A 47037-nucleotide genomic window follows, 5' to 3' on the forward strand; every position below is an offset into this window, starting at 1 on the left:
CCTTGCACTCCTAGCGACGCTTGGTCTATGCCATACGAAAATTATGGCCTTCGAAATAAAGTGCTACTCGCAATTCCGGAATTCTACCTACATTCCCGGCCGGGATCAGGAAATCTGAAGTTGTTCACCGGATACGGCGTCGGCATGTCCCATTTGGTCTCCGCGGCGGCGGCGAATGCCAGACCAGCGGCAGCGAGGACGGTCAGGGACTTGCGCAACAGCGGCAAGAGCAGGGAATGCAGCTTCATTTTGTCTCCTCGCATCGCTGGTCTCGGGGGCGTTACCGCTGACACCAGACCCGGCAGGGGCGCACCACGCGCAACGCGTGCCGGCGGCTGGCAACGCCAGCGCGCCAGCATGGAAGGACGGGGCTTGCTTGTCAAGCAGCGTTCGCGTTCGCAGCCCTGACCTCAGCTGTTGGCAGAAGCGCACGTTCAGACCAACCATGATCCGTCCCCATTCTGGATCAGGCTCCCGACCCGCTGCCGGCATCGGCCAGCAAGCCCTGCGACTCGATGAAGGCAATGATCTCGGGCAGCCCCTCGCCGGTCTTCATGTTGCTGAAGACAAACGGCCGCTCGCCGCGCATGCGGCGGCTGTCCCTGTCCATCACCTCCAGCGAGGCACCGACCATCGGTGCGAGGTCGGTCTTGTTGATCACCAGCAGGTCCGACCGGGTGATCCCCGGACCGCCCTTGCGCGGGATCTTTTCGCCGGCGGCGACGTCGATCACGTACAGCGTCAGGTCCGAGAGTTCGGGGCTGAAAGTCGCCGCCAGGTTGTCGCCGCCGGATTCGACCAGAACGATCTCGATGTCCGGGAAGGCGGTGGTCAGGCGGGCGACGGCTTCGAGGTTGATCGAGGCGTCCTCGCGGATCGCGGTGTGCGGGCAACCGCCGGTCTCGACGCCGAGAATGCGCTCCTGCGGCAGCGCCGCGTGCCGGACCAGAAACTTGGCGTCTTCAGCAGTGTAAATGTCATTGGTCACCACGCCCAGGCTGTAGCGCTCGCGCAGCGCCAGGCACAGGGCCAGGGTCAGCGCCGTCTTGCCGGAGCCGACCGGGCCACCGATGCCGATGCGCAGGGCGGGACGGCGGGTCATTCGGGGATCGCTTGGTGTCATGATCGGAAGAGTCTCGAATATTGCGTTTCGTGGCGGCTGCAGGCCAGCGCCAGCCCGGGGCAGAAGTTGCTCCAGCGTTCCTCGGGCAGATCGAGCGCCTGCTCGACGACGGTCGGGACGCGACTGCCGAGCGCCAGCAGCATCCGCTGCCCGGCGGCCTGCCCGAGCGGCACCGCCTTGAGCGCTGCCATCACCTGGTTTTCGCACCACGACCACAGGTACGCGGTCAGCGAATCGCGCACCGGGATTTCCCAGGCTGCGGCGGCGAGCGCCCAGCCGGCCGGAAAAGAGACTTCAGGCAGCGCGTCGAATTCGGGCGGCACCGGGAAGTCGGCAAGCTCGTGCCACAGGCGGCGCAGCGAATAGCCCATCTGCACCGTCTCGGCGCGCAGCTCCGACGACTCGCGACTGGCCAGGAAATCGGCGTTCAGACGCTCCACCTCGCGATGCGCAAAGGCAGCCCACGCGCGCTGCAGCGAGGCGAGAAGCGGTGCTTCGAAGCGGCCCAGACCCTCCTCCAGCAGACCGGTGACCCACTCCTGCGCGCTGCCCTGATCGCGCACCAGGCCGCTCTCGACCGCCCACTCCAGCCCTTGCGAATAGGAGTAGGCGCCGACCGGCAGTGCCGGGCTGGCCAGTTGCAGGAGACGCGGCAGGACAAGGTTCACGTGCTCGCCAGATCACCTGCTCACTTGAACTCGTGGATCTTCGGCGACGTACGATGCGGTCCGTGCCCGGGATGATGCGCTTCAACAGCCTCGGCGCTGTGTGGCTGCCGGTAGCCATGACCGGCGGCATGCGCATCGCCGTGCGCCGCAGTGCCGTAGGCGCCGCCCTCGGGGTCAAACGGTGCCTCGACCTCGCTGACCTCGCAACCCAGGCCGACCAGCATCTCGGCCAGGACGTGGTCCGGCTGCAAGCGCAGAAAGCCTTCACCGAGTTGCACCGGAACGTGCCGGTTGCCGAGATGGTAGGCGGCGCGTGCCAGCTGCAGTAGATCGCCAGATCGAATTTCAAGCAACATTTCGGCGGCCGCCTCGACCGCGACCACCAGCCCGTTGCCGGTCAACAGGCGGTCACCCTGACGCAGCACGGTGCCCGACGGCAGGACATAGCCCAGTTCCTCGCCGCTGACCAGGATCACCCGCTGGCGGCTCTTGCGCCGGGCGTCGTAAGGCAGCACCAGGCGGAGCACCGGGCCATCGCTGGCGGGGGTCTGGTCATCGGCGAAGGATTCGGCGAAAAGCATGCTCGGCTCAGAACAGGAAGTAACGCTGCGCCATCGGCAGGACACTGGCCGGTTCGCAGGCCAGCAGCTCGCCATCGGCGCGAACGGCATAGGTTTCAGGGTCGACGTCGATCTTCGGCGTCGCGTCATTGTGCACCATGTCCGACTTGCGGAGCTGGCGCGTCTGGCGCACGGCAACCAGGGGTTTGCTCAATTGCAGTGCAGCGACCTCGGGATTATCCAGCGCCGCCTGCGAAACAAATGTGACGGAAGTCCGCAGCGCCTTGCCGAAAGCACCGAACATCGGCCGATAGTGCACCGGTTGCGGCGTCGGGATCGAGGCATTGGCGTCGCCCATTGCGGCCGCGGCGATCATCCCGCCCTTGACGATCAGCGTCGGCTTGACGCCGAAGAACGCCGGCTTCCACAGCACCAGATCGGCGAGCTTGCCGACCGCTATCGAGCCGACCAGATCGCTGATCCCGTGCGTGATCGCCGGGTTGATGGTGTACTTGGCGAGATAGCGCTTGACGCGGAAATTATCGTTGTCGCCCGCTTGCGGTCCGGCGGTCGCCGCCGGCGCCGGCAGATGGCCGCGCTGCACCTTCATCTTGTGCGCGGTCTGCCAGGTGCGGATGATCACTTCGCCGACCCGGCCCATCGCCTGCGAATCCGACGACATCATCGACAGCGCGCCGAGGTCGTGCAGGATGTCCTCGGCGGCGATCGTCTCGCGGCGGATGCGGCTTTCGGCAAAGGCGACGTCTTCGGCGATCGCCGGGTCGAGGTGGTGACAAACCATCAGCATGTCGAGATGCTCGTCGATGGTGTTGACGGTGTAGGGCCGCGTCGGGTTGGTCGACGACGGCAGGACGTTGGCCTCGCCGACCGCGCGCAGGATATCGGGTGCGTGCCCGCCACCGGCGCCTTCGGTATGGAAAGTGTGGATCGCGCGGCCCTTGAAAGCGGCCAGCGTCGTTTCGACGAAGCCGGATTCGTTGAGCGTATCGGTGTGGATCGCCACCTGCACGTCCATCTCGTCGGCGACCGACAGGCAGTTGTCGATCGCCGCCGGGGTGGTCCCCCAGTCCTCGTGCAGCTTGAGGCCGATGGCGCCGGCGCGAACCTGTTCGCGCAGCGCCTCCGGCAGCGAAACGTTTCCCTTGGCGAAAAAGCCGAGGTTCATCGGAAACGCTTCGGCCGCTTCGAGCATGCGCTGGATGTGCCACGGCCCCGGCGTGCAGGTGGTGGCATAGGTGCCGGTCGCCGGCCCGGTGCCGCCGCCGAGCATGGTAGTGATCCCCGACATCAGCGCTTCGTCGATCTGCTGCGGGCAGATGAAATGGATGTGGCTGTCGATGCCGCCAGCGGTGACGATCATCCCTTCGCCGGCGATGATCTCGGTGCTACCGCCGATCACGATGCTGACGCCCGGCTGGATGTCCGGGTTGCCGGCCTTGCCGATACCGGCAATCCGCCCGCCCTTGATGCCGATGTCGGCCTTGACGATTCCCCAGTGGTCGACGATCAGCGCGTTGGTGATCACCGTATCGGCGACTGCGGCGGCGGGCTCCTGGCTCTGTCCCATGCCGTCGCGGATGACCTTGCCACCGCCGAACTTGACCTCGTCGCCGTAAACGGTGAAATCGGCCTCGACCGCGATCCACAGCTCGGTGTCGGCCAGCCGCAGCCGGTCACCGACGGTCGGGCCGAACATCTCGGCGTAGGCTTGCCGGGAGATCTTGACGCTCATGCTCTGACGCTCATTCGAGTGGTCCCATCACCAGGCCGTTGAAACCGTAGACCTTGCGCCCGCCGGCCAGCGCCACCAGTTGCACGCTGCGCGTCTGCCCGGGTTCGAAGCGTACCGCGGTTCCGGCGGCGATATCGAGGCGGAAGCCAAGCGCCGCCGCCCGATCGAAGACCAGCGCGGCATTGGTTTCGGCAAAGTGATAGTGCGAACCGACCTGGATCGGCCGGTCGCCGGTATTGGCCACGCTCAAGGTGACCGTCTCGCGGCCGGCGTTGAGTTCGATCTCGCCGGGGTCGACGTGCATTTCTCCGGGAATCATCGCGCCCTCCTCAGATAATCGGGTGATGGACGGTAACCAGCTTGGTACCGTCGGGAAAGGTCGCTTCCACCTGGATATCGTGGATCATCTCCGGCACCCCTTCCATGACCTCGTCACGGGTCAGGACGGTCGTCCCGTAGCTCATCAACTCGGCTACCGTCCGCCCGTCGCGGGCGCCTTCGATGATCGCCGCGCTGATCAGCGCCACCGCTTCCGGGTAGTTGAGCTTGACGCCACGCGCCTTGCGCCGCTCGGCGAGCAGCGCGGCGGTGAAGACCAGCAGCTTGTCCTTTTCTCTCGGTGTCAGTTCCATGCGCCTTCCCCATGCCAACTATTCAGGTACTCCAGATCCGTGGCCAAACGGCCGGCTTGCCGAGCGCCAGCGGGCGCAGCTGCTGCCAGACTTCGTTCAGCCACGCCCGCGCCAGCTCGGCTCCTGGCGCCAGACAGCGCGCGACCAGCAGATCGGGCAGCGCGGTCACCCCGGTCAGCAGGCCCTCGGCCGCCGGCAGCGCACGGCAGGCAGCCAGCCAGTCGCGCTCGACCGGCCGGCCGGCGAGCAGCAGCGTCGCGCTGACCGGCCGGCCGGCCAGCCCCGCCGGCGCGGCAAGCCAGGACGACCCGCCGAGCAGCTGCGCGCGTTCGATCCACAGCGGCCGCCCTTCCTTTTCGATCCGCGTCGCCAGCTCCAGCCGGCCGCGGCTGAAATGTTCGCCGGCAGCCGTTCGCCCCAGGCAGAGAATATCCCAGCCGCAGAACAGGGCGCCGGCAGCGAGCTCGACGCGGGTTTGCATCCGGGCCTCGGCGCCGTCGAAGACGATCGTCTCCTGCGGCAGCCACTCGACCAGCGCACCCTCGCCGACCCGCACGCTCAAGCACTGCCGAGCTTGCCGGCCGCCCGAACGATACCACTTGCCGGCACCCGGCGTGGTCAACAATGCACGGGAGCGCGCCGCGGCGGCCACCGAAATCTCCAGCGTGTCGCCGCCAGCGACCCCACCCGGCGGGTGCAGGAGGATCGCGTGGCAAACGTCATGGCCTTCCGGGTAGAGCGCTTTCTGCACCCGCAGCGGGCCGTAGTGTGCGCACCGGACCAGCGTGCTTTTCTCGCCACGGCGCTCGAAACCGAGCGCCAGCCGCGCCTGCCAGCCCGGCCGGGCGGCTTCCTCAAGCGCCTGCCGACCCGAAGGCGCTCCACCGCGCCCCGTCGCATGCGGCGCTGCAATCAAACGGCAAGGGCTGCCAGGACCCCGTCACTTTCCATGTTTTCGCCTCGTCCGCGCATGATGATCTCGCCGCGCTCCATCACCAGATACTGATCGGCGAGCGAGCGGGCGAAATCATAGTACTGCTCGACCAGCAGAATGGCCATTTCGCCACTCTGCGCCAGCGCCCGGATGGCGCGCTCGATGTCCTTGATGATCGACGGCTGGATGCCTTCGGTCGGTTCGTCGAGGATCAGCAGTTTGGGACCCATCGCCAGCGCCCGCCCGATTGCCAGCTGCTGTTGCTGGCCGCCCGAAAGATCGCCGCCGCGGCGGCGCAGCATCTGCCGCAGGACCGGGAACATCTCGAAGATCCGCTCCGGGATCGGCGTGCTGCGGGGACAGCTCGCCAGCCCCATCAGCAGATTCTCGTGCACCGTCAGGCGCGGAAAGATCTCGCGTCCCTGCGGCACGTAGCCGATGCCGGCACGAACGCGCTGGTGCGACGCGCTGCGCGTCAGGTCGCGGCCGGCGAACTCGATGCTGCCGCCCCTGGTCGGCAGCATCCCCATCAACGACTTGAGCAAGGTCGACTTGCCAACGCCGTTGCGTCCGAGAATCGCCGTCACCTTGCCGGCTTCGGCGCTGAAGCTGAGGTTGCGCAGGATGTGGCTGCCGCCGTAGTACTGGTTCAACTCGTTTACGTTCAACATCGTCGTGTCAACGTCCCAGGTAGACTTCAATGACGCGCGGGTCGGCCTGCACTTCCTCCAGCGCGCCCTCGGCGAGTACGCTGCCTTCGTGCAGGACAGTGACCAGACCACCAAGCTGCTTGACGAAGGCCATGTCGTGCTCGACGACGACCAGCGAATGCTTGCCGGCCAGCGACAGGAACAGCTCGCCGGTCCGTTCGGTTTCTTCGTCGGTCATCCCGGCGACCGGTTCGTCGAGCAACAGCAGCCTCGACTCCTGCATCAGCAGCATGCCGATCTCCAGCCATTGCTTCTGGCCATGCGAGAGCAGGCCGGCCGGGCGGTCAGCGTGCGCGGTGAGGCGAATGGTCTGCAGCGTCTCGGCGATGCGGTCGGTCGCCGCCGAATCGAGCAGCGCCCGGAGGCTGCGCCAGACCCGCTTGTCGGTCTTCATCGCCAGTTCGAGGTTCTCGAAAACGGTGTGGTTCTCGAAGATGGTCGGTTTCTGGAACTTGCGGCCGATGCCGGCGTGCGCGATCTCTGGTTCGGAGAGGCGCGTCAGGTCGAGCGTCTGGCCGAAAAATGCACGTCCCTCGTCGGGCCGGGTCTTGCCGGTGATGACGTCCATCATCGTCGTCTTGCCGGCGCCGTTCGGCCCGATGATGCAGCGCAGTTCGCCGGCGTCGATCGCCAGCGACAGCTTGTTCAGCGCGCGGAAGCCGTCGAAGCTGACGGTGATGTCCTCGAGATAGAGGACGACCTTGTGCGACAGATCGAGCTGGCCCGGCTTGAGCAGGTGCCCAAGCTCGGCGGTGCCACTGTCCCAGTCCGGATTGTCGTTCGGGCTCTCGCCCGGCGGCAGGTCGGCAGCGTTCATGCGCGGGCTCCTTTCGCCGCTGGCGCCGGCTCGGCGCTTGCCACCGACTGCTGCTGTGGTCCGCGCTGGCGTTGGCCGATCGTGGAGCGCAACCGCCGGTACAACCCGACGACCCCCTGCGGCAGCCACAGCGTCGACACGATGAACAGGGTACCGAGGAAGAACAGCCAGTATTCCGGGAAGCTGACGGTGAACCAGCTCTTGGCAAGGTTGACGATGAAGGCGCCGATGACCGCGCCGATCAGCGTGCCGCGGCCGCCGACGGCGACCCAGATGGCGATCTCGATCGAATTGGCGACGGCCATTTCGGACGGATTGATGATCCCCACCTGCGGCACGTAGAGCGCGCCGGCGATGGCGCACAGCATCGCCGACAGGGTCCACACGAAGAGCTTGTACCACAGCGGGTTGTAGCCGATGAACATCACCCGCGACTCGGCGTCGCGGATCGCCGTCAGGATGCGGCCGAACTTCGAGGTCACCAGGAAGCGCGCCAGCAGCAGCGTGCCGATCAGCGCCAGCGCCGACAGGCCGAAGAGCACCACCCGCGTTTCCGGTGCGGTGATCGAATAGCCGAGAATGCGCTTGAAGTCGGTGAATCCGTTGTTGCCGCCAAAACCCGTCTCGTTGCGGAAGAAGAGCAGCATCGCCGCGTAGGTCAGGGCCTGGGTGATGATCGAGAAATAGACGCCCTTGATCCGCGAGCGGAAAGCGAAGTAGCCGAAAACGAAGGCAATCAGCGCCGGCACCACCAGCACCAGCAGTACCACCCACAGGAAGTGGTCGCTGCCGGTCCAGAACCATGGCAGCTCCTTCCAGTCGAGGAAGACCATGAAATCGGGCAGGTCGCTCTGGTAGCTGCCGTCGCGGCCGATCTCGCGCATCAGGTACATCCCGAAGGTGTAGCCGCCGAGCGCGAAGAACAGGCCGTGGCCGAGCGAGAGGATGCCGCCGTAGCCCCAGATCAGGTCCATCGCCACGGCGACGATCGCGTAGCAGAGGATCTTGCCGGTCAGGGTGATGAAGTAGGTCGACAGGTGCAGCGGGTTGTCTGGCGGCAGCAACAGGTGCAGCACCGGCACGGCAACCAGCGCAAAGGCGGCAAACAGCCCGACCAGCAGCCAACTGCGCGCGTCGAAGCTGCGCCCGAGACGGACGATGAAGGGCGTACGTGCAGGTGAAGAACTCATCGATGCTCCGGTCACGAGGTCACGACTCGACGAAGCGGCCCTTGAGGGCAAACAAGCCCTGCGGACGCTTCTGGATGAAGATGATGATGATCACCAGGACGACGATCTTGGCGACCACGGCGCCGGTCCAGCCCTCCAGGAACTTGGTCAGCACGCCGAGGCCGAGCGCCGCCCAGACCGCGCCGGCGAGCTGCCCGACGCCGCCGAGAACGACGACCATGAACGAATCGACGATGTAGCCCTGCCCCATGTCCGGGCCGACGTTGGCGATCTGCGACAGCGCCACGCCACCGAGGCCGGCGATGCCGGCGCCAAGGCCGAAAGCGAGAGTGTCGATGCGCCCGGTCGGGACGCCGACGCAACCGGCCATCGGCCGGTTCTGGGTCACCGCGCGGACGAACATGCCCATTCGCGAAAGGTTCAGGATCGCCCACATGGCGGCCAGCACGGCGAGCGAAAAGCCGACGATGATGATCCGGTTCCACGGCAGCAGCAGGTTCGGTAGCACCTCGATGCCGCCGGCCATCCACACCGGGTTGGCGACCTCGACGTTCTGGGCACCGAAAACGGTGCGCGCGACCTGGATCAGGAACAGCGAGATCCCCCAGGTGGCGAGCAGCGTTTCCAGCGGCCGGCCGTAGAGGTGACGGATGACGACGCGCTCCATCAGCACGCCGACCAGCGCCGCCGCCAGAAAACCGACCGGGATCGCGGCCAGCAGATACCAGTCGAGAACATTCGGAAAGTGCGCCTGGAAAACGCCCTGCATCGCCCACGCCGAGTAGGCGCCGACCATCAGCAGCTCACCGTGCGCCATGTTGATCACTCCCATCACGCCGTAGGTGATCGCCAGGCCCAGCGCCGCCAGCAGCAGGATCGACGCCAGCGAGACGCCGGTGAACGCGCGCCCGACGTTTTCGGCAAAAGCCAGGCGTTTTTCGATCGCCCGGATCGACGTGCCGGCGGCGGCGCGCACGGCGCTGTCAGGCTCGATCCAGCTGTCGCCGTTCTTCTCGGTCAGCGGCATCAGCAACTGCCTGGTGTTGGGATCGCTGCTTTCGCCGAGCAGACGGACGGCCTCAAGCCGAACGACCGCGTCGCTTGACCCGAGACTTCCCTGGGCGCGCGCCAGTTGCAGGCGCACCGTGATCTCGGGGTCGGTCTCCGCCGCCAGCGCCTTGTCGAGCAGCGGCAGCATCTCGGCGTCGGCGCTCAGCGCCAGTTCCTGCGCTGCCGCCCAGCGGATCGCGCGGTCCGCCGAGAAAAGGCGCAGCGAAGCCAGCGCCGCAGCCAGTTCGCGACGCACGCGGTTGTTGATCCCGATCGACTCGGTCACCGCCGGCGCCGGCGTGAGCTCGGTGTTGCTGGCGGCGTCGATGACCCGGTCGCCGTCGACGATCACCACGCGTTCGCCGGCCAGCGCCAGCGAGGCGTTGGCCAGCGCCTTGAGTACCGGCAGCGCCTCGCCTTGCGCGCCTTCGGCCAGCGCCGCAATGGCCGCGATCTTGGCGTCGTTGCCGTCGGACGCCAGCGGCTTGAGCAGCGCCGGGTCGATCTCGGCATGCACGCACGAGATGCTCGACAGCCAGGCGAAAACGATCCATCCAATGGTGCGCATGCTTTCTCCACGATGGGGAACAGGGCGGCGTCAACCCACGCTGCGCGCCACCCGTTCCCTCAGCTACTCAAGTCAGCGAACGACGTTCACTTGCCTTCCGGCTCGCCCTTCTTCTTGTCGTTACCCGGGATGTACGGGCTCCACGGTGCCGCCTTGATCGGGCCAGGCGTCTTCCAGACGACGTCGAACTGTCCGTCGGCGCGGATCTCGCCGATGAACACCGGCTTGTGCAGGTGATGGTTCTTCTCGTCCATCTTGATCGTGAAGCCATTCGGCGCCTTGAAGGTCTGCCCGGCCATCGCCGCGATGACCTTGTCGACGTTGGTCGACTTGGCCTTCTCGACCGCCTGCTTCCACATGTACACGCCGATGTAGGTGGCTTCCATCGGGTCGTTGGTCACCGTCTTGTCGGCGTTCGGCAGGCCCTGCTTGACCGCCCAGGCACGGTAGGCCTTGGTGAAGCCGTCGTTGACCGGGTTCTTCAGGGTCATGAAGTAGTTCCACGCCGCCAGATGGCCGACCAGCGGCTTGGTATCGACGCCGCGCAGCTCTTCCTCGCCGACCGAGAAAGCGACCACCGGCACTTCGGTGGCCTTGATGCCGGCGTTGCCGAGTTCCTTGTAGAACGGCACGTTCGAGTCGCCGTTGATGGTCGAGATCACCGCCGTGCGCTTGCCTTCACTGGAGAACTTCTTGATCTTGGCGATGATCGTCTGGTAATCGCTATGACCGAAAGGCGTGTACTCCTCCATGATGTCGGCGTCGGCGACGCCCTTGGACTTCAGGAAAGCGCGCAGGATCTTGTTGGTCGTGCGCGGATAGACGTAGTCGGTACCGAGCAGCACGAAGCGCTTGGCCGAACCGCCGTCCTTGCTCATCAGGTACTCGACGGCCGGGATCGCCTGCTGGTTTGGCGCCGCGCCGGTGTAGAAAACGTTGTACTCGAGTTCCTCGCCTTCGTACTGGACCGGGTAGAACAGCAGGCCGTTGAGTTCCTTGAACACCGGCAGCACCGACTTGCGCGACACCGACGTCCAGCAGCCGAAAGTCACCGCCACCTTGTCCTGGCTCAGCAGCTGCCGGGCCTTCTCGGCGAACAGCGGCCAGTTGGACGCCGGGTCGACGACCACCGGTTCGAGCTGCTTGCCGAGCACGCCGCCCTTGCTGTTGATCTCGGCGATGGCCATCAGAACGGTTTCCTTGAGCGCCGTCTCGGAAATCGCCATGGTCCCGGAAAGCGAATGCAGGATACCGACCTTGATCGTCTCGGCGGCCAGCGCGTTGAACGAGCCCAGCCCCAAGGCCGCCGTGACGGCGACGGCTGAGACAGTCTTCACGAAATTGCGACGTAGCATCTGTTTGCTCCTCGAAGGTTAAGAACCGGGAAAAATTTTCCAGCGAAGGAGATCAAGCAATAGCCGTGCCAGCATCCGAAAACGGCACCAGAACACCACCGTGATGGTTGCTGCCCGCGATTGCGCACGCTCGCGGGGCGCAGGGACGAGTCATCACGCACCAAAGCGGAGCGCGCCGTCCGGCCGAGCACCAGAATGGAGGAATGCCGCGCCGCCGGTGCCATACCATGATCGCAGAGTGGTTACGCACGGGCGCCTGGCGACGACCCCTTCGTCCCGCCGCCAGGCATTTGGCCGATTGACGGCGACTGCCGGCGCCACATACACTCCGCCCAAAGCCGCGCAGCCGCAGCACTTGGCGGTGCCCCCGGACGACAGCGCTCTGCCAGGTGAGATGGCCTTGCCCGGAAGACCACCTTGGCGAAAATGCATCATCCAACTTCCCCTGGCCGGCCGCCAGGAACGCTCGCTATCGATCTTCACCCCGGACCCCCGGCCCGAACGCGCACCCTGGCCTGGGCCTTCGCCGCTTCGCTGCTGGTGCACGCCATGGTCCTGTTCTTTCCCGAGAAGGAAGCACCAAGCCCGCAGGCGATGTCGTCCCGCTTCGAAGCCACCCTGTCACCCGCCCCGCAGGTGGCAGTGCGACCAAGCACGCCGCGTCCGCCGACTCCGCCGAAACGACCGGCTCCGCCCGCTCCAGCTGTTCCGCCGACTCCGTCCACTCCACCCAAGCGCGCGCCGGCCAAAGCAAAGCCGCCAGCAAGACCGGCGGTCATGCCGAGCACGCCACAACTGCCGCCGCGCGTGATCACCGTTCCAGAGTCGCAGGCCGCGCCAGTCCCCGACAAGCCGCAGTGGTTCACGGCCGAAAAGAACGATATGAAGCATTTTCTCGACGACCTGGACGCGGAGGCCAAAGCGGCAGCCAGGCCCAGCCTGGCGCAACGCGCGCTGGCCATGGCCCGCGAGCAGAGCCGGCAGCAGACCCGGCAGGACCAGGAAGGCACGGCGATGCTCGAACGGCGGCCGAACACAGCGCCTCCTGAACCCTTCAGCCTCGACTTCTACGTGGACGGCGTCGTCAAGCGACTCAACCGCAGCGCCGCTTTCGTCCGCAACGACCCCAGAAGCAGAGGCGTGCACCTGGCGTCGGTGCAGTTCCGGATCAATCCCGACGGCAGCCTGAAATCGTTCAAGGTGCTCAACGCCGGCGACCAGCAGGAGGAAATCGCCTTCATCAAATCGGTCGTCGAGCGCGCCATCCCCTTCGCCGCTTTCCCGCCGGACATCGCCCGCGCGGCGCGCTCGCTGGGCGTCACGATCTGCATCGCGCCAGGCGCCGGCGGCGGTTTCGGATTCTCGCGGATGGCCGACGACCGGCCCTGCTGAGCGAACGGTCGGCCGGCGATCGGTGCTGCCCGTGAACTTCCTGTCCGTCAATGGGGTCTCTACTGATATCCAGCCGGCACTCGTCGCGGCAGACCGCCTACCGATGCCGCCAGTTCTCGCGACTGACTCGGTGGAGTGCCGGCAATTGTCCTTGCCGTCGCGGCTTGCGAGCTGCCGGCGGTGAGTACCGCAAGCGCGCGCTCTGGCACACACCGGGAGACTTGACATGGCAACTCGAACACAGGGCCACGCCTTCATCGCACTCGTCTGTTGCCTGCTCGCTCAACCCGTGGCGGCACAACCCTCGCACGTCCTGGACGGCAAGGCTTTCAGCGGCAAGAACGGCGAGCAGGGGCAGCCGCTCGACCCGAATCAAGACGAGGAAATCGTCTTCAAGGATGGGCGATTCACATCGCTTTCCTGCGCCCCGTACAACTTCGGCAGCGGGGAATATTCGGCGCAGCTGGTCGATGATGCCATTCACTTCGAAGCGATCACGCTAAGCCCGACGCACGGAAAGATAGTGTGGAAAGGCGTTGTCAAGGGCGATACGGCGGCCGCGACCTTTGTCTGGACCAAGGAGCGGTGGTACTGGAATACGCGCCGACAGTACTGGTTCGAAGGCACGCTCAAGGAGTGAGGCTGGTCGCCAACGACTGTCGTGAATCTTTTGATCAGGGAGAGTCAGGATGACGGCTGATCCGATCCCCGGCAGCGAACGGACTTCGAAGCGTGTTCTTTGCCTGAAAATCCTGCTCGTCGTAGCCATTGTCGGGACCCTGCATTTCGCCGGATCATGGTTCGCGCATGCCCTCGAATTCCAGATATTTCCGCGTCACGACGCCATTCTCCACCTTGCCGTTCTGGCGACCAGCGCGCTTTATGTCTTGTTGTTGCTGACTCCATTCATGCCGGGGATCGAGATTGGTCTGGCGTTGATGATGACGCTGGGCAGCAAGGGCGCACTACTGGTGTACCTGTGCACCGTACTCGCCCTGTCGATCAGCTTTGCCATCGGCCAGATCGTTCCGCCGCGCCTGCTTGGTGCCTTGCTCAGCTGGCTCCACCTGCATAAAGCCAGCGATCTGGTACGCCAGCTCGAGCTCATGGATCGACAACAGAGGCTTGACTTCCTGAACGAGCACGCTCCAGCGGCGATCGCTCCGTTCATCTTGAAGTACCGCTATCTGACCATCGCGGCGGCCCTCAACTTGCCGGGCAATGCCTTGCTTGGCGGTGGCGGCGGGATTGGATTGATCGCGGGAATGAGCAAACTTATCGCCTTCCCGCAGTTCATTCTGGTGACCGCCATTGCTGTTGCACCGGTGCCACTCTGGTTCTTTCTTTACGGTGGCTGAACTGGAGCGCGATGGCATCGCGGCTTTCTGCCTCGCCTGGGCTCGGCCGCCGCGGACGCCCCGTTTAGCGCTCTACCTGCCCGTGCTCGCAGGCGGCCAACAGCCCTCTGGCGGCGCGCTCGCAGAGGTCGAGCACCCGCTCGAACCCCGACTCGGCGCCGTAATACGGATCGGGGACCTCGGAAATGCCGAGTTCCGGGGCATAGTCGAGAAACAGTCCGAGCTTGGCGCGGCGCTCCTCGGGGCACAGCCGTTGCAGGATCGCCAGATTGGTCTCGTCCAGCGCCAGGATGCGGTCGAAGCGATCGAAGTCGGCTTCGATGAGCCGCCGCGCGCGGATCTTCGAGAGATCGTAGCCGTGCCGGGCGCCTACCCGCAGCGCCCGCGCATCGGGCGGCTCGCCGGCATGGTAGTGGCCGTGCGTCCCTGCCGAGGCGGTTTCCAGCAATCCGGCCAGACCCTCGCGCTGCGCCATGCTGCGGGTCACGGCCTCGGCCATCGGCGAGCGACAGATGTTGCCCATGCACACGAAGAGGATCCGGTAGCGTGGCGTCGTGGCTGCGGGGCTCATCATCGGGCTGTCCGGTGCCGATCAGTCAGACCTTCGGGCGCCGCAGGCCCGGCAGTTCGCGCCGGGCCGATGGCGGCGAACGCATCGCGGCCGCTACTCGGCGGCACCGGCGCCCCCCTCCGGAAACAGCTCCTCGACGAAGCCGAAGCGGCTGAAATCCCTGATCCGCATCGGATAGAGAATGCCGTCGAGGTGGTCGCACTCGTGCTGCACGACGCGTGCATGAAAACCGGTGACGACGCGGTCGATCGGTCGCCCGAAGGCGTCGAAGCCGGTGTAGCGCAGATTCTGCCAGCGCGGTACCCAGCCACGCAGGCCGGGCACCGAAAGGCAGCCTTCCCAGCCCTCCTCGATCTCGGTCGACAGCGGCGTCAGGAGCGGGTTGATCAATACCGTCCACGGCACCTGCTCGACGTCGGGATAGCGCGGGTTGGCATCGACTCCGAAGATCACCAGCCGCAGGTCGACGCCAATCTGCGGCGCGGCCAGACCGGCGCCATCCAGGTGACGCATGGTTTCGATCATGTCGGCCAGCAGCGCGTGCAGTTCGGGTGTCGCGAAACGCTCGACCGGCCTGGCCTGCTGCCACAGCCGCGGGTCGCCCATTCGGAGGACTGGTCTAATCATCGTCGCCGAGCATCCTTTCGATAATTGCCCGCACCTGCTGCATCGACGCCGCCAGGACGGCGTGAATCGCCTCGATGCTGATGGCCTGACCGCCGACGGCGCGGCCGGCCGCGTGGTTGGCGACGACGTTGAGCGCCGCGTAAGGGATGCCAAGTTCGCGCGCCAGGGCCGCCTCTGGCATCCCGGTCATCCCGACCACGTCGGCGCCGTCGCCTTCGAGGCGGTTGATCTCGGCGGCGGTTTCGAGGCGCGGCCCTTGCGTGGCGGCGTACACCGCCGAGTCGCTGACGGTCACGCCGATCGCCAGCGCAGCGGCGAGCAGCCTGCCGCGCAAGGCGTGATCGTAGGGTTCGGTGAAGTCGATGTGCGTGACCGCGCTCTGCGGCCATTCGTGAAAAGTCGCTGCGCGGCCCCAGGTGTAGTCGATGATCTGGTGCGGGATGACCAGATCGCCCGGTTTGAGGTCCGGACGAATGCCGCCCACCGCGGCGACGGCGACAATGCCGGCCGGCGCACTCTGCGACAAGGCCCAGAGGTTCGCCCGATAATTGACCTGGTGCGGCGGGATGCCGTGCTCGTCGCCGTGGCGCGCCAGAAAGACCAGCGGCCGGCCGCCCATCCGCCCGAAGCTCAGCGCCGCCGACGGTTCGCCCCACGGCGTCTGCAGCGCCTGGCGATGCGAGACCTCGAGCGTCGCCAGACTGGTCAGGCCACTGCCGCCGATGATCGCCAGCATCTCAGTCTTCTTGCATGGCATAGATTGCCGGCATCTCAATCTTCCCGCATCGCGTAGATCGCCGGCAGGTTTCGCCAGGCGCCGCGAACGTCCATGCCGTAGCCGAAAACGAAGCGATCGGGGACGGTCAGGGCGACGAAATCGGCGCGCACCGGCTTCTCGCGGCCGTTCAGCTTGTCGGCCAGAACCGCCGTCCAGCAAGTCCTGGCGCCCAGTTGCACGACCCGCTCGCGAATCGCCGCCAGCGTCACGCCTTCGTCGAGGATGTCGTCGACCACCAGAACCGTGCGTCCGGCCAGCGGCAGCGATGGCTCGACTCGCCACGACAGATCGCTGCCGGCGGTCGCCTGTCCGTAGCGGCCGACCTGCAGGTAGTCGAACTCGAGCGGAAAATTGAGCTGGGTCAGCAGCTGGCCGGCGAACGGGACGCCGCCGTTCATCACGCAGAGCACGACTGGACGGCTGTCGCGCAGCGTCTCGGTAATCCTGCGCGCGACGCGGCTGATCGCGACGGCGACCGTCTCGGCCGAGTGAAGCAGATCGGCCGCCGCCAGGATACAGGTCGCCTGCTGCCCGTCGATCATCGCGCCGGCTGCTCCCGGGTGGTGTCGAGCAAGGCCAGCAACCGCCCCTGGTCAATGACTTCAACGCCCAGCTGCCGCGCTTTTTCGAGCTTGCTGCCGGCCTCGGCGCCAGCGACGACGTAATCGGTCTTCTTCGACACCGAAGCGCTGAGCTTGCCGCCCGCGGCGATGATCATCTGCCCGGCCGCCTCGCGGGTCAGCGACGGCAGCGTCCCGGTGAGCACGACAACCTTGCCGGCAAGAACGCCGTCGGCGGGCGCGGCAGCATCGGATTCCTGCGGCACGACGCCGCCGGGAGCGCACAGTTGCGCGATCACTTCAAGGTTGTGCGGCTCGGAAAAGAACTGGCGAATGCACTGCGCGACGGTCGGGCCGACGTCTGGCACCTGCATCAACTGCGCCTCATCGGCTGCCAGCAGGCGATCCAGGCTGCCGAACTGGCGCGCCAGCTCGCGGGCCGTCGCCTCGCCGACGTTGCGGATCCCCAGCGCGTAAATGAAGCGTGCCAGCGTCGGCCGCTTGCTCTTCTCGATCGCCGCCAGCAAGTTGTTCGCCGACTTGTCGGCCATCCGCTCCAGGTGGGCCAGCGCCAGCAGGCCCAGCCGGTAGAGGTCGGCCGGCGTGCGCACGATGTCGTGGTCCACCAGCTGCTCGACGAGTCGGTCGCCCAGCCCTTCGATGTCCATCGCGCGCCGCGAGGCAAAGTGCAGCAGCGCCTGCTTGCGTTGCGCCGGGCAGAACAGACCACCGCTGCACCGCGCGACCGCCGCCGCGCCCTTCTCGTCGACGCTGCGGACGACGCTGGAGGCACACACCGGGCAGCGCTGCGGCATCACGAACGCGCGCGCTGTGGCCGGTCGCTGGTCGAGCAGCACGCGAACGACTTCCGGAATCACGTCGCCGGCGCGGCGAACGACGACCACGTCGCCGATGCGCACGTCCTTGCGGCGAATCTCGTCCTCGTTGTGCAGGGTGGCGCTGGTCACCGTGACGCCACCGACGAAGACCGGCTGCAGCCTCGCCACCGGCGTCAGCGCACCGGTCCGGCCGACCTGGATCGAGATCTCGAGCAGCTCGGTGACCGCCTCCTCGGCCGGGAACTTGTGGGCGATGGCAAAGCGCGGCGCACGCGAAACGAAACCGAGGCGCGCCTGCGCCGCCAGGTCGTCGACCTTGTACACCACGCCGTCGATGTCGTACGGCAAGGACGCGCGACGGCCGCCGATCTCCTGGTAATAGGCCAGCAATCCGGCCAGGCCACTCACCCGCCGCCGCTCGCCGGCAACCGGCAGACCCCACCCGGCGAGCCGGTCGAGCCAGGCCGAATGGCTGCTTGGCCAGCCGGCGCCGTCGATGGCACCCAGGCCATAGGCGAAGAAACGCAGCGGCCTCGTCGCCGTGATCCGCGGGTCGAGCTGGCGCAGGGCGCCGGCGGCGGCGTTGCGCGGGTTGACGAACTCCTTCTCGCCCTTCTCGCGCTGCCGCTCGTTCAAACGCGCGAAGTCGCTGCGCCAGATCAGAACCTCGCCGCGGACCTCGATCGACGCCGGCCAACCGCTGCCGCGCAGGCGCAGGGGAATGCTGCGCAGCGTCCGCAGATTGGCGGTCACGTCCTCACCGGTAGTGCCGTCGCCGCGCGTCGCGCCACGGCGGAGAACGCCCATCTCGTAGGTCAGGCTGACCGCCAGTCCGTCGAACTTGGGCTCGGCCGAATACGCGATCTCGCCTTCGGCGGCCAGTCCCTCGCGGACGCGGTGGTCGAAAGCGGCGACCTCGTCGTCGGCAAAGGCATTGCTCAGCGACAGCATCGGCGTCGCGTGCGCCACCGGCACAAACTGCGGCAGCGGCGCGCCGCCGACCCGCTGCGTCGGCGAATCGGCACGCAGCCGCTCCGGATGCTCGGCTTCCAGCGCCTGCAGCTCGGCGAACAGCCGATCGTATTCGGCATCGCTGATCTGCGGCGCGTCGAGGACGTAGTACTGGTAGTTGTGCTGCTCGATCACCTCTCGCAAGCTGTCGAGACGATCACCGCTGCTCATTTGCCGAACCCGGTGATCAGGAGAACAGGCGCTGCGCCAGGGCGCTACCGGCCGGCAGCTGCTGGACCGTCATCGCCGCCTGGAACTGTGCCACCTGCCGGCGGATCGGCTCGATCGCCGTCTCCGACAGCGGCCGCCGATTGTCGTCGACCAGCGCACCGTTCAACGCCTCGGCAAAACGGCGCGCCTGATCGACCATCTGCGTCAACACGCGCTCGCCACTGGCGACCCGCGGCACGTCGAGCAGGAAGGTCACGCCATGCGTGCTCAGGGTCTTGATCGACTCGGCGGCGAAGCCACTGGTTTCCTGGTTGACCAGCATGTAGAGCACATTGCCGACGTCATCGCAGCGAACAAAGCGCCCGGCCGCGTCGATCACCATGCCGGTCGATTCGGCGAGCGCACGCAGCTTGGTGCCCGGAAAGACCTGCCCCTGGCTGATCACGTTGACGCCGATCTGGATGTCGACGCCGGCGCAGAACTCGTCGAGCTGCGCCGCGGTCTGCAAGGCCGGTTCGCGCGCCGGCAGGTCGGCAACACCCATCAATTCGGTCGCCAGGTCCTGCATCGCCAGCTTGAAAACCGACAGATCGGCGTCGCGCACCGGACCCTTGCGGTCAACCAGTTGCAGACCGATCCGGAGGTGCCGGTACTCGCGCTCACTGTCCGGGGCGATCGGTTCCCAGGCGCGAGAGTCCTCGTTCAGGCCAATCCAGTTGACCGGCTTTGCCAGCCGCGCGATGGCAGCGCCCTGGACCTCATGGATGCGATATCCGGCGACCGGCTCGACGACCTGGATCGAAGCGATGTAATCGATCGTCGGCGACAGCACGCATAGCGGCGGCGGACTTTCACGACTGTCGCGCCGGTCGGCGACGTCCTCGGCGCGCTCGGGCCTGGTCGTCGCCGGCTCGGCCTGGCCCGCCTGCCGTGGCTCGGCCGGTTTCGGCGACCCGGATGGCGCCGAAGCCGCGCTCACCGCCTCGGCGGCGGCGCCTGCGGACTGCGGGTAGCGCTGCGCCAGTGCCTGCTCGGCGTCGTCTTCCACCGGCTCCAGCCGCAGCAGCGGCTCGAGCCGCTGCTGGCCAGGCCCCGCTGCCGACGGTCCGCCGGCAAAGTCGCGGGCCTTGTCGACGGATCCCGCTTCGTCGAGCAGCACGTCGGCCTGGCGGGCGCCCAGCAGTTCCTCGGCCATCTTGCGGTGCTTGCGCTCCTGCCACTTGTTGTACGCCAGAACACCGATCACGGCGACGCCGCCGAGGCCGATCAAACCCATCTGCAAGTCGGTCATGTTTCTTCCTAAACGAGTTGCTCGCGCATGCGCAGAGCTTCTTCCATATCGACTTCAACGATGCGCGAGACGCCGGATTCCTGCATGGTGACACCGACGAGCTGTTGCGCCATTTCCATCGTGATCTTGTTGTGGCTGATGAACAGGAACTGCGTGTTGGTCGACATGCGCCGGACCATCGAGCAGAAGCGTTCGGTGTTGGTATCGTCAAGCGGCGCATCGACTTCGTCAAGCAGGCAGAACGGCGCCGGGTTGAGCTGGAACATCGAAAACACCAGGGCAATCGCCGTCAGCGCCTTCTCGCCGCCCGACAGGAGGTGAATCGTCGAGTTCTTCTTCCCCGGCGGCTGCGCCATCACCTGCAGGCCGGCGTCGAGGATTTCCTCGCCGGTCATGATCAGTCGCGCCTCACCGCCGCCGAAGAGCGCCGGAAAAAGCTCGCCGAAACTGCGGTTGACCGCGTCGTAGGTATTCTGCAGCAGGTCTCGCGTCTCGCGGTCGATGCGGCGAATCGCATTTTCCAGCGTCTCCATGGCCTGCGTCAGGTCTTCCGACTGCGCGTCCAGGTAGCCTTTGCGCTCGCGCGCCGCTTCCAGCTCGTCGAGTGCCGCCAGGTTGACCGCGCCGAGCGCATCGATCGAGCGCTGCAGGGCGCCGATCGCGCTCTGCAGGGGGCCGACCCGCGCGCCGGCGAGTTCGCCGGCCAGCGAGTCCTCGTCGGCCCGGGCATCGGCCAGCTGCGCCGCCGCCTGCTCGACGTTCAGGGTCGCCGCCTGTTCCTTGAGCTTCAGTTCGCCGATCCGGTCGCGCAGCGGATCGAGGCTCTGCTCGACCTTCAGCCGCTGTTCGTCGAGCGTGCGCAGGCCGGTCGCCGCCGCTTCCAGCGCGTCGCGGGCGTACGCCAGCGCGTGCTCGCCGGCAACACGATGATCGAGCGCCTCCTGCAGGCGCGGTTCCAGGTCGTCGGCCTGCATCGCCGTGCTGCTCTCCTGGCAGCGCCGCAGTTCGTCGTCCAGACGTTCGAGCTGCTGCTTGGCCAGCGCCCGGCCGTTGCCCAGTTCGTCCAGTTTGCTGCGGCATTCACGCTGCGAGAACTCGGCCTCGCGCAGGTCGCGCTCGGCTCCGGCCAACTGCTCGCGCTCGTCGCGCAGCGCGCGTTCGGCCTGCTCGAAAAGTGCCCGCGCGCCGTCCATTACCGTCCGCAGCTCGGCGACCTGTTCGCCCTGCAGCGCGATCGCCTCGTCGGCGACGAACAGGCGTTCGCTCTCGCTCTCTTCCTCGGCGGTCAGTTCCGCCAGGTTGTCGTCGATCTGCGCCTGCCGCTCACGGAAGCGTTCGTGCGCCTGCGAGAGCTTCAGCGTTTCGACCTGCAGGGCGTGTGCGCGGTCCTGCAGAGCGCCAAGCTGCTGTCGCGAGTCATGCAGGCGCTGCTGCGCATCGAGCAGCACCTGCTCGATCTCCGCCAGCCCCGCCTGCGCCTGCTCGACCCGCTCTTCGCGCTCGCCGATGATGCTGACCAGGCCGTCGATCTCGCGCTGGCGTTCGAGCAGACCGTGCGCGCCGCTATCCGGCGCGAACAGGGTCACGCTCTGCCGGCTGACGAGGTCGCCGCCGGGGGTCACGCAACACCCGGCGCCCGACAGCTCGGCCCGGCGCGCCAGAGCTGCCGCGAGATCCGGCGCGGTCAGCACGCCGGCCAGCCAGTCGGCAAGAATCGCCGACAGCTCGGGCTGCTGGCAGCGTATTCGCGCCAGCAGCCGGTCGTCAGCCGCCGCGCCAGCGACCGGCGTGCCCGCCGCCGGCAACAGCAAGGTCAGCTTGCTGCCCGGCCGGTCCTGGCTCCACGCCGGGTCGGCGGCGTCTGCCCGCAGGGCGCCGAGCCGCTCGCGCAGGACGGCTTCGACCGCATCCTCCCAGCCGGCGTCGACCTGCAGGGATTTCCAGAGCGCTTCGCCGTGCTGCAGGTGATGGCGGCGCAACCAGTCGTCGAGCTGGCCATTGTTCTGCAGGCGCTGCTGCAGCTGCTGCAGGGCGCTGCGCCGGGCATTGGCCTCGGCGCGCTCCTTCTGCGCCTGCTGCACTTCGCCGAGGACTTGCCGGCGCTGCTGTTCCAGGCGCGGCAGCTGGTGTTGGCGGTCCTGCTGCTGCTCCTGCGCAGCGCTGATCCGCTCCCTCACCTCGACCAGCTCCTCCTGCCTGGCGGCCAACTCGCCATGGTCGGGGGCCGGCATCGCTTCGCGCTCGCCTGTCAGGCGTTGCCGCCGGCTGGCGATGGTCTGCAGGGAGCGCTGCGCGTGCCCGCGATTCGCCTGCTCGACGTGCAGCCGCTGCTCGGCCTGGGCAATCGCCGCGCGTTGGCGGCTGACCGCTTCGACCGCCGCGGCGTGTCGTTCCTCGGCCAGCGGCAAGCGTTCCTGGCGCGCTTCAAGGCGCAGCCGGCCCTGCTCGACTCGATCGTCGGCCAGCGCCAGCAGCTCCTGCCAGCGCTGCTCGTCGTCGGCCAGTTTCGCGGCCTGCGTCAGCCAGTGCTGACGATCGTCGGTCAGCTGGGCGAGGCGCGTCTCGTACTCGCGCTGGGCTTCGCGCCGATGGCGGATTTCGGCTTCCAGCCGCGCCACTTCGGCGTTGGCTACGAAGAGCTCGCTCTGCGCGCGGTGCACGCCGTCGCTGCCGGCGAAGTGCGCTTCGCGGGCCTCTTCGAGACGCGCCTCGGTGTCGCGCAGCGCGGCGTTGCCGGCCTCCAGGTCGGTGGTCGCCTGCCCGACCTCGCGCGCCAGTCGTTCGCGTTCGGCCTGCGCCTCGTTGCGGCGCAGCAACCACAGCAGCTGCTGCTTGCGGGTCAGGTCGTCGCTGTACTGGCGATACTGGCGAGCAACGCCGGCCTGGCCCTCCAGGCGCTCCATCTGGAAACCGAGTTCGAGACGAATGTCTTCGACGCGGGTCAGGTTTTCGCGCGTATCGGCCAGACGATGCCCGGTTTCCTTGCGCCTTTCCTTGTAGCGGGAGACCCCGGCGGCTTCCTCGAGAAAAACCCGCAGCTCGTCCGGCTTGGCCTCGATGATCCGCGAGATGGTGCCCTGGCCGATGATCGCGTAAGCGCGCGGACCAAGGCCGGTACCGAGAAACAGATCGGTGACATCCTTGCGCCGGACGTGCTGGTTGTTGATGTAGTACTCGGACTGGCCGGCGCGCGTCAACAGCCGCTTGACCGACAGTTCGGCATATTGCGACCACTGCCCGGCGAGGCGACCGAGGGTGTTGTCGAAGACCAGTTCGACGGCCGCCCGGGACACCGGTTTGCGCGACCCCGAACCGTTGAAGATCACGTCCTGCATCGACTCGCCACGCAACTCCGAGGCCTTCGACTCGCCCAGCACCCAGCGCACCGAATCCATTACATTGGACTTGCCGCAACCGTTGGGTCCGACGACGCCAACCAGCTGACCGGGCAGCGCGATGGTCGTGGGATCAACAAAGGATTTGAAGCCGGCGAGTTTCAGTTTGGTCAGGCGCATGAGCTGGAACGGGTGCGCGGCCTACGCGGCGGCGCTGGAAGAAATCGGTAAAAGCCCTGTCTCGCGCGAGTGACACCCGCGCCCGGGAAGCTCGCGGCAAGCAAATAGTCCGGCGGGGCACAAAAACGGTCGCCTATAATAGCATCCTGCCTGCCCGATTCGCCTGCCGGTTTGCCACCCCTCGCCACCCCTCGCCACCCCTCGCCACTGTGCAACGCCACCCGGAACAACCATGAGCGCACCACCGGCCGAAGCCCAGACCACAGCCCTGGCCACTTTTCCCAACCCGGCGCCGCAGCGGGATTTTCGTATCCACATGGAGATCCCCGAATTCACCTGCCTGTGCCCGAAGACCGGGCAACCCGATTTCGCAACGCTGATCCTCGATTACATACCCGACCGGAACTGCGTCGAACTGAAGAGCCTGAAGCTGTACATCTGGTCGTTCCGCAACGTCGGCTGTTTTCACGAGGACGTCACCAACCGCATCCTCGATGACCTGGCGCGCATCACGCAGCCGCGCTACATGCAGCTGACCGCCCGCTTCTACGTACGCGGCGGGATTTTCACCACCATCGTCGCCGAACACCGGCAAGCCGACTGGACGCCGACACCCACGGTCCGGCTGACTGACTTCGACCGCCAATCGAATACCCGGGACTGAGATCGTGAGCCCGCCCGCAGCCCTCGCCGACCCCCAACTCCTGCGCCTGGAACGTCTGCTCGGCGACCCCGCGCTGGCCCAGGCGATGCGGCTCGACGAAGCGCATGGCTACCTGTGCGCGGCGCTGTCGGGTCCGCGGCCGATGGCCGAGGAACAGTGGCTGGGCGAAGTGCTGGGCAGCGCCGAACTCGGCACCAGTGAACACGGTCGCCAGGCCGCCGGCCTGCTGCGCGTGTTCGCCGCCGAACTACAGGACGAACTGGCGAGCGGCGAGCCGCCGGAACTGCTGCTCTACCCGGTCGACGATGACCAGAGCAGCGCCGACGACTACGTCGCCTGGTGCCAGGGCTTCCTGCACGGCATCGACACGGCGGCTGAAGACTGGTTCGCCGCACTCGGCGCGGAAGACGGCAAGCAAGACAACGAAGACGTCTGTTACCTCGACGAGCAACTATTCACGCTGTTCTTGCTCACCGGCGACGCCGAGGCAGCCGCCGGTGCCGCCGGCGAAGAATGGTTCTCGGGCGAGGAACTGCGGCGCCTGCAGATCGAAAGCGAGGAAAAACTGCCGCAGGTGGTCGCCAACATCTACCGCTTCTGGACCGCCAGACGCAGCGTCGGGACCATCCGCCGCGAAGCCCCCAAGGTCGGTCGCAACGACCCCTGCCCCTGCGGCAGCGGCCGGAAGTTCAAGAAATGCTGCGGCGCGACGTAACGACCTGAGGACGACGAGCGGCGGCCCGGGCGTGCCTTAAAGTCAGCGACGTGGCCGCGGGGATGCGCCGCAGCGCCACCCGCCAAGGCCTCTCACAAGAGGCACGGGCGCCGGTCGACAGCAGCACGCGCGCGTCATTGGGCTCGGTCAAGGTCTCCAGTGTCGTCAATGGCCATGACGGGACTCCCGACGACCGACAGCATGCACCAGGCGAGCGCCTGGAATCGAGTCATCTGGGTCCCCGGTAAAATGATGTGTCGAGCGTGGACAAGCCTGCCTGCGGTGGCGGCTTTCGTCCGCAGGGAGCGCCGACGAAACCGCAGATCCCGCCGATCCCCCGACATGGTGCCGGCCACCAGGCCGGCAACGCCGGTGAGCAGAATGTTGCCAGCGCTGGCACTGGCAGCGGCGACGCCGACCAGCAGGCGGGCCGTCGAGACGATGCCGTCGTCGGCACCGAGTACGGCGGCGCGCACCCGCCAAGACGGTCGTTCCGCTGAGCTTCGGGGTGGCGGCGCGAAGCGTTCATCGGGCAGAGATCTCGGTCGGCCGGTCGGACTCAATCCTGGCCCGGAAGCATCCGCTGGAGCGTGTCGTCGCGTACAAAGTAGTGGTGAAACAGAGCGGCGGCAGCATGCAGGCCAATGAGAACGTAACCCACCTTACCCCCGACCTCGTGTATCTCCTTGATCGTGTTGGCGAGATTCTTGCTTTCACCGATCAGCGCCGGCAGTTGCAGAGCGAAGAACGGGATCGGCTTTCCTGCCGCGCTGAGCAGCAGCCACCCCGCCAGTGGCATGCCAATCATCAGGGCATAGAGGGCCGCGTGCATCAGCCTGGCGGACAACTTCTGCCACGCTGGCGGATCCGGTTCAATGCGCGGCACAGGGCCGGTCAGGCGAACCAGCAGGCGCAGCGCAGCGAGGACGAATAGGGACAAGCCGAGCATGAAGTGCCAGGTTTTCAACGCCTCGCGAGGATCGCTTCCTTTGGGGAAGTATTCGCGCAGTTCGATACAGGCATACACCGCCACGAAGAGTAGCAGCATCAACCAGTGCAACCCGATCGACAGCGATCCGTAACGGTCCGTCCTATTGCGCCAACTCATGAGCGTGCTCCCAGGAAGTGCAAGTTGGCAGGCTATGGAAAAACGGCTTTCCCTGCAGTTTTTGTGAGTTGCAGCGGGCATCCTCGGTGGAACACGCCATTCGGTCTGTGCGGCAACGCGCTCGGGGCAAACAGCAGTCCACGCCGCGCCACCCGAGACGCGGCCGGTCCGCTGCGGACGCCGGCTGGCTCGCGGCTGACCAGGACCTTCGATCCGCAAGCGGGCAATCTGCTTTTGGCCCAAGCCGCACCATGTCCGGCACCGTGGCGAGTCCCGCGGCCGACACGGCCTGACCGGCTAACGGCGCTGTCGCTGTTGTCCCCGCTGGCTTCCCTGGCTTTCTGCCCGCGGCAGCGTATGCGATGATAAGCGGTGAGGCACATCTGCCCCCAGCTGCTCAACAGGAACCGGCGACATGAATGAATCGAATCCTGCCGAACCTCGTCCGGAACCCGGCCGCATCGCCGCCCGACAGGGAGCCGCCGACCAGGTGGGCTGGTTGAGGTGGCTGCCGGGCCTTTACACCCTGCGTCATTACGAGATGGCCTGGCTGCGCCACGACATCGCCGCCGGCCTGGTGCTGACCACCATGCTGGTGCCGGTCGGCATTGCCTACGCCGTGGCCTCGGGCGTGCCCGGCATCTACGGCCTTTACGCCACGATCATCCCGCTGCTCGCCTATGCGCTGTTCGGACCGAGCCGAATTCTCGTGCTTGGGCCGGATTCCTCGCTAGCCGCCTTGATCCTCGCCGTCGTCCTGCCGCTGTCCGGCGGCGACCCGCTGCGCGCCATCGCTCTGGCCAGCATGATGGCGGTGGTGTCGGGGGTTCTCTGCATCCTGGCAGGCTTCGCCCGTCTGGGCTTCGTCACCGAACTGCTCTCCAAGCCGATCCGCTACGGCTACATGAACGGGATTGCGCTGACGGTGCTGATCAGCCAGCTGCCCAAGCTCTTCGGTTTCTCGGTCGAGGGCGACGATCCGCTGCACAAGCTCTGGGCCTTCGTTCAGGCCCTGCTGGCTGGCAAGACGAACGTGATCGCGCTGCTGGTCGGCGGCGGCACCCTGGCGCTGATCATGCTGCTCAAACGCAACAAGCGCATTCCGGGGATACTGATCGCCGTGATCAGCGCGACCGTCCTCGTCGCGACGCTCGAACTGGACACCCGCGGCCTGTCGGTCCTCGGTTCGCTGCCGCAGGGCTTGCCCGCCTTCGCCATCCCGTGGATAACGCCTGCCGATGTCGCGTCGGTCCTGATGGGCGGCTTTGCCGTCGCCATCGTCTCTTTCGCCGACACCAGCGTGCTCTCGCGCACCTATGCCGAAAAGACCGCCAGCCACGTGGACCCGAACCAGGAGATGGTCGGGCTGGGCGTGGCCAACCTGGCCGCCGGATTTTTCCAGGGGTTTCCGATCAGCAGCAGTTCATCGCGCACCCCGGTGGCGGAGGCCGCCGGCGCCACCACCCAGCTGACCAGCGTCGTCGGCGCCCTGGCCGTGGCCCTGCTGCTGTTGGTCGCGCCAAACCTGCTGCAGTACCTGCCGAACACCGCGCTTGGGGCGGTGGTGATCGCTGCAGCCATCGGCCTGTTCGAGATCGCCGATCTGCGGCGTATCTACCGCATCCAGCGCTGGGAGTTCTGGCTTTCGATCACCTGTTCCGTCGGCGTCGTCGTTCTGGGCGCCATTCCCGGCATTGGCCTGGCGATCCTGCTGGCCGTGATCGAGTTCCTCTGGGATGGCTGGAGTCCCGACTCGGCGATACTGGGCCGCGTCAAGGGCATCAATGGCTACCACGACATCTCGCGTCACCCGGATGCCCGCCTGATTCCCGGCCTGGTCCTCTTTCGCTGGGCGGCGCCGCTGTTTTTCGCCAATGCCGAGTGGTTCCACGAGCGCGCCCTCGACGCCGTGGCCGCCTCGCCGACGCCGGTACGCTGGCTGGTGATTACCGCGGAACCGGTCACCAGCGTGGACGTCACCGCCGCCGACATCGTCGCCAAGCTCGACGAGACCCTGCAGGCGGCCGGCATCGAGCTGTGCTTCGCCGAGATGAAGGATCCCGTGCAGGACAAGCTCAAGCGCTTCGGGCTCTTTTCGCGGCTCGGCGCGGAAGTCTTCTTTCCGACCATCGGCGAAGCGGTGAACACCTACCTCAGAACCTATCCGGACGTGGTGGTGGAGTGGAAGAACAAGCCCTCCAGTTCCTGAGAAGCTGAAGCCAGGCCTGATCGATCGTTCGGGCAAAACACCGACCAGCTGGTGGCGAACGTCTCGTTATCCTGTGGCCCCCTCCTGAGGTGATCGTCGTGGCGCCCCCGCCGTCGCGCAGGAGCCGGTACGGGTACCAGATGACGCCCCAGACCAGCGCCCCGGCGAGCAAGGCGAGGACGGCCAGACGCTGCTCGCACGCCGCCGCGCCGCTCGGGAGCCGCCGCGCGATTCCTTTCACGGTCAGTCGATGCCCCTTATAATCGCCCGCACAACCCGCCGTCCCGCGACGATAAAAAGCCCGTGAATCCTCACCTCAGCAAGCTGCAACCCTATCCCTTCGAAAAACTGCGGCAGCTTTTCGCCAACGTCACGCCGAACCCGCGCCTGCGCGAAATCAGACTGTCGATCGGTGAGCCGCAGCACGCCACGCCAGCGTTCATCAAGGACGCGCTGACCGCCAGCCTCGCCGGCCTGGCCAGCTATCCTACCACCCTCGGCAGCGCCGACCTGCGGCGCTGCCTGGCCGCCTGGCTGGCGCGTCGCTACGGCCTGCACGAGATCGACGCGGAAACGCAGGTGATGCCGGTCAACGGATCGCGCGAGGCCCTGTTCGCTTTCGCCCAGACGGTCATCGACCCGTCGCGCGGCTACACGCCGCTGGTCGTCAGCCCGAATCCCTTCTACCAGATCTACGAGGGCGCGGCGTACCTGGCCGGTGCCGAGCCGCGCTTCCTCAATACCCTGCCGGAAAACGACTACGCCTTCGATTTCAGCGCTCTGAGCGAGGCCGAGTGGCAGCGCGTGCAGTTGTTCTACGTCTGCTCGCCGGGCAATCCGACCGGCAAGGTGCTGGGCCTCGACGACTGGCGGCAGCTCTTTGCCCTCGCCGACCGCTACGGCTTCGTCATCGCCTCGGACGAATGCTACTCGGAGATCTTCTTCGACGAGGCGGCGCCGCCACTCGGCTGCCTGCAGGCGGCGAGCCTGCTCGGGCGCGGCTACGAGCGCCTGGTGATGTTTTCCAGCCTGTCCAAGCGGTCCAATGTCCCCGGCATGCGGTCGGGCTTCGTCGCCGGCGATGCCGCGACGCTCAAGGCTTTTCTGCTCTACCGCACCTATCACGGCAGCGCGATGAATCCGGCGGTGCAGGCGGCCAGCGTCGCGGCCTGGAGCGACGAGGCGCACGTCGTCGACAACCGCCGCCAGTACGTGCAGAAGTTCGCCGCAGTCACCCCGCGCTTGCGCGAGGTACTGCCGGCGGCGCTGCCCGACGCCGGTTTCTACCTGTGGACGAGGACGCCGATCGACGACGGCGAGTTCGCCCGGGCGCTGCTCGCTGACTATAATGTGGTCCTTCTGCCCGGCAGCACCCTGGCGCGTAGCGCGCAGGGAATCAACCCGGGCGCCGGTTTCGTCCGCATCGCGCTGGTCGCGCCGCTCGCCGATTGCGTCGAAGCCGCCGAGCGTATCCATTCATTCGTTGCAAAACTCTGAGGGAAAGCCATGAAGGCAATCGAGCAAGTGATCGAGGAGGCCTGGGAAGACCGCGCCTCGCTGCAGCCCGGCAACGCCGGCGAAACCATCGGCCTGGCCGTCGCCAACGTCATCAAGCGGCTCGACAAGGGCAGCCTGCGCGTCGCCGAGAGGATCGACGGCGAGTGGGTCACGCACCAGTGGATCAAGAAGGCGGTCCTGCTCTCTTTCCGGCTGACCGACAACGCGCTGGTCGAAGCGGGTCCGCTGCGCTACTTCGACAAGGTGCCGAGCAAGTTCGCCGATTACGACAGCAAGAAGTTCGCCAGCGGCGGCTTTCGCGTCGTGCCACCGGCCAGCGTCCGCCGTGGTTCCTTCATCGCCAGGAACGTTGTCCTGATGCCCTCGTACGTCAACATCGGCGCCTATATCGACGAGGGAACGATGGTCGACACCTGGGCGACGGTCGGCTCGTGCGCGCAGATCGGCAAGAATGTACACCTCTCGGGCGGGGTCGGGATCGGCGGCGTGCTCGAACCGGTCCAGGGCAGCCCGACGATCATCGAAGACAACTGCTTTATCGGCGCCCGCTCGGAAGTCGTCGAAGGAGTCATCGTCGGCGAGGGTTCGGTGGTCTCGATGGGCGTCTTTCTCGGCCAATCGACGAGGATTCTCGACCGCGAGACCGGCGAAGTCAGCTACGGTCGCGTGCCGCCGGGGTCGGTGGTGGTGTCCGGCAGCCTGCCAGCCAAGGACGGCAGCCACAGCCTCTACTGCGCGGTGATCGTCAAGAAGGTCGACGCCCAGACGCGCGCCAAGACCAGCATCAACGACCTGTTGCGCGGCGACTGATCGCCACCTCATCGCGTCTTGAACCGGCGGACCACGCATGATCCTCGACAAGCTCTTTCAGGTGATGGCCGACCGGCAGGCGTCGGACATCTTCATTTCCGCCGGCGTGCCGATCCACATCAAGATCCAGGGTGTCACCGTGCCGGTCAATCAGCAGGTGATGGAACCGTCGATGACCGACAAGATCGCCCACGAGCTGATGACGCCCGAGCAGGCGCAGACCTTCGAAGCGACCAAGGAGATGAACCTCTCGGTCGGCGTCCCCAAGCTCGGCAACTTCCGGATCAACCTGTTCCGGCAACGCGGCTCGATCTCGGTGGTGGTGCGTTACATCCTGGGCAACATCCCGGCGCTCGACACCCTGCTGCTGCCGATGACGCTGGCCGACCTGGTCATGGAAAGGCGCGGGCTGATCCTGATCGTCGGCTCGACGGGCTCGGGGAAGTCGACCACCATCGCCTCGATGCTCGACCATCGCAACAGCAACTGCACCGGCCACATCCTGACCATCGAGGACCCGATCGAGTACCTGTTCAAGCACAAGAAGTCGATCGTCAACCAGCGCGAGATCGGCATGGACACCCTCGGCTGGAACCACGCCCTGAAGAGCGCCATGCGGCAGGCGCCCGACTGCATCCTGATCGGCGAGATTCGCGACAAGGAAACTATGCAGGCGGCGATTGCCTACGCCCAGACCGGCCACCTGTGCCTCGGCACGCTGCACGCCAACAACAGCTATCACGCGCTCAACCGGGTGATCAACTTCTTTCCGCTGGAAAGCCGGGGCTCGCTGTACATGGACCTCTCGGTCAGCCTCAAGGCGATCGTCTCGCAGCGGCTGGTCAAACTGAAGGAAGGCAAGCTGGCGCCGGCGGTCGAGGTGCTGCTGAACAGCTACCACGTCCAGGAACTGGTCGAGCGCGGCGACATTCCGGCGCTCAAGGAAGCCATGGAACAAAGCCTCGCGCCCGGGTCGCAGACCTTCGAACAGGATCTTTTCCGGCTTTACCGCTCGGGCTTGATCACTCTCGAAGAAGCCTTGCGCAACGCCGACTCGCCGACCAACCTGTCGTGGCTGATCAACAACAACGAGAACCTCGACCTGCCTCACGGCGAAGAGAAGCGCGGCGACAGCTCGTACGAGCTGTCGATGAGCGACCCCGGCAGTCCCTCCTACAAGGAGTTCACGCTCAGTCTGAACGACCGGACTGACGACGACTAGTGGGAGCAGCGCCGATGGTCAATAGCGGTCCAAGCGCCTGCCCGGGTGACAGCGCGCCGGAAGGCACGCACCACATCACGGTCGACGCGACGCTCGCACTCGCCAGGCAGCTGATTGCCTGCCGCTCGGTGACCCCCGAAGACGGCGGTTGCCTGCCGATCATCGCTGCTCGCCTGCAAGCAATCGGCTTCGAGTGCGAATTCCTCAACCGCGGCGGCGTCAGCAACCTCTGGGCGCGGCACGGCCGCAGCAGGCCGCTGCTGTGCCTGGCGGGCCACACCGACGTCGTCCCGAGCGGCCCGCTCGAACAATGGCACAGCGACCCGTTCGCACCGGCCCAGCGCGACGGCCTGCTGTACGGGCGCGGCGCGGCCGACATGAAGTCCTCCCTGGCCGCTTTCGTGGTCGCCGCCGAAGCCTACCTCGCCGCCCGCCCTCGGCATTGCGGTTCGCTCGCCCTGCTGCTCACTTCCGATGAGGAGGGCGACGCACTCGACGGCACGGTGGTCGTCACCGAAGCGCTGCGGCAGCGCGGCGAAACCATCGACTACTGCATCGTCGGCGAGCCGACGGCGGTCAACACGCTCGGCGACACGGTCAAGAATGGCCGCCGCGGTTCGCTCTCCGCGAAGCTGACGGTCAAGGGCGTGCAGGGCCACGTCGCCTACCCGCAACTGGCGAGCAACCCGATCCACCTGGCCGCGCCGGCGCTCGCCGAACTGGCGCAAACGCTGTGGGATCAAGGCAACGAATTCTTCCCGCCGACCACCTGGCAGATCTCGAACATCCACGGCGGCACCGGCGCCGGCAACGTCATCCCGGGCAGCGTCGAGATCGACTTCAACTTCCGCTTCGCGACGGCCAGCACCCCCGAGGACCTGCGGGCCAGGACCTGCGCCCTGCTCGACCGGCACGGGCTGGCCTACGACATCGTGTGGACGCTCGGCGCCAGGCCCTTCCTCACCGGCCGCGGCGCGCTGGTCGACGCCGCGCTGCAGGCGATCCGCGCCGAAACAGGTGTCGACGCCGAGCTGTCGACCAGCGGCGGCACCTCGGACGGCCGCTTCATCGCTGAAATCTGCCCGCAGGTGATCGAGATCGGCCCGGTCAATGCCAGCATCCACAAGGTCAATGAATGTGTCGACATCGCTTCCCTGCCCCGGCTCGCGGCCATCTACCGCCGCATCCTCGAACAGTTGCTGGCGAGCGATGTTTGAACAGGCGCAGGACGAACTGCTGACGCTGCGCGACCTGCTGCGCTTCACCGTCAGCCGCTACCACGAGGCCGGGCTGTTCTTCGGGCACGGCGCCGACAACGCCTGGGACGAGGCCGCCTACCTGCTGCTGCACAGCCTGCACCTGCCACTCGACCGCCTCGAACCCTTTCTCGACGCCCGCCTGACCAGCGACGAACGCCGCGTCGTGCTGCGAATCGTCGAGCGGCGGATCGGCGAGCGGCTGCCGGTGGCGTACCTGACCAACGAGGCCTGGCTGGCCGACTATCGTTTCTACGTCGATCAGCGGGTGATCGTCCCGCGCTCGTTCATCGCCGAACTGCTGCGCGAACAACTGGCGCCGTGGATCGACGACCCGGAGCAGGTATCGTCGGTCCTTGATCTGTGCACCGGCTCGGGCTGCCTCGCGATCCTCGCCGCGCACGCTTTTCCGGAGGCCAGCATCGACGCCGTCGACATCTCGCCGGACGCGCTCGCCGTTGCCGGACGCAACGTCGCCGACTACCAGCTTGGCGAACGCATCCGGCTGGTCGAGAGCGACCTCTTCGCCGGCGTCAGGGATCGGCGCTACGACCTGATCGTCAGCAATCCACCCTACGTCAAGGCGGCGTCGATGGCCGCCCTGCCCGCCGAGTACCGCCGCGAACCCGAACTGGCGCTGGCCAGCGGCGAAGACGGACTCGATCTGACGCGCGCCATCCTGGCCGCGGCGCGCAAGCAGCTCAAGCCGCACGGCCTGCTGGTCGTCGAGATCGGCCACAACCGCGACGAACTGGAGGCGGCGTTCCCGGATACGCCCTTCACCTGGCTCGACACCAGCGCCGGCGACCAGTACGTCTTCCTGCTGCATCGCGAAGAGTTGCCGTGAGCGGGGGCCGAACCGCGCTGGACGACAGGGTGCTCCCGGCCTGGCTGCGCCTCTTGCTGACCTGCGCCTGGCTGGCGCTCGCCGGCTGCGGCCCGTCGCCGCCGCTGGCGCCGTTAGCGGCGGGCAGCAGCGTCCTCGCCTTCGGCGACAGCATCACCTTCGGCACCGGCGCCGCTCCGGGCGACGACTATCCGGCCCGTCTGGCGGCGATCAGTGGCTGGCAGGTGCATAACGCGGGCATCCCGGGCGAGACCGCCGACGAAGCCCGCGGCCGGATCGGCGCGGCGATCGCCGAGGCGCGTCCGGCGCTGGTCATCGTCGAGAGCGGTGGCAACGACTTCCTGCGCCGGCGACCCGAAGCGGCGGTCAAGGAAGACCTGCGCGCGATCGTCGCCGCGATCAGGGCTTCCGGAGCGCAGGTCGTGCTGCTGGCGGTGCCGAAGTTCTCGCTGCTCGGCGCGGCTACCGGCAGGCTGCCCGATTCGCCGATCTACGCCGAGCTGGCGAAGGAAGAAAAGCTGCCGCTGATCGCCGGCGTGCTCGCCGAGACGCTGTCCGACCCCAGCCTGAAAGCCGACCCGGTGCACCCCAACGGCGACGGCTACCGGAAACTGGCGGACGGCGTTGCCGGGCAGCTGCGCCGCGCCGGCTTGCTGAAAAAGCCCTGAGCACCGGACCTTGAGTCCCGCACAAACTGGACCCGCTGATGACAACCGAAACCCCCCAGAGAATCCGTCGCCAGGATTACACGCCACCGCCCTTTCTGGTCGACCACGTCGAACTCGACGTGCACTTCCAGGTCGGCGAGGTGCTGGTCAACAGCCAGTTGCGCCTGCGGCGCAATCCGGCGGTCGCGCCCGGACCAGCGCTGGCAGCGCTGGAACTCGACGGTCAGGGGCTGCACACCCTCTCGGTGGCGATCGACGGCAAGCCGCTCGCGGCGGACGGCTACAGCTGCAGCGACTCACTGCTGCGCATCGCCAATCCGCCGGAGGCGCTGACGCTGAGCACGCAGGTGCGGATCGACGCCGATCGCAACAGCAGTCTGTCGGGGCTCTTCCGCTCGAAGGACGGCTACTTCACCCAGTGCGAGGCGCAGGGGTTCCGCCGCATCACCTGGTTCCCCGACCGCCCCGACATCATGTCGCGCTACCAGGTGACGCTGCACGCCGACAAGGCGACCCTGCCGGTGCTGCTGGCCAACGGCAACCCCGCCGGCAGCGGTGACGAGGAAGCGGACCGCCACTGGGCGCGCTGGGAGGATCCCTTTGCCAAGCCCTGCTACCTGTTTGCGCTGGTCGCCGCCCGCCTCGACGTTCTCCGCGACCAATTCACCACCAGCAGTGGGCGGACCGTCGAACTCGCGGTCTTCGTCGAACCCGGCAAGCTCGACCAGTGCGCACACGCGATGGACGCGCTCAAACGCTCGATGCGCTGGGACGAGGAGGTCTTCGGACTCGAATGCGACCTCGATCACTACATGATCGTCGCGGTCAGCGACTTCAACATGGGGGCGATGGAAAACAAGGGGCTGAACGTCTTCAACACCAAGTACGTCCTCGCCCGCGCCGACACCGCCACCGACACCGACTACCAGAACATCGACCGGGTGGTCGCGCACGAATACTTCCACAACTGGACCGGCAACCGCGTCACCTGTCGCGACTGGTTCCAGCTGTCGCTGAAGGAAGGACTGACGGTCTTCCGCGACCAGGAATTCGGCGCCGACATGCACAGCCGAGCGGTCGTCCGCATCCGTGACGTGCGCAACCTGCGCGCCGCCCAGTTCCCCGAGGACGCCGGCCCGATGGCGCATCCGGTACGCCCCGATTCGTACATCGAGATCAACAACTTCTACACCAGCACGGTCTATGAAAAAGGCGCCGAAGTGGTGCGCATGATCCGGACGTTGATCGGCCACGAAGCCTTCCGGCGCGGCATCGACCTCTACTTCGAGCGCCACGACGGCCAGGCGGTGACCTGCGACGACTTCGTCGCGGCGATGGCCGACGCATCCGGACTGGATCTGACGCAGTTCATGCGCTGGTACGACCGCGCCGGCACGCCGCATTTACGGGCGACCGGCAGCTACGACCCGGAAGCCCGCCGCTACACCCTGACGCTGGCGCAGTCGCTGCCGAGCACCGCCAGTGAAGCGGGCAGCCAGCCAACCCGCCAGGCCTTCGAACCCTTCCACATGCCGGTGGCGATCGGCCTCAACGGACCGCACGGCGAAGACCTGCCGCTGCTGATCGCCGGCGACGGCAGCGCCGCCGGCAGTGGCCGCACCACGCGCGTCCTGTCGCTGACCGAGCCGGAACAGCAGTTCCTCTTCGAAGACCTGGCCGCCGCGCCGGTGCCCTCGCTGTTGCGCGACTTTTCGGCGCCGGTGATTCTCGACTTCGCGTACAGCGACGACGAGCTGATGCACCTGCTGGCACACGACAGCGACCCCTTCAACCGCTGGGAGGCCGGACAGCGCCTGGCCAGCCGGCTGATCCTCGCCGCCACCGACGACCTTTCGGCCGGCCGCCCGGCGCGGTGGCCGCAAGGGATCGCCGACGCCGCGGCGCGGCTTGTCGAACACGCCGGTGACGATCCGGCCTTCGCTGCGGAAGCGCTGACCCTGCCCGGTGAAGCGACGCTGGCCGAGCAACTGCCGATGGTCGACCCCGACGCACTGCACGCGGCCCGCAACAGCCTGCGCCATTTCCTCGCCGAACAGCTGCAAGACGCGCTCCGCCAATGCTACCAGTCACTGGCAGCCAGCGGCCCCTACCAGCCGACGCCGGCAGCGGCCGGGCGGCGCGCGCTGCGCAACGTCTGCCTCGGCTACCTCGGCGAACTCGACAGCGACGAGATGCGCGGTCTGGCGATGAGCCAGTTCGCCTTGGCCGACAACATGACCGACCAGTTCGCGGCGCTGACCATCCTGGCGCAGCACGACGGCGACCAGCGCCAGCGCGCGCTGGCAGGCTTCTACGAGCGCTGGCAGGACGAAGCGCTGGTGGTGGACAAGTGGCTGGCGGTGCAGGCGGCGAGCCGACTGCCCGGAACGCTGGGGGTCGTCAAGGGCCTGCTCGATCATCCGGCCTTCGATCTGCGCAACCCGAACAAGGTCTACGCCCTGCTCAACACCTTCGGCAACAACCACGTCCGTTTTCATGCCGCCGACGGCAGCGGCTACCACTTCCTAGCCGAGCAGATCGGCCGCCTCGACCGCCTCAACCCACAGGTCGCCGCGCGCCTGACGCGCCGCTTCGACCGCTGGCGGAAGTTCGACCAGATCCGCCAGCAACAGGCGCGATTGGCGCTGGAGGCCTTGCGCGCCAGTGACGGGCGGTCGTCGGACGTGCTCGAAATCGTCGGCCGGGCGCTCGACCCGTAAGCTCGCCGACAGGGCAACGGCCGGCGAGCACCAGGCGCCGCCGGCATAGGGCACAAGATAGTGCTTGAGCGACGACGGCCGGCTCTGTATAATTGCGCGCTCAAACAAGGCAAGGCGCCCGTAGCTCAGCTGGATAGAGTACTTGGCTACGAACCAAGGGGTCGGGCGTTCGAATCGCTCCGGGCGTGCCACGGGAATCAAGCAGAAAGGCCAATCCTCGGATTGGCCTTTCTGCTTTCTGGCTTGCTTGGGGGTACAGAGCCTGCCCCTGTGGCACGTCGCCAACGGAAGCACGGGGAGGAGGAGACATCCCAGCCGTGGTGTCGGAGTCGAGCGCCTCGGAAGACATCTGCCCGCCACCGTCCCGCCTGCGTCAACTCCCGTGTGCCGAGCACTTGACACCGCCAGGGCTAGTTCCAGGTCTCCGCGGCCAACGGCAGTTCATTCAGCTCGGCACGCGCTTCCCGCCACCTTGGGTAATGCTGGTCGAGCAGCGCGACGAAGCGCTCGCTGTGCGTCGGCTCGAGCAGATGCAGCAGTTCATGGACGACGACGTATTCAAGCAAGTCCCTGGGCTTCTTCACCAATTCGGAATTCAGCCGAATGCTTCCCGCCCGGTGGTTACAGCTACCCCACTTCGTCTTCATCCGCTGCAGAAAGTAGCCGGAAGCCTTCACGCCAAGGATGCCCTCCCATTTCCCGATGAGCGCAGGTACGGCTTCATGCAGCAATGAGCGATACCATTCAAGCATCACCTCTTCCCGCTTGGCCAGCGCACTGCCCGGGCGCACGCTGAGCACGATCCGGCGATGATCCAGGGTCACGCTCGGCTTTGCGTCCTTTGCGACAATGGACAGCAGATAGCGCCGCCCCCACAGGTAATGGCTTTCCCGCTCGACAAACTCGCGTGGAGTCTCTCGCGCCTGTGCCAACAGCTTCGCCTGCTGGTCACGAATCCAGCCCAGCCTGGAGATGGCATAGGCTCGGGCTACTTCGAGCCGGGTGCCGGTGGGGGCCACCAGCGTGACCTTCCCTGCCGGTGGATGCACGGAAAGGTGGACGTTCTTGACCGACTTGCGCGTCACGGCGATCTCGATGTCGCCGAGTCGGATGAGCTCGGTCATTGATAGCCCGGCTGGTTCTTCACCAGCTCGAACAGTGCGACCGTCGCCGCGCGGTTTCGGCCAAGCAAGCGGAATAAGGCGTTCAGTACCTGCGCCTCGCGTGCCTGGTCGCCGTTCCAGCCGGCCGGCGCGTGTTCGCGCAGGGTGCGATCGATTTCCAGCGCCAACGCCAGACGCTCGTCTTCGTGCTCGGGGGGTGGTTCAGACGCAGCGAAATGGGCGTTGCCGGCGGCCGCGAGGATGTCCGGCAGATTGTTGTAGATCACGATCGCCTCGGTCTTGCCGTGCAGCGCCGCCGGAATACCGGCTTCTGGCTGCCTGGCGGCCAGCCGCTTCACCAACTCCTCGGCCTTGCGCAGGAATTCCTCATAAACCGCCGCATCAACCCGACTCTGCTTGATCAGATCGTCGAGCAGCCTGGACATCTGCGCGTAGAACCTCGGGTCGGTGAGCTGCTCGCGGATGATCGTCTTGCGGACGTTGTTGATGATCCCCTCGGCGATGGCATTCTTCGAGAGCTTGCCCTGCGCGTTCAGCTTCCTGGCGATGGCATCGTGGATGCCGGTGTCGATGATCAGTTCGGTCAGCGACATCTCACCCAGCTCGCCCAGTTCCGCCGCCGGACCGGCCTGAATGTAGGTGTTGATCAAGTGGCGCATGTCGGCCTCGAAGGGCTTGATGTCCAGTTCCTCGCCCGAGTGCTTCTTGATCGCCGAGCGAATTTCGGCGTAGAACTCGACTTCCTTTTGCAGTGTCGCCGCCTCGGCGTCGGAATAGCCCGCCTCGGCCAGATCCTGGGCAAGGTCGGCGTAGGCCCGCGCAAAGATCGTTACGGCCTTGTAGAAGGACACCCGCAGCGCCTCGGTTTCGGTCAAGGCGTTGGCGCTGGCCGCATCGCCGCAGAAATAGTGCAGGAACTGCTCGACCTGACGCGGCAGCGGCACCGGCTCGCACAGGTAGCCAAGTGCCTGGCGGGCGTTGTCGAGTTGCTTCCTGCCTTCTTCCAGCCAGTTCTTGAGGTGCACATTGTTGTCGCCGCCGTTGCCCTGGTCGATGTCCAGTTCGTCGGAGCTATAAACCGCAAGGGCCTGTTGCACGTCGCCGAAGAGCTTCTTGTAATCGACGATGTGACCGTAATCCTTGTCATCGCCATCCAGGCGGTTGGTGCGGCAAATCGCCTGGAACAGGTTATGGTCGCGCAGTTCGTTGTCGAGGTAGATGTAGCTACAGCTCGGCGCGTCGAAGCCGGTCAACAGCTTGCTCACCACGATCAGCAGCTTCAGGTTGGCGGGTTCCTCGATGAAGCGGCGCTTCGCCTCGTCCTCGTATTGCCTGGTCGTCTGGCCGACCTTGAGGACGTGCCGGGTATAGGTGTCGAACTTGTAGCGCTCGTCGCTGTTCGCCGGCTCCCTGGCGATCGCGTTGGCGTTCGGCTCATAGGAGGTGACGATGCCGCAGTAGGCTCCGAAGCCGGTGTGCTGGAACAGCCGGAAGTAATCGCAGGCGTCATGGATCGAGGCCGCCACCAGGATTGCCGTGCCGCGGTCATTGTTCAGGCGCGGCTTGAGGGCGAAGTCGCCGATGATGTCGGCAATGATCTCGCGCTTGCGCCCGGCCGCGCTCATCAACTCTTCCATCGTCGCCCAGCGCTTGCGCACCAGGGCCTTCTGGAAGTTGTTGAGGTTCTTCGTCTTCTGCTCGAACCACTCGTCGATCTTCTTCTGCGAAGTCAGCCGCTCCGGCACGTCACGCGCCTCGTACTTGAGGTCGAGCACCACCTTGTCGGCCACCGCCTGATGGAACTTGTAGGTGTGGATATAGGTGCCGAACACATCGCGCGTCAGCAGCCTGTCTTTGCGCAGGAGCGGCGTGCCGGTGAAGCCGATGAAGATCGCCCCTTCCAGCCAGCGCTTCATCTGCGCGTTCATGTCGCCGCCCTGGGTACGGTGGCATTCGTCCACGAACACATGGAAGCGCCCGTGCACGGCCGGTGCTGGGCCTTTCAGGTCGGCCACGTCGAACTTGTGGATCAGCGCGCAGAGCAGGCGCGGCATGGTCGCACCGAGCTTCTGCACCAAATCCAGCCGCGAAGTGATACGCGGCGATGGCGAGTCTTGACCCATCACACCCGCGTTGCGCATCACCCCGACGATCTGCTTGTCCAGTTCGTCGCGGTCGGTGATGACCAGAATGCGCGCCTCGGGGTCGTGCTCCAGCAGCCACTTGGCGATCAGCACCATCAGGATGCTCTTGCCGCTGCCCTGGGTGTGCCAGATCACGCCGCCCTCGTGCCGGGTGATACGCTCCTGCGCCGCCTTCACGCCAGCGTATTGGTGCGGCCGGGGAATTTTCTTCTGGCCGGCGTCGAAGATGATGAAGTTGCGGATCAGGTCGAGCAGCCGGGTCTTGTTGCAAAGCTGCGCCAGCGGCCGGTCGAGCAGTACGCCGGTCACCGGCTCGCCAGCAGTCGGGACTTCGTCCTTCCATTGCACAAAGAACTGCTCCGGCGTGCCGGTGGTGCCGTAGCGCAAGCCCTGCGAGTCGCTACCCGCCAGCACGAGTTGCACGGTGCTGAAAAAACCCTTGTTGAAAATCTCTTCCTGGTTGGTGTTGAGCTGCCTGATGCCATCGGCCACATCCACCGAACTGCGCTTGAGTTCGAGCACCGCAATGGCGATGCCGTTGAGATACAGCACGATGTCAGGCCGTCGCTGAAAGCCACCCTTCAGCGTCACCTCCTCGGCCAGCGCGAAGTCGTTGTTCTCGGGGTTCGCCCAGTCGATCAGGTGCACTGTCTCATGCGGTTTCCCGGCGGCGATCAGCACCGGGACGCCGTAGCGCAGCAACTGATAGGTGCGCAGATTGGCCTGGTAAAGCGTGATGCCGGTCGCGTCGGCGGCGGTCGCCAGTTTTTGCAGAGCGGCGGCAATATGGGCCGGGGAATAGCCACGCGCTGCGAGATTGGCATGCAACAGACCAGGCTCGATGGCACGGTTACTCTCGCGCCTGGCCCATTCGCCGAGGTAGCGGTAAGCCAGCGAATCGGCGCGCGTCCCGTCGGTAAACAGGTCGATCACGCGCTTCTGCGTCGTGCGTTCGGAACGGGAAGTTTCAGGCATCGATCAGTCGACCCGGTCAAGCGCTGCTGGAATGAATCCTTCGGCCGACAAGGCACGAACGATCCCGCGCAGCAGATAGCTGTTGCTGAAGCCCAGGGTGTACTGCCGCGCCCCTTCCTTGATCGGCATCAACATCCTGCGCTCGACCAGTTTCCTGATCTGGTAGGTTCGCTGTGCCACCGACAGGCCCGGCATCGCCACCGACAGATCGGCCGCCTTGGCGATGCCGCTCCTGGCGCCGATGAGCAGGACGCGTTCTTCGGTAGCCGTAATCAACTCGCGTTCGCGCGCGTAGGCAATGGCCGGCGCCAGCACCTTGTCGCTCAGATATGCGAAATCGGTCAGCCGATCCACTTTGCGCAACTCGTCGAGGATTCCCTGCAAGACATAGACGCACCATGTTTCCAGCCCGCCTGGCGTGCCGGTGTCGGCGCTGGCCAGCATCGCGTAATAGCGGTCCCGATCGTTGCAAAAGACCGCGGTGGGGTTCAGCACCCGCCCACCGGCCTTGACGTTGAAACCGTACTTGATCAGCAAGGCATAGGTCAGCAGGCGCACGACCCGGCCATTGCCGTTGCCGAAGGGGTGTATCCAGCCAAAGCGATGGTGCGCCAGCGCCACCTTGATCAGGTCGTACTTCGGCGGATGGTTCTCGTTGACGAACGCCGCCAGCGCCTGCATGTACTCCGGCACCTGGATGAACTCGGGCGGCAGGTGCGCCGACTGCGCAATGCGCACCGGGTGCCGGCGATACGCCCCCGGCGTGGCGTCGCCCTCGCGATCGAGCTGACCGACGGTGATGGCGTGCAATTCGCGGATGAAGTGTTCGCTCAGGTGATCGTTCGGTTGAACGCTCTCCTCGATGTAGCCCATCGCCCTCTCGATGTTCTCCATTTCCCGCAGTTGATCGGACGGCGCCTGGCGGGCGCCTTCCAGCTTGCTTTCCACGTAATCGGCCAGGGTGGTGTGGTTTCCCTCGATACGGGCCGACCCCAGGCTTTCGAGCATGTGAAAAATGTGCTTGAGCTGAAAGAAGATCGGCGCCGGCGTCGTGCCCTGAAGCTGCAAGCGACGCAGATGCTCCAGTTCGGTCAACACATCCACCAGCGGCGAGTCGAACGCCGGGTTGAGTACCGTCAAATCGTGATGAACAAAGGCAGGCATCGCGTCATTGTAGAACGGCTGAAGAACTATCTGTAATTGACTGCAATTATTACAATAAAACCATTGTGTTAGATCACCACACCCGGAAAGTTATCTTTAGTCAGCAAGCAAAGGATGTTGACGGCAGGGGGTCGTCGAAGTCAAGACACAAGGCCGCCCGGGCGGCGGCGGTCGGGTCGTCAGCTGAACTCGACGCACTCATGCGAGGCGCGTCCTGCCGGTCAACAGCTCCTGCATCATCGCCTGCTTGAGGACGCGGGTCTTGTCGCGCCGGGCCGTAAGCAGAGACAGTTCGGCGTCCATGTCGGAGAGGACGGCGGCGATGGCGGTTTGTTCAATGAGCGGCGGGAAAGCCACGTCGATTCCCTTGAGGATTTGGGTGTTTAGCGAGGCCATCGTCTGACCTACCGCGACGCTCCGCACCAAGCCTTTGAACGGGTCGCTGTGAAACTGGTAGCTCAAGAATTGGGCCTGTACCTGCCGCTGCTCTGGGCGAACGCGCAACAGCCGACCAGAGAACAGCCATCCGGCTTCCGCAGGGCGAATCAGAGCGTTTCTATCTACCGAGCCGACGCGGCTGAAGACGATATCTCCGGCCTTAAGCGAATAGGCCTGTAACCTTCGGCGGTCCTTTTCGCAAACCATCGGCAGGTTCACGTGCTCAACGCCAAACTCACCCAAGTGTTCAACTGTGATGATCGGCGTTCCGTCCGGGATATAGTCGCTCTCATGCAGCGACGATCCAAATGGGCCAGTTCTGACATCTGCAACTTCACTCAACCGCCTTACCTCCCACTCGCCCCGAAAACCCGGCAGTCGGGTCTGTCCAGTGAGGAGTTGCTGCATCGCGGCCTGTTTAAGGTCGCGCTTCTTGGCGATGAGCCGCTCCAGCCCGGCCAGCAGCGCATCCACATCGCTCAACGCCGCCGCGATGGCGCGTTGTTCATTCGCCGTTGGCGGCAACGCAACAAAAAGCTTCTTCAGATTGTCTTGATTGATGTTTGCATTTGCGCTGACCGAGCTCACACCAATCAGTTTGCCTCTGAAATTTTCCGAATAGAAGCAGTGTCTCTTGAAGCCGATGTCCAGCGAGCCGTTGTCACGAAATCGAATTAGAAAGCCTGAATACACGGTTTTAGGAAGATCTGCCTCCACAACGGCAGTCAATCCAACCCCCGATGGCTTTACCGACGACCGGATGAAAATGACATCGCCTCGCTTAAGGTCATATGTCTTCTGTTCTGCCTCGCTTGTTTGAACTAGGCCAAGGGCATCACCAGACTGGATGCTATTCACCCCAAAAACATCCATCAGGTTTACGAATGGCGAACCATGCCCAAACTCTTCGCTGCCTTTGTTGATGCCGTTCTTGAATTGCCCAAGCCTACTCAACGGAACGGCGACCCAGTCCGCCGGAATAACCCCCGCCTCGGTCTGCTTGTAGCCCGGCTTCACTACCATACCGCCCCCATCTTTCTGAGGTGTTCCTCCACGCGGGCGGCGAGCGTCGCCACCTCGTCGGTAAGCTGCGGCAGCGGCGTCGCGTAGCGTTCGGCCAGTTCCCGCAGACGCCCGGTCAGCGTCTGCGAGACGCGGTCGAGTTCGCCCTGCACGGTGGCCGCCAGCGTGCTCATCCACTTGTCGTCAATCACCAGCGACTGGATCTCGGCGGTCGTCAAGCTTGGGTACTTCTCGTAAGCCAGCGCGTCGAGCACGGCCTCGGCGTCGCGAATCTGCTTCTTCAGTACGGCGATGCGGGTGCCCAGACCCAGCCACTGCCTGAGCAGCGCCAGCTCGTCGGCGCCGTCTGCGTCGCTGCCGATCTCGCGGATGCGCTCCTTCACCGCCAGGGCGGTGATGCTGTCGTAACCCGCGAACACGCCGTCGTCGCCGGCTTCCTCTTCTTCCAACTCGGTCTGGCTGGCCTGGGCGGCGTCCAGATCGGCCTGCAGCGCGTCGATGGCGACCTGCTCTTTGGCGAAGTAGCGTGCGACGATCAAGGGCTTGGGGATCAGCTCGCAGGTCCAGCCGCGGTCCCTGGCCTTGCCCTTCTTGTCGGTCTCGACGATGCGGGTGGTCCTGGCCGCCCAGCCGTCGGCGGCGATCAGGTAGGCGTCGTCCTGCATGGTCTCGGCCCAGTAGTCCATCAGGTGCTGGTAGATGTCGTAGGCGTCGAGCAGCGGCGCATTCCTGAAGGTGGCGAGCAGCGCCTCGGCGATGCTTTCGATCAGCGCCTTGGGGTGGCCACCCTGGACAAACCCGGTGAGTTGCGGGCTGACGGTTTGCCGCCAGTGCTGGAAGCGCGCGCCGGCCTGCGCGTTGAAGGCGGTGAATTCGGGGTGATTGAGGATCGCGGGCTTGACTTCGGGCAGCGGCAGGGTCAGGCGGAGGTAGCCGGGGCGCAGCGTCGCAAACAGCGCCGCGCGCACGCCGGGCAGCACCAGCCAGTAGGGCGCCAGCGCGTTGTCGGGATCGTCGAGGTCGCGCTCGGGGATGCCGCCGGCGAGGTGGCCGCTGATGTCGTGCAGGTCTTCGGGGGCCGAGCTGTCGATGTAGCGCGGCAGGTTGAGGTTGAAGTCGTTCTTCGCGTCGGCGATCTCGGTGAAGGTCACCATGCGGGCATAGCGCGGCGTATCGGCCTGTTTGCTGAACGTATCGACGATGCGGTGGATGTCCTGTTCGCGCAGGCGGTTCTTGTTGCCGTCCTTGATGAAGCCCTTGCTGGCGTCGATCATGAACACACCCTTGCGCGCTGTCGCGTTCTCCTTGTCGAGCACCAGGATGCAGGCCGGGATGCCGGTGCCGTAGAAGAGGTTGGCCGGCAGCCCGATGATGCCCTTGAGGATTCCCGAGCGGACGAGCTGCGTGCGGATGGCGGCCTCGGCATTGCCGCGGAACAGCACGCCGTGCGGCAGGATGCACGCGGCTTTGCCGCCCGCCTTCATGCTGCGGATGATATGCAGCAGGTAGGCGTAGTCGCCCTGTTTGGCCGGCGGCTCGCCCCAGGCAAAGCGCTGAAACTCGTCGGGCGATTTGAGGCCGGTGCTCCACGTCTTGTCGGAAAACGGCGGATTGGCGACGACGTAGTCGTAGCTGCGCAGACTTTCTCCGTCCTTGAACTTGGGCGCGGCCAGGGTGTTGCCCGAGAGGATGTTGGCGGTCGGGAAGTCGTGCAGGATCATGTTCATGCGGGCGAGACCGGCGGTGGTCACGTCCTTCTCCTGCCCTTCGAGCGTGATGTGCTTGCCGGCCTCGGCGGCCACCTTGAGCAGCAGCGAACCGGAGCCGCAGGTGGGGTCGTAGGCGATCGTGCGGGCGGTGGTGTTGCCGGGACCGATGCCGATCACCTTGGCGATGATGCGGCTGACTTCGGATGGCGTGTAGAACTGGCCTTTGGACTTGCCCGACTCGCTGGCGAAGTGCCGCATCAGGTATTCATAGGCATCGCCGAGGATGTCGTCGTGCTCGGCACGGTTCTGCGAAAAGTCGAGTTCCGGCTTCTGGAAGATGCTGACCAGGTTGGACAGGCGTTCGACCATCGCCGGGCCTTCGCCCAGCCTGTTGGGGTCGTTGAAGTCGGGAAAATCGCTTTTCGAAAGGCGGTCGTTGGCGTCGACCAGCGGCGCGATGATCTGCTTGTTGATCTTGTCGCCGATGTCACTCTTGCCCTTGAGCGCGATCATGTCGCGGAACGAGGCGCCGGGCGGGATGATTACCGGCGGAGCAAAGTCGTCGCTGTCGGCGTACTTGTCGCTGATGTACTTGATGAACAGCATGAACAGGACGTAGTCCTTGTACTGGCTGGCGTCCATGCCGCCGCGAAGTTGGTCGCACGAGGCCCAGAGGGACGAGTAGAGGTCGGATTTCTTGAGAGCCACGGGCGTTCTTTTGGGAGTCTTGATGCCATATGGCACAGGGGCTGAACTCTACACGACGGACAACCACGGACAAAGCCCGGCGACGAGCAGAAGGCGGTCAAGACGACGGCGTTCGATGTGCAAACCAATCCGGCCAAGCCGGCTATGAGCCTCCACAAGCTGGCCAATGCAAAAGACCGGAACTTCTGGTCCCTTGGGGTGGGCAGCGACAGCCGGCTGATCGTCCACAAAAGCCATGCCAGCCTGCTGTTCCGCACAGCGACTTGTCCCGCACACCTTGGGCAAACACCCTCCGCTTCTCGCCGCCCTGCCAAAACCTCGCGGCGACGAAGACCGGAACAGCGTCGGATTTCTTTACACGCGCGATCGATGCAATTCAGGAATCCACGTAAAATCCGGTCATTACGTCATTGGTACGTAATTTCAGATTTCCTGATCCCGGCCGGGAATGTAGGTAGAATTCCGGAATTGCGAGTAGCACTTTATTTCGAAGGCCATAATTTTCGTATGGCATAGACCAAGCGTCGCTAGGAGTGCAAGGA

The 47037-nt window shown here is 65.8% G+C and carries 39 protein-coding genes, 1 tRNA gene and 1 pseudogene; 14 read left to right on the plus strand and 27 right to left on the minus strand.

Going from position 1 to position 47037, the window contains the following annotated elements:
- Positions 1–83: 83 nt before the first annotated feature.
- The 13 genes from Q1L50_RS09135 to urtA form a co-directional block, all read right to left on the minus strand.
- Entirely contained in the window at positions 84–248 is a 165-nt protein-coding gene (locus Q1L50_RS09135) for a hypothetical protein (RefSeq protein ID WP_300337747.1), read from the minus strand.
- Positions 249–466: 218 nt separating this feature from the next.
- Positions 467–1102: an urease accessory protein UreG gene (ureG, locus tag Q1L50_RS09140; RefSeq protein WP_300337749.1), complete on the minus strand. Its 636-nt coding sequence runs from the start codon at positions 1100–1102 to the stop codon at positions 467–469.
- A gap of 17 nt (positions 1103–1119) precedes the next feature.
- Entirely contained in the window at positions 1120–1791 is a 672-nt protein-coding gene (locus tag Q1L50_RS09145) for an urease accessory protein UreF (protein ID WP_300337751.1), read from the minus strand.
- Positions 1792–1811: 20 nt separating this feature from the next.
- Complete coding sequence (gene ureE, locus Q1L50_RS09150; RefSeq protein WP_300337753.1) at positions 1812–2372, minus strand: urease accessory protein UreE; 561 nt, start codon at positions 2370–2372, stop codon at positions 1812–1814.
- A 7-nt stretch (positions 2373–2379) separates the two neighbouring features.
- Positions 2380–4104 carry an urease subunit alpha gene (gene ureC, locus Q1L50_RS09155; RefSeq protein ID WP_300337755.1) on the minus strand — a complete coding sequence of 575 codons (1725 nt, stop codon included), beginning with the start codon at positions 4102–4104 and terminating at the stop codon, positions 2380–2382.
- 10 nt (positions 4105–4114) lie between these two features.
- On the minus strand, positions 4115–4423 hold the full coding sequence (locus Q1L50_RS09160) for an urease subunit beta (protein WP_300337757.1): 309 nt from the start codon (positions 4421–4423) through the stop codon (positions 4115–4117).
- A gap of 10 nt (positions 4424–4433) precedes the next feature.
- A complete protein-coding gene (locus Q1L50_RS09165) occupies positions 4434–4736 on the minus strand; it encodes an urease subunit gamma (protein WP_300337759.1) in 303 nt (100 codons plus the stop codon).
- A gap of 22 nt (positions 4737–4758) precedes the next feature.
- Positions 4759–5652 carry an urease accessory protein UreD gene (locus Q1L50_RS09170; protein ID WP_300337760.1) on the minus strand — a complete coding sequence of 298 codons (894 nt, stop codon included), beginning with the start codon at positions 5650–5652 and terminating at the stop codon, positions 4759–4761.
- On the minus strand, positions 5649–6341 hold the full coding sequence (gene urtE / locus Q1L50_RS09175; RefSeq protein ID WP_300337762.1) for an urea ABC transporter ATP-binding subunit UrtE: 693 nt from the start codon (positions 6339–6341) through the stop codon (positions 5649–5651). The genes Q1L50_RS09170 and urtE overlap by 4 nt, the downstream gene beginning before the upstream one ends.
- Positions 6342–6348: 7 nt before the next feature.
- Positions 6349–7197, minus strand: a complete 849-nt coding sequence (gene urtD, locus Q1L50_RS09180) for an urea ABC transporter ATP-binding protein UrtD (protein ID WP_300337763.1) — start codon at positions 7195–7197, stop codon at positions 6349–6351.
- Positions 7194–8387, minus strand: a complete 1194-nt coding sequence (gene urtC / locus Q1L50_RS09185; protein WP_300337764.1) for an urea ABC transporter permease subunit UrtC — start codon at positions 8385–8387, stop codon at positions 7194–7196. Before urtC ends, urtD begins: the two co-directional genes overlap by 4 nt.
- A 19-nt stretch (positions 8388–8406) precedes the next feature.
- The gene (urtB, locus tag Q1L50_RS09190; protein WP_300337766.1) at positions 8407–10005 is read right to left on the minus strand and encodes an urea ABC transporter permease subunit UrtB; all 1599 of its coding nucleotides are present in this window, start codon (positions 10003–10005) and stop codon (positions 8407–8409) included.
- An 86-nt stretch (positions 10006–10091) separates the two neighbouring features.
- On the minus strand, positions 10092–11360 hold the full coding sequence (gene urtA, locus Q1L50_RS09195; RefSeq protein WP_300337767.1) for an urea ABC transporter substrate-binding protein: 1269 nt from the start codon (positions 11358–11360) through the stop codon (positions 10092–10094).
- 777 nt (positions 11361–12137) lie between these two features.
- Here urtA and Q1L50_RS09200 point away from each other — a divergent pair.
- From Q1L50_RS09200 to Q1L50_RS09210, 3 genes are all read left to right on the plus strand, one after another.
- Positions 12138–12752: a hypothetical protein gene (locus Q1L50_RS09200; protein ID WP_300337768.1), complete on the plus strand. Its 615-nt coding sequence runs from the start codon at positions 12138–12140 to the stop codon at positions 12750–12752.
- A 226-nt stretch (positions 12753–12978) separates the two neighbouring features.
- The gene (locus Q1L50_RS09205; protein ID WP_300337770.1) at positions 12979–13392 is read left to right on the plus strand and encodes a hypothetical protein; all 414 of its coding nucleotides are present in this window, start codon (positions 12979–12981) and stop codon (positions 13390–13392) included.
- A 49-nt stretch (positions 13393–13441) separates the two neighbouring features.
- Positions 13442–14110, plus strand: a complete 669-nt coding sequence (locus tag Q1L50_RS09210; RefSeq protein WP_300337771.1) for a hypothetical protein — start codon at positions 13442–13444, stop codon at positions 14108–14110.
- A gap of 64 nt (positions 14111–14174) precedes the next feature.
- Here Q1L50_RS09210 and Q1L50_RS09215 read toward each other — a convergent pair whose 3' ends face one another.
- The 7 genes from Q1L50_RS09215 to smc all read right to left on the minus strand — a co-directional run bounded on the left by Q1L50_RS09215 (position 14175) and on the right by smc (position 23473).
- Positions 14175–14681 (minus strand): low molecular weight protein-tyrosine-phosphatase, encoded by a 507-nt coding sequence (locus Q1L50_RS09215; protein ID WP_300337773.1) that lies wholly within the window; start codon positions 14679–14681, stop codon positions 14175–14177.
- Between the two features lie 93 nt (positions 14682–14774).
- Entirely contained in the window at positions 14775–15308 is a 534-nt protein-coding gene (def, locus tag Q1L50_RS09220) for a peptide deformylase (protein WP_300337775.1), read from the minus strand.
- Complete coding sequence (locus Q1L50_RS09225; RefSeq protein WP_300337777.1) at positions 15301–16044, minus strand: S-methyl-5'-thioinosine phosphorylase; 744 nt, start codon at positions 16042–16044, stop codon at positions 15301–15303. Before Q1L50_RS09225 ends, def begins: the two co-directional genes overlap by 8 nt.
- A gap of 35 nt (positions 16045–16079) precedes the next feature.
- The gene (locus tag Q1L50_RS09230) at positions 16080–16628 is read right to left on the minus strand and encodes a hypoxanthine-guanine phosphoribosyltransferase (RefSeq protein WP_300337779.1); all 549 of its coding nucleotides are present in this window, start codon (positions 16626–16628) and stop codon (positions 16080–16082) included.
- Entirely contained in the window at positions 16625–18667 is a 2043-nt protein-coding gene (gene ligA / locus Q1L50_RS09235) for an NAD-dependent DNA ligase LigA (protein WP_300337781.1), read from the minus strand. Before ligA ends, Q1L50_RS09230 begins: the two co-directional genes overlap by 4 nt.
- Positions 18668–18683: 16 nt before the next feature.
- Complete coding sequence (locus Q1L50_RS09240; protein ID WP_300337783.1) at positions 18684–19958, minus strand: cell division protein ZipA C-terminal FtsZ-binding domain-containing protein; 1275 nt, start codon at positions 19956–19958, stop codon at positions 18684–18686.
- A gap of 8 nt (positions 19959–19966) precedes the next feature.
- Positions 19967–23473 carry a chromosome segregation protein SMC gene (smc, locus tag Q1L50_RS09245; protein ID WP_300337785.1) on the minus strand — a complete coding sequence of 1169 codons (3507 nt, stop codon included), beginning with the start codon at positions 23471–23473 and terminating at the stop codon, positions 19967–19969.
- Between the two features lie 232 nt (positions 23474–23705).
- On the opposite strand from smc, the gene queF reads away from it, so the two are divergent.
- Together queF and Q1L50_RS09255 are read left to right on the plus strand one after the other, a co-directional pair.
- Complete coding sequence (gene queF, locus Q1L50_RS09250) at positions 23706–24137, plus strand: preQ(1) synthase (protein ID WP_300337786.1); 432 nt, start codon at positions 23706–23708, stop codon at positions 24135–24137.
- Positions 24138–24141: 4 nt separating this feature from the next.
- Positions 24142–24852 (plus strand): UPF0149 family protein, encoded by a 711-nt coding sequence (locus tag Q1L50_RS09255; RefSeq protein WP_300337787.1) that lies wholly within the window; start codon positions 24142–24144, stop codon positions 24850–24852.
- Between the two features lie 338 nt (positions 24853–25190).
- On the opposite strand, the pseudogene Q1L50_RS09260 reads toward Q1L50_RS09255, so the two are convergent.
- Positions 25191–25388 (minus strand): annotated as a pseudogene (locus Q1L50_RS09260) (VIT1/CCC1 transporter family protein); the annotation flags it as partial.
- 23 nt (positions 25389–25411) lie between these two features.
- Positions 25412–25960 carry a cytochrome b gene (locus Q1L50_RS09265; protein ID WP_300337789.1) on the minus strand — a complete coding sequence of 183 codons (549 nt, stop codon included), beginning with the start codon at positions 25958–25960 and terminating at the stop codon, positions 25412–25414.
- A gap of 415 nt (positions 25961–26375) precedes the next feature.
- Here Q1L50_RS09265 and sulP point away from each other — a divergent pair, with 415 nt between their 5' ends.
- The 9 genes from sulP to Q1L50_RS09310 all read left to right on the plus strand — a co-directional run bounded on the left by sulP (position 26376) and on the right by Q1L50_RS09310 (position 37401).
- Positions 26376–28169 (plus strand): sulfate permease, encoded by a 1794-nt coding sequence (gene sulP, locus Q1L50_RS09270; protein ID WP_300337790.1) that lies wholly within the window; start codon positions 26376–26378, stop codon positions 28167–28169.
- Positions 28170–28472: 303 nt separating this feature from the next.
- On the plus strand, positions 28473–29666 hold the full coding sequence (gene dapC, locus Q1L50_RS09275; RefSeq protein WP_300337792.1) for a succinyldiaminopimelate transaminase: 1194 nt from the start codon (positions 28473–28475) through the stop codon (positions 29664–29666).
- 9 nt (positions 29667–29675) lie between these two features.
- Complete coding sequence (gene dapD / locus Q1L50_RS09280; RefSeq protein ID WP_300337793.1) at positions 29676–30497, plus strand: 2,3,4,5-tetrahydropyridine-2,6-dicarboxylate N-succinyltransferase; 822 nt, start codon at positions 29676–29678, stop codon at positions 30495–30497.
- Between the two features lie 37 nt (positions 30498–30534).
- On the plus strand, positions 30535–31719 hold the full coding sequence (locus tag Q1L50_RS09285) for a PilT/PilU family type 4a pilus ATPase (RefSeq protein WP_300337794.1): 1185 nt from the start codon (positions 30535–30537) through the stop codon (positions 31717–31719).
- A gap of 74 nt (positions 31720–31793) precedes the next feature.
- Positions 31794–32936, plus strand: a complete 1143-nt coding sequence (gene dapE, locus Q1L50_RS09290) for a succinyl-diaminopimelate desuccinylase (RefSeq protein ID WP_300337809.1) — start codon at positions 31794–31796, stop codon at positions 32934–32936.
- Positions 32929–33822 carry a 50S ribosomal protein L3 N(5)-glutamine methyltransferase gene (prmB, locus tag Q1L50_RS09295; protein WP_300337796.1) on the plus strand — a complete coding sequence of 298 codons (894 nt, stop codon included), beginning with the start codon at positions 32929–32931 and terminating at the stop codon, positions 33820–33822. The genes dapE and prmB overlap by 8 nt, the downstream gene beginning before the upstream one ends.
- 29 nt (positions 33823–33851) lie before the next feature.
- Positions 33852–34490, plus strand: a complete 639-nt coding sequence (locus tag Q1L50_RS09300) for a GDSL-type esterase/lipase family protein (protein WP_300337811.1) — start codon at positions 33852–33854, stop codon at positions 34488–34490.
- A 38-nt stretch (positions 34491–34528) separates the two neighbouring features.
- The gene (gene pepN / locus Q1L50_RS09305) at positions 34529–37210 is read left to right on the plus strand and encodes an aminopeptidase N (protein ID WP_300337797.1); all 2682 of its coding nucleotides are present in this window, start codon (positions 34529–34531) and stop codon (positions 37208–37210) included.
- 114 nt (positions 37211–37324) lie between these two features.
- Positions 37325–37401 (plus strand) — tRNA-Arg (locus Q1L50_RS09310).
- Positions 37402–37620: 219 nt separating this feature from the next.
- On the opposite strand, the gene Q1L50_RS09315 is transcribed toward Q1L50_RS09310, so the two are convergent.
- The 5 genes from Q1L50_RS09315 to Q1L50_RS09335 form a co-directional block, all read right to left on the minus strand.
- Positions 37621–38334, minus strand: coding sequence for a SprT family zinc-dependent metalloprotease (locus Q1L50_RS09315; protein ID WP_300337799.1), 714 nt, complete (start codon positions 38332–38334; stop codon positions 37621–37623).
- Positions 38331–41453: a type I restriction endonuclease subunit R gene (locus Q1L50_RS09320; RefSeq protein ID WP_300337801.1), complete on the minus strand. Its 3123-nt coding sequence runs from the start codon at positions 41451–41453 to the stop codon at positions 38331–38333. The genes Q1L50_RS09315 and Q1L50_RS09320 overlap by 4 nt, the downstream gene beginning before the upstream one ends.
- Positions 41454–41456: 3 nt before the next feature.
- On the minus strand, positions 41457–42617 hold the full coding sequence (locus Q1L50_RS09325; RefSeq protein ID WP_300337803.1) for a Fic family protein: 1161 nt from the start codon (positions 42615–42617) through the stop codon (positions 41457–41459).
- A 198-nt stretch (positions 42618–42815) separates the two neighbouring features.
- Complete coding sequence (locus tag Q1L50_RS09330; protein ID WP_300337805.1) at positions 42816–44072, minus strand: restriction endonuclease subunit S; 1257 nt, start codon at positions 44070–44072, stop codon at positions 42816–42818.
- Positions 44072–46495 carry an N-6 DNA methylase gene (locus Q1L50_RS09335; protein ID WP_300337807.1) on the minus strand — a complete coding sequence of 808 codons (2424 nt, stop codon included), beginning with the start codon at positions 46493–46495 and terminating at the stop codon, positions 44072–44074. The genes Q1L50_RS09330 and Q1L50_RS09335 overlap by 1 nt, the downstream gene beginning before the upstream one ends.
- Positions 46496–47037 lie beyond the last annotated feature (542 nt).

It is taken from the genome of Accumulibacter sp. (genome assembly GCF_029255145.1).
Lineage (GTDB): Bacteria > Pseudomonadota > Gammaproteobacteria > Burkholderiales > Rhodocyclaceae > Accumulibacter.

What these genes read in the sequence shown, in the direction of transcription:
- Q1L50_RS09135 (WP_300337747.1), bottom strand. Translation starts at nt 248, where the DNA reads ATGAAGCTGCATTCCCTGCTCTTGCCGCTGTTGCGCAAGTCCCTGACC.
- ureG (WP_300337749.1), bottom strand. Translation starts at nt 1,102, where the DNA reads ATGACCCGCCGTCCCGCCCTGCGCATCGGCATCGGTGGCCCGGTCGGC.
- ureE (WP_300337753.1), bottom strand. Translation starts at nt 2,372, where the DNA reads ATGCTTTTCGCCGAATCCTTCGCCGATGACCAGACCCCCGCCAGCGAT.
- ureC (WP_300337755.1), bottom strand. Translation starts at nt 4,104, where the DNA reads ATGAGCGTCAAGATCTCCCGGCAAGCCTACGCCGAGATGTTCGGCCCG.
- Q1L50_RS09160 (WP_300337757.1), bottom strand. Translation starts at nt 4,423, where the DNA reads ATGATTCCCGGAGAAATGCACGTCGACCCCGGCGAGATCGAACTCAAC.
- Q1L50_RS09165 (WP_300337759.1), bottom strand. Translation starts at nt 4,736, where the DNA reads ATGGAACTGACACCGAGAGAAAAGGACAAGCTGCTGGTCTTCACCGCC.
- urtE (WP_300337762.1), bottom strand. Translation starts at nt 6,341, where the DNA reads ATGTTGAACGTAAACGAGTTGAACCAGTACTACGGCGGCAGCCACATC.
- urtD (WP_300337763.1), bottom strand. Translation starts at nt 7,197, where the DNA reads ATGAACGCTGCCGACCTGCCGCCGGGCGAGAGCCCGAACGACAATCCG.
- urtC (WP_300337764.1), bottom strand. Translation starts at nt 8,387, where the DNA reads ATGAGTTCTTCACCTGCACGTACGCCCTTCATCGTCCGTCTCGGGCGC.
- urtB (WP_300337766.1), bottom strand. Translation starts at nt 10,005, where the DNA reads ATGCGCACCATTGGATGGATCGTTTTCGCCTGGCTGTCGAGCATCTCG.
- urtA (WP_300337767.1), bottom strand. Translation starts at nt 11,360, where the DNA reads ATGCTACGTCGCAATTTCGTGAAGACTGTCTCAGCCGTCGCCGTCACG.
- Q1L50_RS09200 (WP_300337768.1), top strand. Translation starts at nt 12,138, where the DNA reads ATGCCGAGCACGCCACAACTGCCGCCGCGCGTGATCACCGTTCCAGAG.
- Q1L50_RS09205 (WP_300337770.1), top strand. Translation starts at nt 12,979, where the DNA reads ATGGCAACTCGAACACAGGGCCACGCCTTCATCGCACTCGTCTGTTGC.
- Q1L50_RS09210 (WP_300337771.1), top strand. Translation starts at nt 13,442, where the DNA reads ATGACGGCTGATCCGATCCCCGGCAGCGAACGGACTTCGAAGCGTGTT.
- Q1L50_RS09215 (WP_300337773.1), bottom strand. Translation starts at nt 14,681, where the DNA reads ATGAGCCCCGCAGCCACGACGCCACGCTACCGGATCCTCTTCGTGTGC.
- def (WP_300337775.1), bottom strand. Translation starts at nt 15,308, where the DNA reads ATGATTAGACCAGTCCTCCGAATGGGCGACCCGCGGCTGTGGCAGCAG.
- Q1L50_RS09225 (WP_300337777.1), bottom strand. Translation starts at nt 16,044, where the DNA reads ATGCTGGCGATCATCGGCGGCAGTGGCCTGACCAGTCTGGCGACGCTC.
- Q1L50_RS09230 (WP_300337779.1), bottom strand. Translation starts at nt 16,628, where the DNA reads ATGATCGACGGGCAGCAGGCGACCTGTATCCTGGCGGCGGCCGATCTG.
- ligA (WP_300337781.1), bottom strand. Translation starts at nt 18,667, where the DNA reads ATGAGCAGCGGTGATCGTCTCGACAGCTTGCGAGAGGTGATCGAGCAG.
- Q1L50_RS09240 (WP_300337783.1), bottom strand. Translation starts at nt 19,958, where the DNA reads ATGACCGACTTGCAGATGGGTTTGATCGGCCTCGGCGGCGTCGCCGTG.
- smc (WP_300337785.1), bottom strand. Translation starts at nt 23,473, where the DNA reads ATGCGCCTGACCAAACTGAAACTCGCCGGCTTCAAATCCTTTGTTGAT.
- queF (WP_300337786.1), top strand. Translation starts at nt 23,706, where the DNA reads ATGAGCGCACCACCGGCCGAAGCCCAGACCACAGCCCTGGCCACTTTT.
- Q1L50_RS09265 (WP_300337789.1), bottom strand. Translation starts at nt 25,960, where the DNA reads ATGAGTTGGCGCAATAGGACGGACCGTTACGGATCGCTGTCGATCGGG.
- sulP (WP_300337790.1), top strand. Translation starts at nt 26,376, where the DNA reads ATGAATGAATCGAATCCTGCCGAACCTCGTCCGGAACCCGGCCGCATC.
- dapD (WP_300337793.1), top strand. Translation starts at nt 29,676, where the DNA reads ATGAAGGCAATCGAGCAAGTGATCGAGGAGGCCTGGGAAGACCGCGCC.
- Q1L50_RS09285 (WP_300337794.1), top strand. Translation starts at nt 30,535, where the DNA reads ATGATCCTCGACAAGCTCTTTCAGGTGATGGCCGACCGGCAGGCGTCG.
- prmB (WP_300337796.1), top strand. Translation starts at nt 32,929, where the DNA reads ATGTTTGAACAGGCGCAGGACGAACTGCTGACGCTGCGCGACCTGCTG.
- pepN (WP_300337797.1), top strand. Translation starts at nt 34,529, where the DNA reads ATGACAACCGAAACCCCCCAGAGAATCCGTCGCCAGGATTACACGCCA.
- Q1L50_RS09315 (WP_300337799.1), bottom strand. Translation starts at nt 38,334, where the DNA reads ATGACCGAGCTCATCCGACTCGGCGACATCGAGATCGCCGTGACGCGC.
- Q1L50_RS09320 (WP_300337801.1), bottom strand. Translation starts at nt 41,453, where the DNA reads ATGCCTGAAACTTCCCGTTCCGAACGCACGACGCAGAAGCGCGTGATC.
- Q1L50_RS09325 (WP_300337803.1), bottom strand. Translation starts at nt 42,617, where the DNA reads ATGCCTGCCTTTGTTCATCACGATTTGACGGTACTCAACCCGGCGTTC.